The organism is Rhodoferax sp. (assembly GCF_030646845.1).
Taxonomy (GTDB): Bacteria; Pseudomonadota; Gammaproteobacteria; order Burkholderiales; family Burkholderiaceae_C; genus Rhodoferax.
On the sequence record NZ_JAUSLE010000068.1, the window covers coordinates 1 to 56,271 of the forward strand.

The window sequence follows — 56,271 nt, forward strand, 5'->3', positions numbered from 1 at the left end:
ACGACGTCTATGAACAGGCGCGCCAGTTCATGGCCCACGTCATGCCCGAGCACGAACACCGCGTCAAGCGCTACCGCGACGACGCGCCGCTGTTCTCCCGCTTCCAGATCGAACACCAGATCGAATCCGCCTACGCCCGCACGGTGCAACTCCCAAGCGGCGGCGCCATCGTCATTGACCACACCGAAGCACTCGTGTCCGTGGACGTCAACTCGGCCCGCGCCATCAAGGGCGGCGACATCGAAGAAACCGCGACCCGCACCAACCTGGAAGCCGCTGACGAAGTGGCCCGCCAGATGCGCTTGCGCGACCTGGGTGGACTGATCGTCATCGACTTTATCGACATGGAAGAGTCCCGCAACCGCCGCGAAGTGGAAAACCGCTTGCGCGACGCGCTGCGCCAGGACCGCGCCCGTGTGCAGTTCGGCACCATCAGCAAATTCGGCCTGATGGAAATGAGCCGCCAGCGCCTGCGCCCCGCCCTGTCCGAAGGTGCATCGATTCCCTGCCCACGCTGCGGTGGTTCCGGACACATCCGTGACACCGAATCCAGCGCGCTGCAAATCCTGCGCATCATCCAGGAAGAGTCGCTGAAGGACAGCACGGCTTCCGTGCTGTGCCAGGTGCCTGTCGACGTCGCATCGTTCCTGCTGAATGAAAAGCGCTCCGAAGTCGCCAAGATTGAACTCAAGCAGCGCATCAATGTGCTGCTGGTGCCCAACAAGACGCTGGAGACGCCCAACTACCGCTTGGAGCGTCTGAAGCACGACGACCCACGCCTGGACAACATCGAAGCCAGCTACAAAATGGCCGATGAGATCGAAGACCCGACCAGCGTGACGCGCCGCTCGCAGGAGCCGACCAACAAGCAAACGCCCATCATCAAGGGCGTACTGCCGGATGCTCCAGCCCCCATCGCTGCTCCACGGCCTGTTGCACCAACCCCGGCACATGCACCCCATGCAGCCGCACACCGCGCTCCACCGCCCGCTGAAGTCAAGCGACCCGTCGCCGCTGAAAAGGGCTTCTTTGGCTGGATCAAGAACCTGTTTGCCGGCGAGCCCGCTGCACCCGCCAAGCCTGTAACAGCACCCGCGCCCAAGCCGGCTGAGGGCCGCGACGGCCGTGATGGCCGCAACCGGGATGGCAACCGTTCGGGCGGCAAGCCCGGCGAAGGTCGCCCAGAAGGACCTCGCGGCGAAGGCCGCGGACCACGTGGCGAAGGCCGTGGTGACGGACGTGGCAACCGTGGTGGACGGGGTGGACGTGGCGGCGGAGACCGTCAAGGTGGTTCCCAGCGCGAGCGCTTTGACGCCGAGGGCAAACCCATGCCGATGGACGCCTCCCTGCAGCCCGGTGAGGTGGCGCAAGCGGGTCAGGACGGCAATCGCCAGGAGCCGCGTCCCGACCGCGGCCCTCGCAATGACCGTGGTGACCGTGGTGATCGTGGCAACCGCCCGCCTCGTGGTGGCGAACGCACCGAACGCACCGAAGGCGCTGAACGCGGCGAGCCACGTGCACAAGGCAGTGCAGACGCAGCGCCCACAGGCGAAGGCAACGGCGAGGGTCGCAATGAAGGCCAGCCCCGTGAAGGCCGTGGCGGGCGCGGTGGACGCGGACGCAACGGACGTGGGCCACGCCAGGACGACAATACGCGCCCAACCGGCGACGCCAGCCAGCAGGCCCAGCTGGGATTCGCGGACAACGCCAACGCCCCAAGCGCTTCATCGGATGAAGCACAGCCCTCGCAAGACGGAAATGCCCCGGCGCAAGAACCCGGAATCGACAATGGCGAACCCCGTGAGAAGCGCTCACGTGACCGCTATGGCCGTGAACGCGGACCGCGTGGTGAGCGTAGCGAGCGCGAGGAGCGGCCTGATTTGCGCATCCCTGCGCAGCCTGTGGCGCCCCAAGCGAACGACTTGCAGGAGGCAAGCGTGCCCGCAGCGGTTGTTGCCGCGTCCTTGATGGATCGCGTCACTGCCGCCGCGCCACAGGTAGCTGCTGCTGTCAAAGCACCAGTCCCGACGGCGCCTGCGGAACGCATGCCCAAGGTAACGTCCTACAGCCTGCCAACCGATGCATTGATCGACGTGGCCCAAGGCTCTGGACTGCAGTGGGTAAATTCGGATGCATCCAAGGTCGAAGCCGTACAGGCGGCGATTGCTGCGGAGCCAAAGCCCATCCACGTACCCCGCGAACGTCCAGCGCCGGTGTCCATTGACACGGGACCACTGGTTCTGGTGGAAACCAAGCGTGACCTGCGCAACATGACATTGCCGTTCGAGCAGCCGCCCGCTGCCTGATCGAACCATCCAAAGCCCCACACGATGGGGCTGACAAAAAGAAGGGGCCTATCGGCCCCTTTTTCCATTGCAGGCTGGCCGTTAGAACAAATCCACCGCGCCCACTTTGATGGTATCGCCAAAGAGTCCTTTGCGCACCAGATCGTCATGGCTATAGACCTGGTTGCGTCCATTGCGCTGGGCATAGTCCACCGCCCTTTCAGCACGTTCGAGCGTCGTGCTGGGTGAGTCTTCGGCGGTAACACGGGTAAATCCCGCACACGCCGTAACGCGACCCACCTGCGGAAAATTGAATTTCTCCATATTGGCCCGAAAACGTTCAAATGCGGCCAGCACCAGCGCTTCGTCCGGGCAATGCATGAGCACGGCAAACTGCTCTCCACCCAACCGGTAAATGCGGTCATAGGTGCGAAAGGTATTGTTCATGATCCTGGCGACCAGCAGCAGTACTTCTTCTGCAATCAGATGGCCGCTCTTGTCGTTGATGACACCAAAATTGTCAACGCTGGCGGTACCCAGCCAGTAATTGGGAGGCACCCGGTGGCGACGCTCGGAAACCGGCAGCACACTGGCTTCCAGCACGGCGGTTTCGCCTTCGAGTCCATGGTCCATTTCTTCCAGCACGGCGCTGTAGAAGGTGTCATCGAGTGACTTGCGATTGAGCAGGCCCGTCAGTGCGTCCCGGTCGCTGTAGGCCAACAACCTGTACATGTTGCGAAACACATGGACCATGTCATCAATAACCTGAAGCTGCCCCAAGGCCAACGGAGAGCCGGAATGCACTTCAATGACGCCTTCATCGTCGTGGGCAGAATCCGCATACAGCGGGATGTAGCTGATGCGTGGGCCCTCTTCTCCGGCCCAGGCGTACTCAACCAGACTTCGGGTTTGCAGACACCGCAAGCGGTCTCTCTCGTCATTCAATTCACGCAGGGTTTCAAACTCCACGCGTAGCGGGTCCACCACCTTGCCGCCGCCCCGCACGTCTAGCGAAGCCACCTCCAGCCATCGCTTGATACCCTCTTCACTGACGACCCGCGCAACAACCACCCGGTCAATGCGCAACAGGTCAATCAAGGCCTTGCAAAGCGTCAATTCCAGAAGCTCCCGGTCCCGGTGATCGGTCAGCTTGATGATGTGTTCGGTGAGTGTAGCCATGGCCGCATAATAGCCCCGAATCGCACCTGCGTCACCTTTTTGCGGCCTCGCGATAGGCGTGGGTTGCGGCCTGTACATCCTGGCGTTGCTCGGCCATCTGGGCCAGCGCCAACCACGTGTCGCGGGTGAGTTCCGAGTCCTGGAGAACCGCCAAAGACTGCTTGAACAATTGCTGCGCCTTGCCCCACAGGCTCAGACGCATGCAGACGACACCAGCCAGATACTGCAACACCGCATCCCGTGGATTGCCCATCTGGGCCGATTCGATGCGGCCCAGCCAGCCACTGTCCGGTGCTCCATCCGGCGCGCCGAATCCGCGTTCGAGCACGCGGGCCAGACGAATGCGTTGGGACAATGTCAGGGCATCGCGGCCCTGCACCATTGCATCCCACACCGGCAACAGCCATTGACGCGACACGGTGACCGCGCCGCCATGTGCGAGCAGACGTTCGGCGGCCTCGAAGGCTACCTCGGGAATCTGCTGCTCCGCGCTGTCCAGTGCATCCCAGGCACGCTGGATTTGCACGGCATCGTGTGCCGCACGGATCAACTCAATCGCCAGTCCACGGGCAATGCTCTTGCCCGCTGATTCGGAGAACGCCCGGTGCTTGGTCAACAGGCGCGCCGTCTCCAGGGCATTCTGGGATTGACCCGATTGGCGTGCCGCCCGAAAGCGCAGACGCAATGCCAGGGTTCGCCGCGCCGCGCCCTGGGGCAGCTGGTCCAGCCATTGGGTTGCGGCAATGGCGTCCCGGTCGTCCAGGGCCCAGCGGGCGCCGCGCAACTGAACGCCCTCACGCGCCTCCTGGGCGTCCCGGCTGGCGGCCTCGTCCAGCGCCAATTGAAAGTGACTGTCCCGCACCGCGCGGTTTTGCAGAGCATGTGCACTTTCCGCGGCCAACAGGTGGGACAGCGTGCGCAGGCGCCCACCATAGGCCAGACGCTCGCCACTGCGTTGGACCGACTCTTCCAGGGAAATGACCAATTCAGCGGCCTTGCGCGCCCGCACAAAGCGGCCGGCCGCCAGGTGCGACAGCGATTCGAGCAGTGCCGTGTGGATGGCGCGCTCCTTTTGCAGCAGGCGCCAACGGCGCGCCTGCTGTGGAATATTCACCAATGCCGAGAGCGCGCGCATGGCCAGATGCAGCGTCAAAAAACTGCCCGCCAACAACAACAGGAAGAGATTCAGCGACAGGTCCACCCGGTGGGGGGGCAAAAACAGGCTGACCGTGCCATGGTTGTCCCCGGCAAACAAGGCGCTGGCCACCGCAACCGCGAACAGGGCCATCAGCCACAGGGCAAGCCGCATGGTCAGCGCCCCGCAGCGGCGGTCGCCAGTGCCGCCAGCGTGTCATCCACCCGGGGCAGGTCCAGGGCCTTCAGCTGTCCCCGCACCTGCAGCAACAGCGCACTGGCGGTCTGGGTCTTGCGGGACGACGCATCGAAATAGCGCCCCAGCGAAACGCTGGCGGCGCCCAGGTCCGAACGCACAGAGTCAATCTGCCGCGACAGCAGTCCCAGGCGGGCATTGAGCAGTTTGAGCTTCAGATTTTCGCGCAGAAAGAAAGACTGTTCCGGCGACAGCAAGGCTGCGTCGGGATCTTCAATCCGGCTGACACGTACCAGGCTGCGCACTTCGTCGCGCACCAGCAGTCCCAAGCGCACCCACCAGGTGGCGACCGTCTCCTCGGGCTTGCGTTTCAGGGCTTCATTGGCATGGGGCGTTGGCATGGCGTTGGCAATGGGCAACTCGTCCGCCAGCAGCACCAGTTCATCGAGCTTGACCAACAGCGCCGGCGTATCGGCCAATGCCGTCGCCTTGATGCGCGCCACATCCCGCGCGATGGCGCGTTGCAGGGGCGTGAGCCGGGGCTGGGCCGCCCGCGTGACCCGCATTTCTGCACTCTTGAGGGCAGCCAGCAGGGGCTCCAGGCTACCTGTCAGCTGGGTCTGCTGCTGCGCCAAACGCACTGCGGACTCAATATCCACCACCAGATTTTCGTCACGTGAGCGTGACAGACTTTGCATCAACTCTTCCAGCTGGCTGCGCTGCAGCGAGACTTCACTGAGTCGCGCCTCGGTCACGGCCAGCTTGGCTGCCGTCTCCATGGCCAACTCCTGGGCCTGCCGCGCGGTGGCCCGGGCCTCGGTGGCCTGCGCACCGGCGTCAGCACTCTGGCGCGCCAACTGCTCCTGGATGGATGCCAGCTTCTGCCACAGCAAGCCACTGACCACCAGGGCCAGCAGTGCAATGCCAACCACAGCCCACAGATACTGCGTGCCGCGATGGCCTTCGGATGCGTGGACCGGCGCACCGACCGGCAGCCCCTCCAGAGGCGCAGTCGCCGCTGTAACGCTAGGCTCTGTATTCATGCAATCGATTCTATCGATGCCATCAATGCCGCCAGCGTGGGGCGTGACTCGCAAACAACAGAAAAACCAGCATTGCGCGCGGCCTGCGCGATGCGGGGGTGCGTAACCACCGCCTTGGCCTGGGTCCACAGCTGGTCAGGGCAGGCCGCCATCAGGTTGCCAATCGCCTCGGAACTGCTGAACAGCCACACCGAGCCGTCCGCAGCCGCATCCCGCACCATGGCTAGCTCACTGGCGACCAGCACGGGCGGCCTGCGCTGGTACGACACCACAAACTCCACAATGCCACCGGCAGCACGCACCTGGTCCGCAAACCAGTCACGGCCATCACCGTTGCCACCGGGATCAGACGGTGCGGTGCTGCCGGCTCCGCGCACCACCAAAACCCGGTAACCCGCGTGCACCCGGTGCGATACCACGGCCCACAGGGTCTCCGAGTCAAACTGGCCGGCGTCACGGTCCGGCATATCAATCAAGCCGACATCCACCTGGGCCCGTTTCAAGGCCGAAAGACTACCCGGTCCGGTCACGAATGCTCTCGGTTTGATAGCGCCTTCTGCAGCAAATTCGAGGGCTGGCGATGGTTTGAGTGCAAAGAAGTGGTCCACCGCGTTGCCGCTGACAAACATCACCGCGTCAAACGTGTGCAAGCGCTCCCAGGCAGCCGCCACGGCGGCCGGATCTGGTGGTGGCAGCACACCGATCAGTGGCAAGGCGACCGCATCAAAGCCACCCTCGGAGAACGCGTCCACCCACTGCCGCGCCTCATTCGTGGGGCGGGTGACGATGACACGCATGGCCTCAGCTCCCCTGCCCCGCCTGCAGCCGCACACTCGCCTGCAACGCTCGGGCCACCTGCTCACCCAATTGGGTGGCCGCAGCACCGTCCTTGGCGATGGCACTGGCCTGGGCATGCACCAGCGGCAACACGCCTTCGGGATCGCCCCAGGTAGCGCGAATGCTCAGCTCATCGCCCTGCAGCGTGGCGTAGGCGGCCAAGGGCATGGAGCAGCTGCCCCCCATGACCCGGCTGACGGCGCGCTCGGCCGAGACAGCCAGCCAGGTGGGCATGTGAAGCAGAAATTGCAGGGCCTCGGCCACGTCGCCGCGGTCCGTGCGCACCTCGATGCCCAGAGCGCCCTGTCCGGCGGCGGGCAGCATCTGCTCGGGCGCAAAGACGGCCCGGATGCGTTCGCCCAGGCCCAGACGCTTCAGGCCTGCGGCGGCCAGCACGATACCGTCGTACAAACCATCGTCGAGCTTCTTCAACCGGGTATCCAGATTGCCGCGCAGGGCCTCGATTTTCAGATCGGGGCGCAGGGCACGCAACAAGGCCATGCGCCGCAAACTGGAAGTGCCCACTACCGCACCCTGCGGCAAATCGTTTAGCGATGCATAGCGGCCCGACACCCAGGCATCGCGCGGGTCTTCGCGCTGCATGACGCAGGCCAGGCTGAAACCATCCGGCAACTCCATGGGCACGTCCTTGAGCGAATGCACGGCCAGATCGGCGTGCCCGTCCTCCAGAGCCACTTCCAGTTCCTTGACAAACAGCCCCTTGCCACCGACCTTGGAGAGCGAGCGGTCCAGGATCTGGTCGCCCTTGGTCGTCATGCCCAGCAGGGTGACGGTGTGGCCCTGTTCCTGGAGCAGCGCCTTGACGTGTTCCGCCTGCCACAGGGCAAGCCGGCTTTCGCGCGTGGCGATGGTGAATGTGTGTGCAGCCATGGCGTTTTGTCGTAACCTATTTGTAATCTATAGCGAGTGGTCAATGCTAGCATGGGCCCCATGAAGAACCTATCCGCCCCAGCCCCTGCCAAGCGCGCAAAAGACAACGAACGACCGCTGGTCGAGGACATCCGGCTCCTGGGCCGTTTGCTGGGCGACGAGATCCGGGAACAGGAAGGCCAGCCGGCGTTTGAGTTGATCGAAAAAATCCGCACGCTGTCGGTCGCATTTCGCCGGGACGCCGACCATGAAGCCGACAAGGCCCTGAAAAAGTTGCTCAAGGGCCTGAGCGGCGACCAGACTGTCAGCGTGATCCGAGCCTTCACCTATTTTTCGCACCTGGCCAACCTGGCCGAAGACCGCCACCACATCCGCCGCCGCGCCATCCACGAGCGCGCCGGAGACACCCAGGAGGGCAGCCTGGATGTGGCCCTGTCGCGGCTGCGCTGGGCCGGCATTGCGCCCAAGACCATCTCCAACACGCTGGCGCAAAGCTTTGTGTCGCCGGTGCTCACCGCCCACCCCACCGAGGTGCAGCGCAAAAGCATTCTGGATGCGGAGCGCGGCATTGCCCGCCTACTGACCGAACGCGACGAGATCAAGATGCGCGGCGCCTTTTTTGACAACAAGAAGGATGCGCTGACCGCGCGGGAACTGGCGTCCAATGAATCCCAGATGCGCGCGCGCGTCATGCAGCTGTGGCAAACCCGGCTGCTGCGCTTCAACAAGCTCACCGTGGCTGACGAGATCGAGAACGCGCTGAGCTATTACGAGTCCACCTTCCTGCGCGAAATCCCCAAGCTCTATGCCAACCTCGAGCAACTGCTGGGGCATCAACCGGTGCACAACTTTCTGCGCATGGGCCAGTGGATTGGCGGCGACCGCGATGGCAACCCGAACGTCAGCGCCCAGACGCTCGAATACGCGCTGCGCCGGCAGGCCGAAGTGGCGCTGCGCCACTACCTGACCGAAGTGCACTACCTGGGTGGAGAGCTGTCCGTGTCGGCCATGCTGACCGACTGCACGCCCGACATGCAGGCCCTGGCCGAAAGCTCGCCCGACCGCAATGTGCACCGCATGGATGAGCCCTACCGCCGGGCGCTGACTGGCGTGTATGCCCGCCTGGCGGCAACCCTGCAGACGCTGACCGGCACCGAGGCCGCGCGCCATGCCGTGGCGCCGCAAAACGCCTACCACTTGTCCCAGGAATTTGCAGCCGAGCTACGCACCATTGAGGCCTCACTGAAGGCCAACCACGGTGGGGCTTTGGTGGCCCAGCGACTGCAACCCTTGATCCGCGCAGTGGACGTATTTGGCTTCCATCTGGCCACGGTCGACTTGCGCCAAAGCTCGGACAAGCATGAAGCGGTGGTGGCGGAGCTGCTGGCCGTGGCGCGTATCGAGCCAGCCTATGACCAGCTGGATGAAATGGCCAAACGCAGCCTGCTGGTGAAGCTCCTCAACGACGCCCGCCCCTTGCGTGTGGTGAGTGCGGCCTATTCGGCCCACACCCAGAGTGAGCTCGCCATATTTGAGAGCGCCAAAGACTTGCGCCGGCAATTTGGTGCGCAGGCCATCCGCCACTACATCATCAGCCACACCGAAACCGTCAGCGATCTGCTTGAAGTGCTGCTGCTGCAAAAGGAAGTGGGCTTGATGCGGGGCACGCTGGATGCCAATGCCGTCTGCGACCTGATCGTGGTGCCCTTGTTCGAGACCATCGAGGACCTGCGCAATGCGGCGCCCATCATGCGCGAGTTTTACGCCCTGCCCGGCGTGCGCGAGCTGGTGACACGCAGCGGGGCCGAGCAGGACATCATGCTGGGCTACTCGGACAGCAACAAGGACGGCGGCATCTTCACCAGCAACTGGGAGCTGTACCGCGCCGAGATTGCGCTGGTGGAACTGTTTGACCTGCTGGCCCAGGACACCCGTGGCGCGCGCGCCATCCAGCTCAGGATGTTCCACGGTCGGGGCGGCACTGTGGGCCGCGGCGGCGGTCCCAGCTACCAGGCCATCCTGGCGCAACCCCCCGGTACCGTGCGCGGACAGATTCGCCTCACCGAACAGGGTGAGGTCATCGGCTCCAAATACGCCAACCCCGAGATCGGCCGGCGCAATCTGGAAACGCTGGTCGCCGCCACACTGGAAGCGACGCTGCTGCAGCCGACCAAGTCGGCGACCAAGCCCTTCTTGATGGCCGCCGCCGAGCTGTCCGAAAGCAGCATGGCGGCCTACCGCAAGCTGGTGTACGAGACCCCCGGCTTCACCGAGTATTTCTTTGACTCCACTCCCATCCGCGAAATTGCCGAACTCAACATCGGCTCACGCCCGGCCTCGCGCAAGGCATCGCAAAAAATTGAGGACCTGCGCGCCATTCCCTGGGGCTTCAGCTGGGGCCAGTGCCGTTTGACGCTGCCCGGCTGGTACGGCTTTGGGTCGGCGGTGGAACTGTTCATGAGCCAGGACGGCGCGCACACGCACAAGGAGCGGCTGGCACTGCTGCAACAGATGTACAAGCAGTGGCCTTTCTTCAAGACGCTGCTCTCCAACATGGACATGGTGATGGCCAAAAGCGATCTGGCGCTGGCTTCGCGCTATGCCGAACTGGTGGTCGATGCACGCCTGCGCAAGAAGATATTCACTGCCATCGAGGCCGAATGGCACCGCACCGCCAGCGCCCTGGGCATGATCACCGGCGACAAACAGCGACTGGCCAACAATGCGGCGCTGCAACGCTCCATCCGCCACCGCTTCCCCTACATTGACCCCCTGCATCATCTGCAGGTGGAGCTGGTGCGCCGCTACCGGGCCGGCCAGACCGACGAACGTGTGCAGCGCGGCATTCACATCTCGATCAACGGCATTGCGGCGGGACTGCGGAACACAGGCTAAGTGCCTTATTGGCCTGCAGCCCTCGTGGGATAAGCGCAATCAGCTATTACATTGATAGCGACCGGCCTATCCCGCCACCACTTCCCGCACCGCGGCCAGTTGCCGGCGCGAGACAAAAAGCAATTCACTGATGCCGTCAAGCCGCACGGCCCAGCCCTCCCCTTCTTGCGGATCGTTGTACTTTTCCAGCGCCCGCACCGCGCGCCGGGCAATCAGGGCATTGCGGTGAATGCGCATGAACCGGGTCTGGTACTTTTCCTCGAGCTCACTCAGGGATCCCTCCAGGATGTAGCTCTTGGCAAGGGTGCGCACCGTGATGTACTTGAGCTCGGCCTTGAGGTACAGCACCTGCGCCAGCGGCACCCGCTCGGTCCGCCCGCGCTCCTGAATGATCAACACCTCTTCAGGCAAATCAGGCTCCAGCCCTCTGCCAGACTGCATCAGGCGCTCCACTTTTTGTAGCGTCGCCTGCAGGCGCTCCAGGCGTACCGGCTTGGTCAGATAGTCCACCGCTTCCAGCTCGAAGGCATGCACCGCGTGTTCGGCGTAGGCCGTTACAAACACCACCGCGGGCGGATTCGGCAATGCGCGCAGGCTGCGGGCCAGCGTCAAACCATCCGCCCCGGGCATATGGATGTCGATCAACGCCACGTCCACCGGGTTTCGCTGCAGCCACTCCACGGCCTGCGTCGCGTTGGCCGCCTCGGCCTCGACACTGGCAGACGGCGCAGTGCAGTCACCCAGCAGCGTGCGCAGGCGCGCGCGCGCCAGCGCCTCATCGTCCACGATCAGCACCTTCAGACGCACGGGACACCTCCCTTGAACATGGCTCGGGTACTCATGCGGGCACCTGGATCCTGACTTGAAAGACCCCATCCTTGAGGGCGCTCTGGAACTGGCCCTGCACATCGTGCAGCAGACTCAGGCGGTCGCGCACGTTGTCCAGAGCCAGCCCGGCGCCCCGCTCGCCCTGACCGGCCGGCACGGTGTTGGTGACCTTGATGACGACCGTGGAGCCACGGCGTTGCGTTGATATCCTGACGTGCGCGCCGGTGGCGCTGGGTTCGACGCCGTGCTGCACCGCGTTTTCCACCAGCGGCTGCAACAACAAAGGCGGCAATTTGGCTGCAGAGGCGTCGGCGTCCAGCGCCCACTCCACCTGCAGCCGATCGCCAAAGCGAACCTGTTCGATGGCCAGATAGCGCTGGGCCAGGGCAATTTCATCAGCCAGCGTGACGAACTCGCCCTGCTCCATCAGTGCATGGCGGAACAAATCACTCAAATCTTCCAGCAACGCCTCGGCCTTCGCCGGTTCGGCGCGCACCAGCGCAATGGCACTGTTGAGCGTATTGAACAAAAAATGGGGGCGGATGCGCGCCTGCAGCTCGCTCAAGCGCGCCGTCGTGGCGGCGGGCGTCTGCCCCCGGGCCCGCAATACGAGCGCGGCCACCAGCACCGCTGACAGCATGGCGCCACTGAAGGCCCCTGCCAGCCAGGGCACCGGGTCCAGCAGGCCCACCAGCGACAGCATCCCGCAACCATAGACACCCGAGACGGCACCCAGGGCCACACCGGCCACCTGCTGGGCCGTGTCGCTCAGGCGCGCCAGCACCTTCTTGAGACTGCACGCCGCGATCAGCCACACCAGCGTCGCCGGCAAGGCGCCCCAGGTCAGCAGGGACAAGCGGGTCAGCCAGTCAAAGAAAGTGGACGCGCCAAACATGGCACCAATACCCACCACAGCCTCGACAAACAGCACAGCCCGCAACACCATACCCACATGGCAGGCATCAAACACCAGCCGCCGCGCCGGACCCGGCGCAGCGGGCGCAGGAGCCAGTTCCTGGAAGGCCGATAAAATTTGGGAGTCTTTCATTGAGAATTGAGGCGTATGCTGGATTTCCAGGCCCGATTATTGATGATCCGTTGCTGCAACCCTAACCACCCACCCCCGGCGCGGCAAGCGTGCCGGCGCCCACCTCGGTATTAGCCATGTCAAAAAACCAATTCGATAAAAAATCAGAAGCCTGGTCCGCCCTATTCTCCGAGCCCATGAGCGATCTGGTCAAGCGCTACACGTCGAGCGTGTTTTTTGACAAGCGACTGTGGCAGGCTGACATCGCCGGTTCTCTGGCCCACGCCGACATGTTGGCGGCGCAGAAGATCATCAGCGCAGAGGATCACAGCGCGATTCAACGCGGTATGGCCACGATTTCAGCAGAAATCGAGTCGGGCCAGTTTGAATGGAAGCTCGACCTCGAAGACGTGCACCTCAACATCGAAGCCCGGTTGACACAGCTGGTCGGTGATGCGGGCAAGCGCCTGCATACCGGGCGCAGCCGCAACGACCAGGTCGCCACCGACGTGCGACTGTGGCTGCGTGGCGAAATTGACCTGATTGGCGGCCTGCTCACCGACCTGCAAAAGGCGCTGGTCGAAGTGGCCGAGAAAAATGTCGAAGTCATTCTGCCCGGCTTCACCCACCTGCAGGTGGCGCAGCCGATCAGCTTCGGCCACCATATGCTGGCCTACGTGGAAATGTTCAGCCGCGACGCCGAGCGCATGAGCGACGTGCGCCGCCGGACCAACCGCCTGCCGCTGGGCGCCGCCGCGCTGGCCGGCACCAGCTACCCGCTGGACCGCGAACGCGTGGCCAAAACGCTGGGCATGGTCGATGACAAAGGTCACCCCTGCGTCTGCCAGAACAGCCTGGACGCGGTCAGCGACCGTGACTTCGCCATCGAATTCACCGCCGCCGCGTCCTTGTGCATGGTGCACATCAGCCGCTTCAGCGAAGAGCTGATTCTGTGGATGAGCCAGAACTTCGGCTTTGTGCAGATTGCCGACCGCTTCACCACCGGCAGTTCCATCATGCCGCAGAAGAAGAACCCCGATGTGCCCGAATTGGCGCGCGGCAAGACCGGGCGCGTGGTCGGCCACCTGATGGGCCTGATCACCCTGATGAAGGGCCAGCCGCTGGCCTACAACAAGGACAACCAGGAAGACAAGGAGCCCTTGTTTGACACCGTGGACACCCTGAAAGACACGCTGCGCATCTTCTGTGAGATGGTGGGCGGCCAGCTCAACCCCGCTACCAATCAGAAGGAAGGTGGCATCACCGTCAAGCCCGAAGCGATGGAACGCGCCGCGCTGCGCGGCTACGCCACCGCCACTGATCTGGCTGACTACCTGGTGAAGAAAGGACTGCCGTTCCGCGATGCGCACGAGACGGTGGCCCACGCCGTGAAAGCCGCCATCTCGCACCAGGTTGATTTGTCGGAATTGCCGCTGGCGGTGTTGCAGCAGTTCAACCCGAACATCGAGAAAGATGTGTACGCGGTGTTGTCCCTGCGCGGCTCACTCAATGCCCGCGACATCCTCGGTGGCACGGCGCCAAAACAGGTGCAGGCGCAGATTGAAAGGCATCGCGCGCGGCTGGTGTAAGGGGCTCGGTGCCGGCCGCCTTCCCGCCAACGCCATAGGTTCAGAGCGACGATGTGGGGGTGCCGCCCGCAAAGGCATATCCGGACTTGCTCCGTTTCGCCTGGTACATCGCCGTATCGGCGCTTTTGGTCAAAGCTTCTGCCGTGGTGCCATCTCTGGGAAATATCGAGATACCAATGCTTGGCTTGATGATGAGTTCACCTATGCTGACCTGACACGGCACTTGAATCGTTTTGATGATCTTCTCCGCAATGATCGTGGCGTCCTGCTCGTTTGTCATGTCCGTGAGCAGATACAGGAATTCATCGCCGCCATGGCGGCTGACCGTGTCGTCGCCCCGTGTATTTTCCTTGAGTCGGTCTGCAACGATACGCAAGACAGCGTCGCCTACGTCGTGTCCATATGAATCATTGATGGTCTTGAAGTTGTCGAGGTCCATGAACATCACCGCCAAAGTCCAGCCATGCCGTGTGGCTTGCACCAATCCATGTTCCAGCCGATCATTGAACAGTACACGAGTCGGCAAGCCGGTCAACGAATCATGGAGGGCGATATGCAGAGCCTCTTCTTGCTGCTCCCGATTCGTGGCCAGTTCATGTTCGAGCAGATGGCGTTCGCTGACTTCATCTTCCAGTGCCTGATTCACGACTGACAACTTGTCCGCCGCTTCCTGCACTTTGATTTCGACAGCCTCGCTCTTGTCAAGGGCATTTTCCATCTCTGGCGGTCGATCCTGATTCGCAAACTCTTCGTTGAGGACACGATTGACCGACCCCAGTTCATCGGCCGATTCCTCAAGCATGTCCTTGACCTGCTCGTTGTCCTTGAGAACCTGGTTCAGGGGCTTTGCTGCCTTGGTGCCAGCGACCAATTTGGCTTTCGGATCGTTGTTCATGGATGCCACGAACGCTTGAGCATGCGATAGCCCAGCAGCAAGATGATTGATCCGACCAGTGCCCCCAGGAAACCTGCGGTTTCACCGGTCGCGTACCAGCCCAGCGCACGACCCAGAAAAGTGGCAATCAGCGACCCGACAATACCGATGATGGCGGTCACAAAAAAGCCGCTCGGATCCCTGCCAGGGGTCAGGAATTTGGCGATGATGCCGACAAAAAAACCAATGAGAATCGCCCAGATAAGTGACATGCTTTGTCTCCCGAGATAAGGGTACGGACGCGTAGCGACGAGGGAAATCCGGCGACTAGGCGAGCGGGGGAATGCGCAACATCTGGCCCGGATAAATCCGATCCGGATCTTTCAACATCGGCTTGTTCGCCTCGAAGATCACACTGTATTTACTGGCATCACCGTACATCTCCTTCGAGATTCTCGACAGTGTGTCGCCACTTTTGACTGTGTAGAAACGCGCTTCTTCTGAAGCGGCACTGACGGTCAATTGATCATTCACTTTTTCAACGGAACTCACGTTGCCGCAGCACAGGACGACCTTCTCGCGCGTAGCCTGATCGGCTGCCGTCCCGGAGACAGTGACTGCCATTGATGCGCCGTCATAGGAAACTGCCAGATTTTGCACATCCAGGTTCTGGGTCTGGATATAGGCCCGAATCGCATCGGCTGCCTTTTGGTTGAGCGCGGCAAGCTCGGCAGGCGCTGCCGCGGCGATCGCATCCGGCTTGCCCAGGTTGAAAAGTTTTTCGCCTGCTTCTTTGATGAAGGAAATGAGACTCATATTTCAGCACTCCAGTTTGAATGAGATGATTTCTATGCCGGTTGTCGGCCTTCTTTGTGCCGCTTGCGCTTGCAGCCCAATCAGGCTATTGGCTAACAGAATGCAGGCGCAACAGATCAAAAATTCAGTCTATATTCAAGATGCAGGCAGGGTCTGTTCGATAACGCACATTGCCTGATGAATCAGGGAAATGTCGCCAGGCCGGGAAAGAAGAAATGAGCGACGCCGCCAAGCCAGCAGCTTCGGGTCAAACGGCAGGCTTGTGGGCGACGATCGTTGAAAACCGCTTGAGGGTGGCCTGGGGTGCGTCGAAATCACTGAATTCCGAATGCTCAATGCGCCATCCTTTGAATCGGTCCAGCATCTCGGATGGTGCGAAGAGGCAATGACTGGAAGGCTCAAACATGTCCATGTAGGTCGTCCCTTCGACGAGCACATTGATGACGGCCACACCCCCGGGACGAACGTGCGATTGCAACTGCGACAGCACCTTGAACGCGGTGGCGCAGTCGAAAAACATCAACAGGCCGATACAGACGATGCTGTCGTAGTCACCCGATATCGCATAGTCGCGCAAATCGGCAACGGATGCCGAAACGCCGGCGCCTTCAGCCGCAGCGCGCAGCCGGACATGTTCGATTGCGGCAGGGCTGGCATCCAGGGCCGTAACCTTGCACCCTGCCTGTGCGGCGGCAATTGCCAGGTTTCCCAAACCACAGCCAAAATCAAGCACGTCGCCGCGCAGGTAAGGAATCGCCACTGACTCAAAGGGATTGAGCTTCACCGCGGCGTCCTTCAACTCACGCCGAAATTGCGCGTCGAAGAAGTCGATGCTTTTGTTCGCAGTCATAAGCGGGAAAGTCTACATCCCCGAAAACTCCAGATTTTGAGGAGCAAACAGGTCACGCAGGGCGGTTATCCGTCAATTCGCTTGCCGGACTTGCGGCGTGATGCTGCAATGCCAAAAAGGCCAAGACCAAGAAGCGCGATGGTCGCCGGTTCCGGCACGGGCGTGAAGACCGCGAAGTCCTGGTAGCGCCCACTGTGAAGAACCGAGATGGCGTATTTGTTCGGAGTATCTGCACCGGGAAGACCGCTCAACCAGGTATTCGCCAACGCGATGGAATCATCCGATGCGCCCCACGCGGTAAAGTTGCCGCTTGAAAGGCCAAAGGTCGAGCTCGTCTCATTCACAATTTCCCAAGCTGCCAACTGGAATGCTGACGACGTCCTGCTGTCGACCACCAATCCCAACGATTCGGTCGCCAGCCTCAGCAGTGAGTTGGCCTTGTCGCTGCCCGGATACACCGTGGCGGATTCCCGGACGTAATCCTGGCTCGACCAGTTGAAGTAAGCATGCTGAAAGATGTCGATGCACCATGCTTCGAAGGGCATGGCCGTGTCGCTCGCAGTTGCCGCGATCGCGCCTGAATAGACCCATAAATTCGTTACCAGGGGAGTCTGGTTGGCGATATGAACCGTCGTGGGATTCGCAAACTGCATGTGGCCTGTCGTGAGCGTGACGGGCGTGGCAGTCGCGAGGTGTGGAAGCAGGGCCCCTAGTGAGATGCACGCCAGCAGTGCGTTTTTGACAAATTTCATGACGATGCGCCCATTCCCTGTTTGTTGATGCCTGATACTAAAAAGATCAGTTCAAGACACAGAGGAACTACTTCACACCCGGCGATGTTTTGTCACAAATTGTTTCAAATGCAGAATACCGTGAAGAATCTCACGGTCGCCCTCACTACTGCTTCATCAAGTCCTCAATGGCATCAATGACCATGCTGGTGCCGATTGCGATCAGCAAGATGTCATTGGCCACACGTACATAGCGGTGTCCTGCCGGCGGCGCGCCAAGTTGCACCACCACGGCTCGCGGAACCGGGTAATAGGTAAGGTCAGCCGGCAAAGGCTGGCCAACGGCCCACTTCTTCGCCTGCCCTGGCGGCATACAACCGTTGTTCTTCTTGGCCAGCCCCGGCGGGCAGCGCTTGGCAGAGTACTTCCGGGCGTAGTAGTCCTTTGCCGCCACGCGTTGTTGATCGCCAAAGTAGGCCCCGACCTTGATCTCAGGCGCTTTTTTGGCGTCTTTGGCCTTTGGCTTTTTTTCCTTTTGCTCGTGCTTGTTGCCATTGCCCGCCCACTCCGGCTTCTCGGCAAACGCTGCCCCACAGCTCAGGGCGCAGGCCATGGACAAGGCAAGCACACGGCCGGATCGAAGGAAGTTTGATTGCATGTGGTTCTCCAGAAGAAGCGAACGTCGCTCAGTGATTCATTCTAGGACCCCCGTGGGGAGCAGGTCTGTCGGACCCGCGCTCAAACCGGATTGATCGGAATGTAGATCTCTCCGCCCGCCAGTCTGAATTCCTCAGACTTGGCGTCCATGCCGGCACTCAGCGCCTGCTCGTCGCTCACGCCCCGGGTCTTGGCATACTCGCGCACCTCCTGCGAAATCTTCATCGAGCAGAACTTGGGCCCGCACATGGAGCAGAAATGCGCCACCTTGGATGAGTCCTTGGGCAAGGTCTCGTCGTGGAAGTTGCGCGCCGTGTCGGGGTCGAGCGACAGGTTGAACTGGTCCATCCAGCGGAACTCGAAGCGCGCTTTCGACAGCGCGTCATCGCGCGCCCGCACGCCGGGATGACCCTTGGCCACATCGGCCACGTGGGCCGCAATCTTGTAGGTGATGATGCCCACTTTCACGTCGTCGCGGTCCGGCAGACCCAGATGCTCCTTGGGCGTCACGTAGCACAGCATGGCAGTGCCGAACCAGCCGATCATGGCGGCACCGATGCCGCTGGTGATGTGGTCGTAGCCGGGGGCAATGTCGGTCGTCAGGGGGCCAAGGGTGTAAAACGGCGCCTCGTGACAAGCTTTTAGCTGCTCGGTCATGTTGGCCTGCACCATGTGCATGGGCACGTGCCCGGGGCCTTCAATCATCACCTGCACGTCCTGCTGCCAGGCCTGCTGCGTCAGTTCACCCAGCGTGCGCAACTCGGCAAACTGGGCTTCGTCGTTGGCGTCGGCGCCGGAGCCGGGGCGCAGGCCGTCGCCCAGCGAGTAGCTCACGTCATACGCCTTCAGGATTTCCGTCATTTCATCAAAGTGGGTGTAGATGAAATTCTCCTGGTGGTGGGCGATGCACCACTTGGCCATGATGGAGCCACCACGCGACACAATGCCGGTCATGCGCTGTGCCGTGAGGTGGATGAAGGCCAGCCGCACCCCGGCGTGCACCGTGAAGTAATCCACACCCTGCTCCGCCTGCTCGATCAGGGTGTCGCGGAAAATCTCCCAGGTCAGGTCTTCGGCCACGCCACCGACTTTTTCCAGCGCCTGGTAAATCGGCACGGTGCCGATGGGCACCGGCGAGTTGCGCAAAATCCAGTCGCGCGTGGTGTGGATGTTGCGACCGGTGGACAGGTCCATCACGGTGTCGGTGCCCCAGCGCATCGACCACACCAGTTTTTCCACCTCTTCTTCAATGCTGGACGTGACGGCCGAGTTGCCGATGTTGGCGTTGATCTTGACCAGGAAGTTGCGCCCAATCGCCATCGGCTCCACTTCAGGGTGGTTGATGTTGGCGGGAATGATGGCGCGGCCACGGGCGACCTCGTCGCGCACGAATTCGGGCGTCATGATTTTCGGGATGCTGGCACCAAAGCTGTTGCCGGCCAGCCGCGCCTCGCGCTCGGGATTGGCCAAGTACTGTTCCATCCATTCGAGCTTCTGGTTCTCGCGGATTGCCACGTACTCCATCTCGGAGGTGATGATGCCTTTGCGGGCATAGTGCATTTGCGACACGTTGGCACCCGCCCTGGCGCGGCGCGGCGTGCGCTGCAGACCGGCAGCCTGCGCACGCAGGGCAGCCAGCGCATCGGTCTCGCCATTTTTCAGGCCATCGTCCAATGCGTAGGGCGCACGGCCCGTATACAGCTCGGTGTCACCACGCGCCTCGATCCAGGGACTGCGCACCGACTTCAAACCCTGGCGCACGTCGATCGTGGCGCGTGGGTCGGTGTAGGGGCCGGAGGTGTCGTACACCACAACGGCCTCGCCATTGCTCTGCATGATTTCGCGCATCGGCACCTGAATGTCGACCTGCGAACCGGGCACGTAGATTTTGCGGGAAGCCGGCAATGGCTCGCGCGTGAGGCTCATCAATTTGCTGAATTTGTCGGGTGCGTTCATCGCCGTGTCTCCTGAAGATGTGAAAAACAGCTCCGGAGAACAGTCAATCAAACACGCGAACTGGAAGGACGGCACGAAACCCGAAATGACCCGTCAAGGGTCAATGGGACTGAACGTCTGGCTCTTCTTCCGCCGGTATGAACCGGATCAAGTTCGCGGGTTTGGTCATCCATCTCAGCGCCATCACAGCGCACCCCGGGCAGGGCGAAGTTTACGCGACGCGGCAGCGACCCCTCGATGCCTGGCTGGTCAGCCCCTGAATTCGGCTACGCTTGAGCTTCATTCAGGGGACGTTGCGTGAACATCAAGAAAATCGTCATCGCCGGCAGCATGGCTGCCATCGCCTGCGCCGCCCAGGCCTTCCAGATCATCAGTCTCTCGCCGCAAGGCGAGGTGGCGCGCGTGCGGCAGGTGGTGGTCAAGTTTGACGAGAGTGCGGTGAATTTTGGCGACCCCAAGGCAGCGGCGCCCTTGAGCCTCAGCTGCAGCGACGCGCAGGCCACCAAGGGTGCGGGCCGCTGGATCAGCGACAAGGAATGGGCCTTTGAGTTTGAGCGCGATCTTCCGCCCGGCATCGCCTGCTCGTTGCAGGTGAGGTCAGGACTCAAATCCGTCAAGGGCGCAGAGCTGACAAGCGCTACCAGCTACAAATTCAATAGCGGCGGGCCGTTTGTCCGGAACATTCGTCCCTATGACGGCAGCCGCATTGACGAAGAACAGTACTTCACCCTGCAGCTCAACGGCCCGGCCACGCTGGCCAGTGTGCAGGCCAACGTCTGGTGCGCGGTGGACGGCCTGGGCGAGCGCGTGGCGGTGCGCTTGATTGACGGCACCGAGCGTGCGGCGCTCCTCAAGGCGCAAGGCCTGGAGCGGGCCGCAGAAAAGGCGCCTTTGAGCATCGTGACGCTGGCCTGCAACCGCCGCCTGACACCCTCGGCCAAGGTGCAACTGGTCTACGGCAAAGGGATAGGCACCCCTGCCGGAGCCGGTGCCGCCAGTGGCGTGGCCAACTCCGTAGAAAAGCGTTTCAATTTTCAGGTGCGTGAGCCCTTTGCCGCCAGCTTCAATTGCGAGCGGGAGAACGCGCAATCCGCCTGCCTGCCGATCCGGCCCATGAGCCTGAGTTTCAACGCCCCGGTGCCGCGCAAACTGGCTGAGGGCATCCGCCTGAAATCGGACACGGACAGCTTCAAACCCACGTTCGACCAGGACAGTGGCGACGGCGACAACGTCGTGACCAGCGTGTCGTTCAAAACCATTTTTGCGGAGCAGACCCAATTCACGCTGGAGTTGCCCAAGGACTTCAAGGATGCGTCCGGGCGCACACTGCGCAACGCCGACAGCTTCCCGCTCAAAGTGGCCACCGGACCGATGCCGCCACTGGCCAAGTTTGCGGCGGCGCCGTTTGGCATTGTGGAACGCTTTACCGAGCCCAATGGCATTGCCCTGCTGCCGGTGACGCTGCGCAATGTGGAGGCGGCTTTGCCGGTCAAAGGGCTTGATGCCACGAAAGTTAACGCGGCGGCGGGCGGCAAGGTCAGCGACCTGCGGCCCGGCACTGATGCCGAGATCATTGCCTGGTTTGCCAAGGTGCAGCGTTACGACAACTACACGGTGTCGCGTCGCACAGCGGCGGCTGATGTCAAAGGGCCGCTGCCCAAGCCGGTGGACGAGCGCGACAAACATGACGTGCAAACCCGCATGGTGTCCTTGCTGCAAGGGCAGAGCGGCGTGAAGACGCTGGACCTGCCCAAGCCCGCCAGCAACGACCCCCGCCCGTTTGAGGTGGTGGGCATTCCGCTCTCGCCCGGCTTTCACGTGGTCGAGATCGCCTCGCAAAAACTCGGCGCCTCGCTTCTCGACGAACGTCATGGTGACAACCGGACCATGTATGTGCGCACCTCGGCGCTGGTGACCAATCTGGGCGTGCACTTCAAGCTCGGGCGCGAGAACGCACTGGCCTGGGTGACGACGCTGGACAAGGGGCAGCCGGTGCCCAATGCCCGCGTGCGCGTATCCGACTGCCGGGGCCGCGAGGTGGCCAGCGCCAGCACCAATGCGCAAGGCATTGCCAGCCTGACCGGCATCGCCCCGGTCGCGCCCACCTGCCAGAGTGAAAACAATTACAGCCAGGCCTACTTTGTCAGCGCCCGCGCCCTGCAGCCCGCCAGCGGAAAGGACAGCGTGGAAGACATGAGCTTCACCTGGAGCGACTGGCATCGCGGCATCGAGCCCTGGCGTTTCAACGTGCCCACCAGCCGCGACGCACGGCCCGACGAGCGGGCGCACACCATTTTTGACCGCACGCTGTTGCGCGCCGGCGAGACCGTGTCCATGAAACACATCCTGCGCACCGAGACCAGTCAAGGCTTCGGCCTGGCCGACGCGCAGCCCGCCACGCTGGTGGTGACCCATGTCGGCAGCGGCCAGCAATACACGCAAGCCCTGGCCTGGCGCAAGACCGCCACCGGCGGCCAGAGCGCCGAGAGCACCTTCGCCATACCGCCTGCCGCCAAGCTCGGCATGTACGAGGTGGCGTTGCGTGGTGCGGCGCAAAGCCGCAGCTTCACCACCGGCCAGTTCCGCGTCGAAGAGTTCCGCCTGCCGGTGCTCGAAGGCCAGGTGACACCGGCCGACAAAAAGGCATTGGTCAATGTGACAACGGTGCCGGTGGATGTGCAGGTCAACTATGTCGCCGGTGGTGCTGCCGTGAACCTGCCGGTGCGCGTGTCAGCGCTGGTGCGCGGCAAGTCCTTGAGCTACAGCGACTTTGAAGCGTTCCGCTTCGCACCACCACGCGCCCTGCGTGAAACCACGACCGAGGGCGAAGAGGAAGTCAGCGCCACACAAGACTCCCGCGTGATTGCCGACAAGCTGCCGCTCACCCTGGACAAGAACGGCGCGGGCAAAGTGACCCTCGACAAAGTGCCCACCGCCAGACAGCCCAGGGAGCTGCTGCTGGAGGCCACTTACGCCGACCCGAATGGCGAGGTGCAGACCATCCGCAGCGTTAACACCCTGTGGCCGGCCGGCGTGGTGGCGGGCATCAAGACTGAAGGCTGGGTATCTAGCAGCCAGAAGATCAAGTTTCAGGCGCTGGCGCTAGACCTGAGCGGCAAGCCGCTGGCCGATGTGCCGCTGGAAGTGCGGGCCACGGCACGCATCGTCACCACCAGCCGCAAACGCATGGTGGGCGGCTTTTATACCTACGACAACAAGACCACCCTCAAGGACCTGGGCTCGGTATGCAGTGGCAAGAGCGACTCGCGCGGCCTGCTCCTGTGCGAGACCAGGCTGGGCGAGGCCGGCGAGGTGGAACTGGTGGTCACCGCCAGCGACGCAGCGGGCAACAGCATCCAGGCCGCATCCAGCGTCTATGTCACCAAACAGGGCGAGCTCTGGTTCGGCGGCGAAAACCACGACCGCATGGACGTGCTGCCCGAGAAGAGGAGCTACCAGCCCGGCGAGACCGCGAAGTTTCAGGTGCGCATGCCGTTCCGCTTTGCCACCGCACTGGTAGCGGTGGAGCGCGAAGGCATTGTCGAGACGCAGGTGGTGCAGCTGAATGGCCAGGACCCGACGATTCAACTGAAGATCAAGGAGGGTTGGGGGCCCAACGTGTATGTGAGCGTCCTGGCCCTGCGCGGACGTTTGCGCGAGGTGCCCTGGTACAGCTTTTTCACCTGGGGCTACAGGGCGCCGCGCGAGTGGTGGACTTCATTCTGGTACGAGGGCCGCGAGTATGTGGCCCCCACCGCGCTGGTGGACTTGAGCAAGCCCGCGTTCCGCCTGGGCCTGGCTGAAATCCGTGTCGGCACCCAGGCGCACCAGCTCGATGTCAGCGTGAAGGCCGACAAAGAAAGCTACCCGGTGCGCGGCCAGGCCAAGGTGACGATTCAAGTGAAACTGCCCAACGGCCAGCCGGCGGCGAACGCCGAAGTGGCGCTGGCCGCGGTCGACCAGGCGCTGCTGGAACTGATGCCCAACACCAGCTGGAATTTGCTGGACGCCATGCTGCAGCGGCGCGCCTGGGGCGTGGAAACTTCTACCGCGCAGATGGAAATCATTGGCCGACGCCATTACGGTCGCAAGGCGGTGGCGGCGGGTGGCGGTGGTGGCCGCTCTGGCACGCGCGAGTTGCTGGATACGCTGCTGCTATGGAACCCCAAAGTCATGCTGGACGCCAATGGCCAGGCGGTGGTGACCGTGCCGCTGAACGACGCACTCACCACCTTCAAGATTGTGGCGGTGGCCGATGCCGCAACCGGCCTGTTTGGCACCGGGCAGACATCCATTCGGGCCACGCAGGACCTGCAGATCATCAGCGGCCTGCCGCCCCTGGTGCGCGAGGACGACCAGTTCCGCGCCCAGATCACCGTGCGCAACACCACCAGGCAGGCGATGAAAGTCGAAGTCACGCCGCGCGCCACGCTGCTCGACCTCAAGCCACAAATCGTGGACATTCCTGCCGGCGATGCGCGCGAGGTCGCCTGGCTGGTGACGGCCCCGGCGCAACTGGCGCTGTCACGCTTTGAAGCGATCCTGTGGGAGATTGAGGCGAAAGACACTGTCAGCGGCGCGCGCGATGCCTTGAAGGCCCGGCAACGCATCATCCCCGCCGTGCCCTTGACGGTGCAACAGGCGACGCTGGTGCAACTGGACGGACCATTCACTCTGGATGTGAACCCGCCCGCCGATGCGCTGCCCGGCCGGGGTGGCCTCAAGCTGGCGCTGCAGCCCAAACTGGCCGAGGGCCTGCCCGGTGTGCGCGACTGGTTTGCCAATTACCCCTTCAGCTGCCTGGAGCAAAAGACCAGCAAGTCGGTCGGCCTGCGCGACGGAAAGATGTGGCAAACGGTGGTCAGCCAGATCCCCAGCTACCTCGATGCCGATGGCCTGGCCAGCTACTTTCCGCCGCGTGACGGCGAGGCGAACCGGGGCAGCGACACGCTCACCGCCTACCTGCTCGCCAGCACGCATGAAGCCGCCAGCATCAACCCGGCCTTCGCCCTGAGCGACGAAGTGCGTGCGCCGATGGAGCGGGGCCTGATTGCCTTTGTCGAGGGCCGCATTCAGCGCGAGTTCTGGAGCCCGCGCAAGGATCTGGACGTGCGCAAACTCGCTGCCCTGGAAGCCCTGTCGCGCTATGGCAAGGCGCAGGGCCGCATGTTGGGCTCCATCACGATGGCACCCAACCAGTGGCCCACCCATGCGGTGATCGACTGGCTCAACATCCTCAAACGGGTGGCGGATGTGCCGCAGCGTGAGCAGCGCATGACTGAGGCCACACAAATCCTGAGGAGTCGCATCAGCTACCAGGGCACCAAGATGATCTTCAGCACCGAGAAAGACGACTACTGGTGGTGGCTGATGCAAAACGGCGACGTCAACACCGCACGCCTGATGCTGGCTGTCATGGACGACCCGGCCTGGAAAGACGACATGGGCCGCCTGGCCAACGGCTTCATCGGCCGCCAGCAGCACGGCGCGTGGCACACCACCACGGCCAACCTGTGGGGCGGCCTGGCGCTGGAGAAGTTCTCCAGCAAGTTTGAAGCGGTGGCGGTGGCAGGCAGCACCAAAGCGACCATGAGCACGGGAGTCGCCAGCGTGGACTGGAGCAAGGTGGAGCGCATCAAGACCACCGACGCAGCCGGTGCCGCACACCAGACCACCTGGTTCGGCGCACCGGCCGCGCCCGGCAATCTGCGCAACAACAGCATGTTCCTGCCCTGGGGCAAGACTGGCGGCAAAGACACCTTGAATGTGACGCACCAGGGCCCCGGCAAGCCGTGGCTGACGCTGCAGTCGGTCGCCGCCGTCCAGCTTAAAGAGCCGTTCAACGCCGGCTACCAGATCAAGAGGACCATCACGCCCGTGGAGCAGGCCAACAAGGCGCTGCCCGCCGGCAGCTACACCCGGGGCGACGTGCTGCGCATCACGCTGGAGGTCAACGCCTCGGCCGACATGACCTGGGCCGTGATCACCGACCCGGTGCCGGGCGGCGCCACCATTCTGGGCAGCGGCCTGGGGCGCGATTCCGAGATTGCGACACAGGGCGAGAAGAAATTCGGTGACAGCTGGCCGGCCTTTGAAGAACGCAGCTTCGAGTCGTTCCGCAGCTACTACCAGTACCTGCCCAAAGGCGTCGTGAAGATGGAATACACCATCCGCCTGAACAACGTGGGCGAGTTCTCGCTGCCACCCTCGCGCGTGGAGGCGATGTATGCGCCGGAGATGTTTGGCGAGGCGCCGAATGCGAAGGTCAAGGTGGAGTCGCCACGGTGAGTTTCCCCACTCACTCCCCCCCGCCCCTCTCTCGCCCCGCCGGGCGAAAGAGGGGTGCCTCATTTGACCGCGCGCTTCGGGTTGGGAGATATCGGGGGCCGCTATCCGTGGTTCGTCTTTTCGCTATGTTTTTTATAGCTGCTTGCGCATGTTCTGCGGGGGCTACGGCCACTTTTGATGAAGTAAAGAGTGAATTCACGCCGTCTGACACGCTGATTCTGGACCGCCACGGCGAGCTGCTGCACCGCCTGCGCACGGACACTTCGGTGCGGCGCGGGCAGTGGGTGGCGTTGGCGGATGTGTCGCCGGCGCTGCGCACGGCGCTGGTGCTGAGTGAAGACAAGCGCTTTTACGAACACAGCGGCGTCGATTGGCGCGCCGTGTCTTCTGCGGCGTGGGGCAATCTGTGGAACAGCAAAACGCGCGGCGCCTCCACCATCACCATGCAGCTGGCGGGTTTGCTGGATGAGGACTTGAAGCGCGGCGCGGCAGGGCGCAACGTGGTGCAGAAGATTGGCCAAACCGTGTCGGCGCAGCTGCTGGAACGCAACTGGCGCAAAGACCAGGTGCTGGAGGCCTACCTGAACCTGGTGCCGTTTCGCGGCGAGATGGTGGGCATCGACGCGCTGAGCCACACCCTGTTTGGCAAGGCCGCACACGGACTGGACAACCGCGAGGCGGCGGTGGCCGCAGCCTTGGTGCGCGCACCCAATGCCAGGGTGGCGCAGGTGGTGCAGCGGGCTTGTGCTGTGCTCAAAAGTCTGGAGACCAGCGGTGCAAATACGGGGAAGAGTACGAGGGCGTCAGCCGACTGCGAAGGGCTGGACCTGTTTGCCACCGCCGCCCTGCAGCGCAAGGCGTTTGATGCCAGCGAGGGCATTGCGCCGCATGTGGCGCGGCAAATCGTTTCCGTTCGGCCTGAGCCTGTCGAAGCCCCTGACTCGCGCAGCACGTCAACGAGCTCAGCGCGAATCGCCGGTGCACGCCCTGCCGCCCAGTCCGCCATTCGCACCAGCCTGCGCGCACCGCTGCAACGCTATGCCGTGCAAACCCTGCAGCAGCACCTGCGCGAACTGCAGGGCCGCCACGTCGAAGACGGCGCGCTGGTAGTGCTGGACAACGCCAGTGGCGAGGTGCTGGCCTGGGTCGGCTCGTCGGGGAGCTTGAGCAACGCCGCCGAGGTGGACTTTGTGACCGCGCTGCGCCAGCCCGGCTCCACGCTCAAGCCATTTTTGTATGCGCAGGCCATTGCCGAGCGGCGCATCACCGCCGCCTCGCTGCTCGATGATTCCGGCGCGCAGATCCAGACCACGGGTGGCCTGTACATCCCACAGAACTACGACCGGCAGTTCAAGGGCTGGGTGTCGGCGCGCACCGCTTTGGCCGCGTCGCTCAACGTGCCGGCCGTGCGCACACTGGTGATGGTGTCGCCCGACGCGTTTCAAAAACAGCTTGTCGCGCTTGGCCTGCCTTTGCGAGAGAGTGGCGACTACTACGGCTACAGCCTGGCGCTGGGCAGCGCCGAGGTGTCGCTGCTCAACCTCACCAACGCCTACCGCGCGCTGGGCAATGGCGGCCGCTACAGTCCCCCGACCCTCACCGCTCGCCCTGAACTTGTCGAAGGGCCGGCCACTCGCCACAAGACTTCAACCCAGGCCCTCGACCCGCGCGCCGCCTTCATCGTGAGCGATGTGCTGAGTGATCCATTGGCCCGCGCCCGCACCTTCGGCCTTGAGAGCATCCTGGCCACCCGCTTCTGGAGCGCCGTCAAAACCGGCACCAGCAAAGACATGCGCGACAACTGGGCGATAGGCTACTCGCAGGCCTACACCGTGGGCGTGTGGGTGGGCAACGCCAGCGGTGCGCCCATGTGGGACGTGAGCGGCACCACCGGCGCCGCCCCCATCTGGGCGGCGGTCATGAACTACCTGCACAAGACGCAGCCGAGTCGTGCACCGCAAGCGCCTGCGGGCGTGGTGCAAACGGCGGTGCAGTTTGATGCCGGCGCCGCAGCGCCAACCGAGGCGGCGCGCACCGAGTGGTTTTTGCAGGGCACCCAGCAAAGTTATTTTGCTATTAATTCAATAGCTAATAGCGCAATGGATACGAGGGCTAGAGGCCTAAAACGTTCAAAAATCACCCCAGACCGGCCGCCACGCATCACCACCCCGGCCACCGGCACCATCATCGCGCTCGACCCCGACATCCCTCCCAATCGGCAGCGCGTCAGCTTCACCGCCGAAGGATCAAACCTGCGCTGGTTGCTGGACGGCCAGGTATTCGCCAAAGGGACAGCGGCGCAGTGGCTGCCCTGGCCTGGCCGGCATGTGGTGCAGATTGCCAGCGAACGCGGCGAGGTACTGGATGAGATTCGGCTGGAAGTCCGCGGGGCGGGGGTGAGGGTGTCGCAGGCTGGATCGGTTGGCAAGCGCTAGGGGGGCGCTTGCTACTTGACTTTCAAGAGCGTTGGATGAATGCCCGCCTTCTTTTTCCACATTCCAGATGCGACGTGGTTTCAGCCCACCTGCTTCCTTAGAAACTCGAGAGTCTTCTCGTTGAAGGCGGGCACGTTCTCATACAGCCCCGCATGCGAGCAGTCCTCGAAGATGTGTAGCTCCGAATTCTTGATGCCGTTCTTTAACGGATCGGCGAACCTGGGAGAGCAAACCACATCGTGACGCCCGAAGGTGATTTGTGTCGGAGCACGTATCTTGCCGAGTTGTGCTTCGGCGTCGTGGTTCATCACGGCATCGGATTGCCGCATAAACGCATCGACCGATTGCTTTGGACGGCTGCGTGTGAAATCGCACAGGGCTTTGATGTAGTCCGGTTTCTGTACATACAATTCCGGCGTGAAACACCATGGGAAGAGCGCCTGGATCATTGCCTCCGGCATGTTGTTTATCGACTTGGCCATCACCTGCCAGCCGTTCAAGACCGCTTTGAGGTAAGCATCGCTTTTGTGCCAGCCGCTATGCAGTGAAAGTGACTTGACCCGATCCGGATACTTCGCCGCCAACCACATGCCGCTCGCCGCCCCCAAAGAGAGCCCGAAGACGTGTGCTTTTTGTATTCCTATGGCCTGCATCAGCGCGGCGACGTCGTCAGCGAACATTTCTGTGGAGCAGGCGCCTCCCGGCTTGTCTGACTCCCCGGTGCCACGCAGATCGACCGAAATGCAGGTGAAGTATTTGGAGTAGTCCGCAACCTGGAACGCGTAACACGCGTTGTCAGCCCCCAGGTATGGGATGAGTATCAAGGGCTCCCCGCTACCTTGCTGCTCGTAGTTCATCGTGATGCTGCCGGCTTGAACCTTGGGCATGGTGCACTCCTTGTTTAAGTCTTTCCTTCGCCTGCATGGCGCTGGCGACCGCCACAGGTTCAGACCACGGGCGGGCAAAAATGATGCTATCGCCCCACTGGCTGTGTGCTGTTGAGAATTGTCAACCACGCTGGCACAGCAAACCCGCGGCTCCTGTGTTTCCACGCGGCCGGCGGGTCAAAATTTCTTTCAAAACTGCGGGGACAGACAGGCCGCAGGTTGAAACTTCTCGGGGCCGAATCTATAGTGGAATAATTTGCGAAACGTCGCAAGGAGGGTCTGAAATGAGCACCTTTCCAAGTACCGAAGTCACTTGCATGCTGCCTGTCAAGGACATGGAGCGGGCGCGCCGGTTCTACGATACATTGCTGGGCCTGCAGCCCGTGGGTGGCAAGCCTGACGGCAAGTTCGTCTACCGCTGCGGCGGCACCGAGATCACCCTCTTTCCGAAGCCGGAGGGGACGAAGGCGCAACACACGGCCTTGAGTTTTCGTGTCGTCAACATTGCGGATGCCATTGCACTTCTCAAGGCGCGTGGCGTAATTTTCGCCGACTACGACTATCCCGACCTGAAGACGGTCGGCCATGTCTGCGTGCTCGGCTCAGAGAAGGCAGCCTGGTTCGAGGACACCGAGGGCAATGTCCTGTGCCTGCATGAAGACCTGGCCTGAACGACACAGGTGGTGCAGCACTGATGTCCCCGAGAGTTGCCAAGTCCATCCGATTTGCCGCCTGAGTCGGCGCCTGACCGAAGGGCATTGAGCGATATCGAGATCTTCAACTCTTCAGGAGAAACGAAATGACCAGCAAGAACACGATCTGTCTGTGGTTTGATGGCACCGCCGTCGACGCCGCGACGTTCTATGCCGAGACCTTCCCCGACAGCGCGGTTGGCGCCATCTACCGCGCGCCGGGCGACTATCCCGACGGCAAGCAAGGCGATGTCCTCACGGTCGAGTTCACCGTGGCCGGCATCCCCTGCCTCGGGCTGAATGGCGGCCCACAGTTCAAGCACAACGAGGCGTTCTCGTTTCAGATCGCGACCGACGACCAGGCTGAGACCGACCGCTTGTGGAACGCGATCATCAGCAATGGCGGACAGGCAAGCGCGTGCGGCTGGTGCAAGGACCGGTGGGGCCTATCGTGGCAGATCACCCCACGCGCCCTCACCGCGGCGCTGGTCGACGCCGATCCCGCGGCGGCCAAGCGCGCGTTCGAAGCGATGATGACGATGGGAAAGATCGACATTGCAGCGATAGAGGCGGCGCGCGCAGCGTGACGCCGTTGCCCAAAGTGGTCATGCGCAGGTGGAATAGTGGCTATTGACAGTTTGAATTCAGCCGCGCGGGCAGGCTGGCTAAGCCATCCGTGGCAGTTCGGCTGCGGCTGATCGGTTCTTGCGATAGGAGTTCTTCAGGGCGATCTTGCCCCCTCGAAAGGTGAACACATCACACCCTTGTACTTCCACGCGAGTGCCATCCGCTCGTGTTCCCGTGAATATCCACTCAGAGATCCCGCGATCTCCGTGGACAATGTGCCGCGCATTTCCCCAATGGGCATCAGCGAAAGTTGTCCAGACCTCCGCAAAGCCAGCTCGCACGGCCTCCCGTCCTGCGTAGCGAGTGCCACAGATGTCCGGACCTGCCGAGGCTTCGAACACACAGTCCTCAGTCATGAATGACATGAGGGCATCGACATCATGGCGATTCCATGCATCGGCGAAAGCCTGCAAGACCTCGGTGGTGACCGCAGGAATTACATTGGTCATGATCAATCCTCCTGTCCGTGTCGGCATAGACGTTCATCCCATGACGCCCAACTTTGACTTTGACATAGCCCGCAAAAGTGCGAAACAACATGGCACCTTGCCAGCTTGATTGACGGCATATTCATACCGGCATATTGAATTTGACAAAGTCGCCGCCATCGATTGCAGCACAAGGTGTTCCATTCTCAGGCAACCGCCATGCTTTGGCTATCTCCACAGTGGCGAAATGGCCAAAAGTTGGGCAACTTCATTGAATGACCGCCACTGGCCGCGTAGCACCGTTAATCTCTGGGCCGTGGCTGCTCGCCGACCAGTCCTCTCAGTGCCAAGCTCTTTGCGAATCCGCAATCGGCTGATTTCTGCCAGGTGGTGAAATGCCATTTTTGTGGCATTGGCTCAAAGAGCTCCCAAACCAAGGTTTGGCTGATATTTCGAAAATGACGCTTCGGAGGAAATTGAAATGGCAAACATGGTCGAACATGCCCTTGTGGCAACTAGAGTTGAAGTGCAAGAGTTGGAGGATTTGACAGGTCAAGCGTATGCCGGGCTGGAAAAGCTGCTCAAGCTAAACATGTCGGCATGCAGGGAATTCCTGGATGAGTCCGTTGGTCACGTTCGAGCGCTTATGGCGGCCAAAGACGTGAATGAATTGTTGAGCCTGCAAGTTGGACAACTGCAGGCGCTGACTGTGAAATCCGCCGCCTATGGCAAGCAGCTGTTCAGTCTCGTCAGTCGCTCGGGTGTCGAATTCGCCCAAGGACTCAAGGTCGAGTTGACGGAATCACGAAAGGTGTTTTCCGAAGTGATGGACAAGGTTATTGAAAATGCCCCTCTTGGCGCCGAGAGCTCGATAGCCGCTTTGAAAAAAGACATAACCGGGCTCCGAAACGCAATTGAGTAACTCCTTGGCTCGGCGAATTCTCTTCTGAGAAGGCCTGAGTTGAGGCTTGCTTTTGTCACCAGTCAGGCATTCCACACCGGCATACGCCTACTCTACGCAGATGCAGGCGGTGTGCCGTCTGATGGTTTCCGAGGCGAGCCGGTCAGATCTGGGGAAGAAGTGCGACGAACTGGGCCCGGCTCGTAGCGAGGCAGAGATTGCCGAGTTTTTGCAGGCCGCCATGAACGCGGGAAAACTGCGGCCATCGGACGCCAGGGTCGCCGCCCTTCATCTCAGAGGGCTGCTGGAATCGGAGTGGTTTGAAAGTTTCCTGTTTCAAGTCCTGAAGGACATCACCCCGAAAGAAATCAACAGAGGGACTTTTATTTGGCGTCCGACGCCGGTTTCGCCTGATCCTCCTGGCCCTCCTTGTAGGCCTTGGTGCGGGGGATCTTGGCACCGATTTTCTCGCCTGTTCTGCTTACAGCAGCGGCCCCTTTCTTGACGCCCTTCTTGGTGGCATCCACGGCTTTGCCGCCTGCCTTGGCGGTGGCTTTGGCCGCTTTCTTCACGGTATTTTCGGCCCGTTCGACGGGGCCCGGGGCAGTCGCTGCGGAGCCTGCCGGGGGGGGCGTGTCGGCGGCGGCTTGCGCAAAGGCCGGCATGCCCCAACTCGCAGCGGTCACGATGGCAATGGCGGATAGCCCACGAACGGTGATTGCAGATGACGTCATGAAAAGCTCCTTGAAAAGTGAGGGCCTCAAGTATGACCGTGTTCACCCTTTGTGCGCCATTCAACACCCGGGTGTTACAACAGGAAACGGCTGCAACAACAAATCATGGAAAATCGCAGCAAATCCGCGTTAACTGAAAAGAAATAGCCATGACCGAAGCCACTCAACTCCCCCCTCTGCCCGACCACCTGTCCATTGACCAGCGAAGCCCCTTTCACGTCGCTGCCGTGTTCGAACATGACGTTGGTATCCGACTCAATGACAAGGAGCGTCTGGATGTCGCGGAGTACTGCATCAGCGAAGGCTGGGTCAAGGTGCCCGCCGGCAAGACGCTGGACCGCAAGGGCAATCCGCTGCTGATCAAGCTCAAGGGCAAGGTCGAAGCGTTCTATAAATAAGCAGCTTCGATTCGCAATGGCCTGACCTGGCATGGCGGTCCGCTCCTTTGACATTTATCAAGCGCTTCATCATCAAATGGTTCAGGATTTCGCTTGATCCCGTCCACATTTAATTCGAAAAAAGGATGCTGCCGAGGTTTACCCCGGCGGCGTGTGGTCTACATGAATAACCCTGGAACGCCATGATGTCTGCCAAATTCCTCCCCTCGCTGTTCGCGTCCGTTGCAGCTTCTTTTCTCTTGTCAGGCTGCCAACTCCCGATGCAACCGACCGACATGCCGGCACCGTTCGGCTCAGTCGCGCAAATCACTGCCATCTCGCCGGACACGACCCAAGTTTTTCGTGCCGGTGAGCAAGTCAGGCTGAAGGTCGACGTCAGTCATGTCCTGACCGCAGAATCCGGAACCGTCACGCTCATCGTTCTCGCTGCGGACAATTCGGGCATTGCCCACGATTTCAAGGCGATTACAAAGGGTAGCGGGAAATCCACCCTGAGCGCTCAATTCACGGTCCCCCGCACCACGGTCATTCGCGTGTATACGCCGCTTATCGTGCAAGGCGAGAAATCGACATCTGTCGTCGATGGCAGGGCATTTGAGGTGCTCCCCAACTAGGGGGAGTTGCCGCGTCCAATACCGCAGACCCGGATCGTGACCGATCGGGTCTAGCGGGTGCTCAAGGTTATTTGGATGGCACCGGCCTCAGCCCGCCAGGCCCACAAACACATTCTGCACATCGTCATTGGCATCGATGGCTGCCAGGAAGGCTTCCACCTCTTCCAGATGCTCGGCGCTCAAGCTGGCAGGGTCGATCGGGTTCTTGGCCTTGTAACCCAGCTTGGCGGACAAGACGTTGAAGCCGTGGGCAGGCAGCGCGCGGCTCACCAGATCCAGATCGGCAGGGTCGGTCAGGAACAGCGTAGTGCCTTCTTCCTCGCCTGGCTCAAGGTCCTGGGCGCCCGCTTCGATGGCGGCCACCTCGGCATCGGCGCCGGCGGCCGTGGGCTCGGCCTCGATCATGCCGACGTGGTCAAAATCCCAGGCCACTGAGCCGGAAGTGCCCAATTGGCCCTTGCGGAACAAGACGCGCATTTCAGGTGCGGTTCGGTTCACGTTGTCGGTCAGGCACTCGACCATGACGGCCACGCGGTGCGGCGCAAAGCCCTCGTAGATCACGTGTTCAAAATTGACGGCCTCACCGGTGAGCCCCGCCCCTTTCTTGATGGCCCGGTCCAGGGTGTCCTTGGGCATCGAGGCTTTGCGGGCCTGTTCGACGAGCAGCCGCAGGCGCGCGTTGGAAGCGGGGTCGGCCCCGCTGCGGGCCGCGATCATGATGTCTTTGGACAGTTTTCCAAATACCCGGCCCTTGGCATTTGCGGCCAAATCCTTGCCTTTTGCTTTCCACTGCGCGCCCATGTCTGATATTCCTTGGTATTGTGGCGCTCGAATGCGCCTGGCTCTGTTCGGGGTGATTGGGCCATGCGCGCCATCTGGAAAGACACGGCGCATGACCAAAACGGGTCTAGGTTATACACCCAGACTTGCGACCTCTTGACCCACTGCGCCGTCAAGCGGCCAAAACAGTACCATCCATCCCCATCATGCCCACCCAAGCCTACGCCCTGTTCAACACGCCCATTGGTCACTGCGGCATTGCCTGGAGCGAGCGCGGGGTCACCGGCGTGCAACTGCCCGAGCAGGACGAGGCCGCCACCCGCGCGCGCATGGGACGCCGGTTTCCGCAGTGCAGCGAAGGTGTTGCGCCACCCCAGGTGCAGGAGGCCATCGGCGCGGTAGTGGCTTTGCTCAGCGGCGCGCCCACGGCGCCGGTGGATTTGTCGGACGTGATGCTCGACATGGACGGTGTGCCGCCGTTTCACCAGCGTGTGTACGAGGTGGCGCGCCGCCTGTTGCCGGGTGAGACCGTCACCTACGGCGAGATGGCCCGCCAGTTGGGCGACCCCGGCGCTGCGCGCGCCGTGGGGCAGGCGCTGGGCAGCAACCCGTTTGCGCCGGTGGTGCCCTGCCACCGTGTGCTGGCCGCCGACGGGCGCGCCGGCGGCTTCTCGGCCAATGGCGGCGTCACGACCAAGCTGCGCTTGCTGCTGATCGAGCGCGCCCGCTTCAACGGGCCGGGTCTGTTTGACGAAGCGGTGGACGCGCCGTTACCGTGTGACAATTCCTTCAGGACCTCTTCATGCTCACCACCCTAATCACCATCTGGATTCTTCACGTCGCCGCCATGGCCACACCGGGCGCCAACGTTTTGCTGGTGTCGCAGCTTGCGGCCAGTGACCGTGCCCAGAGTGCGGTGTTTGCGGCCTTGGGCGTGACGCTGGGCGCCTTCATCTGGGCCAGCAGCGCGGTGCTGGGTGTGCATGCCGTGTTTCAGGCCTTCCCGGGTTTGCGCCTGGCGCTGCAGCTTGCCGGCGGCCTTTACCTGCTGGTCGTCGCAAGTCGCTTGTGGCGTTCCGGCGATGCGGCGCTCACCGAGAGCAGCGCATCGGTGTCCCGCCTTGCCGCATTTCGCCTCGGGTTTTTGACCAACATCACCAATCCAAAGTCGGCGCTGTTCTTTGGCAGCGTGTTCGCCGCCTCCTTTCCCGCAACACCCAGCCCACTCCTGCAAGTGTCAGCCGTGGCCATGATTGTCATCAACGCCTTGTGCTGGCACAGCCTGCTGGCCTACCTGTTCTCGCGTGCGCAGGTACGTTCGGGTTACGCGCGCGTGCGCGGCCTGGCCAATCGCATCGCGGCCGTGGTGGTTGGCGCTTTGGGCTTGGGGCTTTTGGTCGCGACCTTGCGCGATGCCAGGGCGTAGACACCCGCGCGGGCTGCCTGCTATCCTGAATGCTTCGTCACGTGCACCGGAGATTCTTATGCCAAGCCCCATTCGACGAATCGCCATCTCCACCGGCGGTGGTGATGCGCCCGGCCTCAATGCGGTCATCCGTGCCACCGTCACGGCGGCGGCCAATCGCGGCTGGGAGTGTATGGGCATCCGGGACGGCCTGACCGGCATCCTGCAGCCCGAGCGCTACCCCAAAGGCGGCGGCGTGGTGCCGCTCACGCGCGATCAGGTGCGCGGCATCGCGCATCTGGGGGGCACCATTCTGGGCACCACCAACAAGGGCAACCCGTTTCACTTTCCCACGCTCAATGCCGACGGCACGACGGGTGAGACCGATCGCTCCGATGAACTGCTGGCCTGCTTCAAACGCGATGGCATCGATGCACTGGTCATGGTCGGGGGCGATGGCACGATGGCGATTGCCCATGAGCTGCATCGCAAGGGCCTGCGCGTGGTGGGTGTGCCCAAGACCATCGACAACGACCTGGACAAGACCTTCACCACCTTTGGCTTTGACACCGCCGTATCGTTCGCCACCGAGTGCCTGGACCGCCTGCACACCACGGCAGAGAGCCATCAGCGCGTGATGGTGGTGGAGATGATGGGGCGCTATGCAGGCTGGATTGCCCTGCATGCCGGCATCGCGGGCGGGGCGCACGCGATTCTCATCCCCGAGATTGCCTTTGATCTGGAGCAGGTCGCCGTCAAGATCCGCAAGCGTGACGCTGACGGGCGCCTGTACTCCCTGGTGGTGGTGGCCGAAGGGGCGCAGCCCCGGCAAGGCCCGCGCGCGGTGCTCGAACCTGCCGGGAGCGGACATGCCGAGCGCCTGGGCGGGATTGGCGAGCAGGTGGCACGGGAGTTGGCCCAGCGCACGGGCAAGGACGCGCGGGTCGTCGTTCTGGGCCATTTGCTGCGCGGCGGCAGCCCCACCTCGTTTGACCGGCTCGCCGCTCTGCGCTTCGGCACGGCGGCCGTGCGCGCGCTGGACGAAGGCCTGTCTGGCGTGATGGTGGCGCTGGCCTTTCCCAACGTGAACTACGTCAAGCTGGAGGAGGTGGCCGGACGCATGAAGGCGGTACCACCCGACAGCGATACCCTGCAGACCGGGCGCGACCTGGGCGTGTGTTTCGGCGACTAGACTCCGGGCCGCAAGGCGGGCCGCGCCGCCGACAAGTCCTCGGCGCGCACACCCAACGCCACGATGGCCGGCGGCAGCGGCAAGCCGCGCACCAGGGCCGCGGCGAGTTCACCCAGCGCCGGGGCGGTCTGGATGCCGTAGCCGCCCTGCCCCGCCAGCCAGAAAAAACCAGGTGCCTCGGGTGCGAAGCCGGCAACCGGCGTCTTGTCGGCCACAAAGGAGCGCAGACCGGCCCATTGGCGCCGAACTTTCGGAAAAGTCATGGTGGTGGCGCGCTCCAGCCGGTCCACCGCAATCGCCACATCCAGCTCTTCGGGTTGCACGTCCTGCGGCGCCACCGGGTCTGCATTGGCCGGCGAGGCCAGCAGCACCCCGGCATCGGGTTTGAAATAGAAACTCTCGTCGGCATCGATCACCAGCGGCCAGCCACTGATGTCGGTATCAGGCGGTGCATCAGAAATAAACGCCGTGCGGCGCCTGGGTACCAGCCCCACGGGCGCCACCCCGGCCAGTAGCGCCAACTCATCGCACCAGGCACCCGCCGCGTTGATGAGTATCGGAGCGCAAAAACGCCCGGCAGCGGTCTGCACGCACCAGACGTCGCCCTCGCGCCGGATCTGTGTGACCCCCGCCTGACACACCAGCTGCAGGCCAGCATTTTTGGCGCTGCGCAGAAAACCCTGGTGAATGGCGTGCACGTCCATGTCCATCGCGTCGGGCTCGTATACGGCGTAGACAGCGGCCTCGGGGCGCAGCACCGGCACCCGGCGCAGGATCTGCTCTTGCGTCCACCACTCAATATTGGGCACCAATGCCTGCATGCTGCGCCAGGCCTCGCGCAACGGGTCATGATGGGCGGCGCCGCCCACGGTCAGCGCGCCGCGCGGCGTCAGCAAGGGGTAGGGAGAAAAGCCGTCGGGCGGATGAAAATAGAACGCCCTGGAAGCCGTGGTCAGGGCGCGCACGGTGGCGTTGCCATAGGTCTCGGAATACATGGCGGCCGAGCGCCCGGTGGCGTGGTAGCCCGGCTGTGTTTCGCGCTCCAGCATGATGACTCTGGCGTGCGGCGCCAGGGAGTGGGCCGCGGAGGCACCGGCCATGCCGGCGCCGATGATGAGAATGTCTGTGGTTTGCATGGGAATGGGGAATCAGGACGGCAAGGGTTTGGTTCAGATTGTCACCAATCCCAATGGACCGTGCCACACGCCGCCGCCGTTCAGGCCGCTGCGCCACCCGGAAGCAATTTATTTCAATCCTCCGCCACCAGATTTCACGCCCGGCACGCCGTCCACCCCTTACCATGCACACAAATAACAGGAGACCTTCATGCCCGTGATCACCAACATCGAAGACCTGCGCGTGCTGGCGCAAAAGCGGGTGCCCCGCATGTTCTACGACTATGCCGACTCCGGCTCGTGGACCGAGAGCACCTACCGCGCCAACGAGGCCGATTTCCAGAAGATCAAGCTGCGCCAGCGCGTGGCCGTCAACATGGAAAACCGCAGCACCCGCACCACGATGATTGGGCAGGATGTGGCGATGCCGGTGGCCATTGCGCCTACCGGCCTGACCGGCATGCAGCATGCCGACGGCGAGATTCTGGGGGCCAAGGCGGCCAAGCGATTCGGCATTCCCTTCACGCTCTCGACCATGAGCATCTGCTCGATTGAAGACGTGGCGGCGGAGACCGGCCGCCACCCGTTCTGGTTTCAACTCTATGTGATGAAGGACCGGGGTTTCATCGAACGACTGATCGAGCGCGCCAAGGCCGCCAACTGCTCGGCACTGGTGCTCACGCTGGATCTGCAAATCCTGGGGCAACGTCACAAGGACCTCAAGAACGGTCTCTCTGCGCCGCCCAAACCCACCCTGGCCAACATGATCAACCTGGCCACCAAATTGCGCTGGTGTCTGGGCATGGCAGGCACCAAGCGGCGCCAGTTCGGCAACATTGTGGGCCACGTCAAGGGCGTCGACGACATGGGCAACCTGGGGGCCTGGACCGCGCAGCAATTCGACCCGGCGCTCAACTGGGGCGATGTGGAGTGGATCAAAAAGCTTTGGGGCGGCAAGCTGATTCTCAAAGGCATTCAGGACGTGGAAGACGCGCGCCTGGCCGTCAATTCCGGCGCCGATGCTCTGATCGTCTCCAACCACGGCGGGCGCCAGCTCGACGGGGCCGAGTCCTCCATCCGCGCCTTGCCGCAGATTGTGGAGGCGGTTGGCAAGGACATTGAAGTGCACATGGACGGCGGCATCCGCAGCGGGCAAGACGTGCTCAAGGCCCGCGCGCTGGGGGCGCAGGGCACCTACATCGGCCGCGCTTTCCTCTACGGCCTGGGCGCCATGGGCGAAGAAGGCGTGGACAAGGTGCTGGAGCTCATCCACCGCGAGCTGGACCTGACCATGGCCTTTTGCGGCCACACCAATATCAAGACGGTGGACAAGGGCATCTTGTTGCCCGGCACTTACCCTACTTGATTCCCGGTTGACCTGGATTGACCAACAAGCCAGGAGTTACCACGAAAGCCGCCGCCTCAGTCGTGAGCTGGTAGCGGCGCGCAATCCAGTGGTCAAGCGACAGCCTTCCAGGCCCATGCGCCATCAGGTACAAGAGAACGGCTGCCCATGTGCCATGGGTGGGGTAGGCATCCGGATACACAAATATCTGGATGGTCAGCGTCATCCCCAACAATGCCAGGGCAGACATGCGGGTGGCGAGCCCGAGCAGGATCATCACCGGGAACAAGTGTTCGGCAAATGCCGCCATCGGTGCCGCGATTTCGGGAGCAATCAGGGGAAGGCGGTATTCCTCCTTGAACAGTGCGACGACTGAATCAGACAGACGCGGCCACCCCAGTGTGAAATCCCCGCTCACGATATCGATCGAGAGCCCCTGTATCTTTGTTTGTCCGGACTTCCAGAACACCGCTGCAATCGAGAAGCGGGCAACGAAGGCGACAAGGGAATTGGGTATGTGCGTGCAAATGGCGATGAAGCTGCGTATCAGGCCCGCTATTCCCGGTATCGAAAGCGCTTCGCCGGCATCAGTCGTGCCTGATTTTTCAGTGCGTGTGTTCATGATGGTTGTCTCACCGTTGTGATGTCGGTAATGAGCTGCAGGCGGATGAGCATCGCTATCGTGTTGACCAGATCAAATTCGTGATCTCCGCTGCTTGCGGTACTCGCGGCCCCGGCCAGGGTCTCACCCATTTGCAGTGACTTGACAAACTGTCCTGCCCCTGCGGGCAATTCCACGGTATCGACCTCCAGTTCATTCCTGAACACCAGCGCCGTCTGGGCTGCCGCAGGATCGACCGAAGAAATGCACAGCGCCCCCTGATGCGCTGCCCATAGCGAAAAAACGGCGAACCGTGACGCGATCACATGAACCGAGGGGTGCAAGACCAGTCGCAGCGACATGAGGCGCTGGGGATCGGACAACGCAGCTTGCAGGGCTTCGGGCGGTACAGGGGGCACGTCGGCGGCGTGACAAGCCATCACCCGACCCATTTCCAGACGTGCCACGTCTGCCAGATAGGGCACTGACATCGCCGGTGGAAAGGACCCCACGAAATCGGCGAAGGAGCCCCCGTAATAGGCCATGATGCGCGAGCGAGGCGGGCTTGCCTGTACAAAAACCCTGGCCATCGCCCGGAAAAACTCTACCCCCACCAGCTCCTGCACGGTGGGAAAGGTGTCAGCCAGGGCATCGATCAAGGACACCGTCACATTGTTGCGATACACCGCAAACCGGACTTCGGGGTCAGAGCCGTTCCAGGTCTTCAAGCCACCGGGGCAAGCCAGCTCGGGGTTCAGCAAGGCCTGGGCAAAGGGGGTCTGGCTGTTCATGTGGTGACCGCCATCCGGGGTCCGTCTGACCCTGGCGTTGTCAGGCGCGGCAACGCGCGCAATTGCTGGTCCGCCACGCAGGCCTCGGCAAACAAGACCGGCCAGCCAGGCACATCATTGTCACGCTCGATCAAAGTCGCCACTGCGCCCGCCAGTTCCAGCGTGAAGGCGTACAGGTCCCATACCGCCTGCGCAACAGGGGAACCGTGGCTGTCAATCAGCAGACGATCGCCATGGCCGTCTTGCTGCTCGGCAAAACCTGCCAGGTGAATCTGTCCGACCTGCGCCAGCGGCAACGACCGGATGTAAGCCCGTGCATCGCGCTGGTGATTGACGCTGCAAACATAAACATTGTTCACATCGAGCAGCAGTCCACAGCCGGTTCGACGTACGACCTCACTCAGAAAGGCCGCTTCATCCATGGACGAGCCTTCAAACTCCACATAGGTGGCCGGATTCTCCAGCAGCATGCGGCGCTTGAGGTGCGACTGCACCTGGTCAATATGGTCACACACGCGACGCAGCGTCTGGTCGGTGTAGGGAATGGGCAAGAGATCATTCAGAAACGTATCGCCATGGGTAGACCAGGCAAGGTGCTCCGAGAAGGATTGCGGCTGATAGCGGTCCAGCAGGGTTGCCAGCGCATCAAGATGTCCGCGATCCAGCGGGGCGTCTGCCCCAATGGAAAGACCGACGCCGTGCACCGAGAGCGCATGGCGTTCCCGGATGCGGGTGAGGTAATGGTGGAAAGGCCCGCCGGCGACCATGTAGTTCTCGGCATGAACTTCGAAGAAACCGATATCGGGCTGCGTCTCCAGGATTTCCTGAAAATGAGCCGGCTTCAAACCCACGCCGGCCCGGGTTGGCAGGGCGTGAGACGGAGCACCCGGGGGCTGCCATAGCAGGTCAATTCGGTCTGGCATGCCAGGTGCTCCGTTGTTGCGTCAAAGAATCAGGCTTTGACTTCCTTGAACTCCTTCAACTGACCGAAGCCGGTTGGGGAAGTCTTTGACACCGTCTTTTCGCAGGTACCCTTTGGAACCATCGACCAGGCGTTGCCCTGGTAGTCGATTTTTGAAGTTCCGGCGCAGGTTGATCCTGCACCCGCCTTGCAGTCATTCTTGCCTTTCAGGGCCACGCCGAAGCAGTGTTCCTTGTCGGCTGGTTGAGCGGCAGCGGGCGTTGCGGCAATGGTCAGGGCGGCGCTCATGGCCAATGCCAAGGCGGCGGCAGAGGCGTAGCGAGAGGTGGTGGTCTGGTTTTTCATTTCAATGTGTCCTTCAAGAAGTAAAACGTGGGCTAAGGGCAGCACGGAACGCAGTTTTTGTTCTATGCTGCACCAGTAGTCGCAGGACCTCCCTGGTTTCTTACATCCGGAACCGCTGTCTTGCACAAATACTTGCGAATTTCAGGCACGCAGCATGACAATCAAAGCGCTCACCTTCGATACTGGCGGAACCATCCTGGACTGGCACAGTGGCGTCTGCAGCGCATTCCAGCGGATCGGTGAACGCCACGGTATTTCGCTCGACTGGCACACGGTGACGAACGACTACCGGCGCCTGGCCATGAAAGGCATCGTAGGACAAGTCCAGCCTGCGTTCAACATGGACGACGTGCATCGCGCTGCGCTGGACGAGGTGTTGTCGAACTACAGCCTGCAGCAATTGGGTCCCCAAGACCGCTGGCAGATTTTTCATGCGTGGCACGAGCTGACAGTCTGGCCGGATTTCCCGGCCGCATTGGCCCGTATTCGGCAGAAACTTCCCGCCATTTCGTTCACAATGCTGCCGCTGTCTCTGGTCCTGGATGTTTCCCGCAAGAACAATCTGTACTGGGATGCGGTCATCTCATGCGAGATGATTGGTGTCTACAAACCGCACCCAGAAGCCTATTTGAAAGCGGCGCAATGGTTGGGGATGGCTCCGGCAGAGATTCTGATGGTCGCCTGCCACAACTTCGATCTGAACGCAGCCCGCTCCTGCGGTTTCAAAACAGCCTTTGTTCGCAGACCGGACGAATGGGGGCCGCAGGGCCCACCCGATCCCACACCCCATCCCGACTGCGACATTGTGGTCGACGGGTTTGATGCGCTGGCTGACAAATTGGGACTGTGAGCTACAGCTGGTGCGTCACCAGCTTGAAATCGGCGTCTTCATCAAACCGTTTGACCGTGAAGCCCAGGCCCCGCATCAGCTTGAGCATGGTGGGGTTGTTGGCCAACACCAGGCCTTCAATCTCGGTCAAGCCTTTTTCGCGGGCGAAGTCCATGATGGACAGCATCAGGCGCGAGCCCAGGCCCCGGCCCTTGAAGTCATCCGCGACCACCAGAGAAAACTCGCAGCTGGCGCGGTCCGGGTTGGTGATGTAGCGCGACACGCCCACGATACGGGCCGACTCCGTGGCCGCGCCGTCGGCACCCACGCGCCGTTCCCGGTACACGGCGACCAGCGCCATTTCGCGGTCGTAGTCAATCAGGGTGAAGCGCGAGAGCATGGTGGCCGGCAGCTCCTGCATGCTGGAGACAAAGCGGAAGTAGCGGCTCTCGGGCGACAGGTTGCGCACGAACTCCTGCAGCATGGTCGCGTCGTCCGGGTGGACCGGGCGCACGGTGTATTCGCCGCCGCCCTGGAGCGGCCACACCTGTTCATGCTGCGAGGGATACGGCAGGATCGCCAGGTGGTTGTAGTGCCGCGCTGAAGGCGGCGCGGTGTCGATGACGATGCGCGCATCCACCGCCCCCGCGCCGGACTCGTCCACGATGATGGGGTTGTTGTCCATCTCGCGCAATTGGGGCAGTTCGCACACCATTTCAGACACCCGCAGCAGCACCTGCTCCAGCGCCTCCATGTTCACCGCCGCCGCGCCGCGCCACTCACCCAGCGTCTCGGCCACGCGGGACCGGTCAATCAGCGAGCGTGCCAGAAACTGGTTCAGGGGCGGCAGCTCCATGGCGCGGTCGTTCATCAGCTCGATCATGGTGCCGCCCGCGCCAAACGCAATCACCGGGCCGAAAGGTTCATCCGTCACCAGGCCAATGTAGATTTCGCGGCCGCGCTTCTTGCTGGCCATGTTCTGGATCGTGACGCCATTGATGCGCGCGCCGGGCTGCAACCTGGCCACCGCCTGCATCATCTCCAGGTAGGCGTCACGCACGCCCACGGCGCCCTGCACATTGAGCGCCACGCCCTGCACGTCGGATTTGTGGCTGATGTCGGGCGAGTCAATCTTGAGCGCCACCGGGAAACCCAGCTGCGTCGCGATCATGATCGCTTCGGTCACGGTGCGCGCCAGGATGGTCTTGGTCACCGGAATGTGAAACGCCGCCAGCAGCGCCTTGGATTCCATCTCGGTCAGCACCTTGCGGCGCTCGGCCAGCACGCTCTCGATCAGCATGCGGGCGCCCTCCACGTCGGGCTTGGCCAGATCGGACAGCGGTGGTGGCGTCTGCTGCAGCAGCTGCTGGTTCTGGTAGAACGAGGCGATGTTGCCAAACGCACCCACCGCCGCCTCCGGCGTGCGAAAGGTGGGAATGGCGGCCGCGTTCAGGATCAGCCGTGCTTCACCCACACTGGCATCGCCCATCAGGCAGGTCAGCAGGGGTTTGCCCAGCTGCTTGTTGAGGTCCGCCAGCGCGCTGGCGACGGTCACACTGTTGGTGCCGATCTTGGGTGAATAGATCGCCAGCACGCCATCGACCTGGGGCGCCTTCACGGCCGCTTCAACCGCCGCCTTGAAGTGCTCGGGCCCGGCTTCCTCCGAGACATCGATCAGGTCGCACAGCGACGCCAGCGGTGGCAGTTGCGGCTGCAAGGCCTGGGCCTGTCCGGGCGTGAGGCTGGCCAGCTGCAGGTTGATTTCACTGACCCAGTCCGCCGCCAGCACGCCCGGGCCGCCGCCGTTGGTGACAATCGCCAGCCGGCGCCCCACCGGCCGGTAGCGCGAGGCCAGACACTTGGCCGCGGAAAAGAGCTGCACAAACGAGCGCACCCGCACCGCCCCGGCGCGGCGCAAGGCGGCGTCAAACACATCGTCGCTGCCGACAATGCTGCCCGAATGGGTGAGCGCCGCGCGGTTGCCCGCTGATTTGCGGCCGGCCTTGAGCACCACCACCGGCTTGGCGTTGGCGGCGGCGCGCAGCGCGCTCATGAAGCGGCGCGCATTGCTGATGCCTTCCAGATAAACCACGATGCTGTGGGTCTGCGCATCGGCCGCCAGGAAATCGAGCACCTGCGCCATATCGACGGCGGTGTTGGGCCCCAGCGAGACCACGGTGGAAAAGCCCACCGCGTTCTTTTGCGCCCAATCCAGAATGGACGACGTCAAGGCCCCCGACTGCGAGACCAGCGCCAGCGGACCGGGCGCGCACAGGGCGCCGGCCACGCTGGCATTGAGATTAAGGTGCGGACGCTGAAAACCCAGGCAATTGGGCCCCAGCAGATGAATGCCGTCGCGCCGCGCTATTTTGTGCAGGTCGGCGGCCAGGGTCGCGTCGATGCCGCTGGAGATCACCAGCGCCGCACGGCACTTGATGCGCCCGGCAATTTCCAGGGCCGCTGCCACCTCGGCCACGGGCAGCGCAATGATCGCCAGATCGGCCTGGGTGTGGGCGAGGTCGGCCAGCGTGCCGCTGTAGTGAATGTCCAGAAACACCAGCGTGCCGGTAAAACGCTGTGCCACCAGCGCGTGGTGCAAAGCCTGCGCCTGGGCCGTCTGTGCGGCCGGGTCGTCCGGCTTGCCGGCAAAAACAGCAATGGAACGTGGCGAAAAAAGGGGCGTGAGGAAATGTTTGTCCATACGGATCTCAATTGGCAAAGTGGTCGCAGGATGCCAGCTTAACCCGTCAACATGACGCATGCCTTGACTTGAGGCAACAGCGGTCCGCGCTATCCTCGTGGCATGCACAAATTCTTTGTCTGGCTTGGGCCGGCGCGACTCCCCTTTTTGGTGCTGACGCCCGCCTGCATTCTGTTGGGCGTGGCCTGTGTGCAGTGGACACAGGGCCAGGTCAATCTGCAGGACGCGTTGCTGGTGCTGCTGGGTGCGGCGGCAGCCCACATCAGCGTCAATGCCTTCAATGAATACCTGGATTTTCGCAGCGGGCTGGATGCCATGACGCAACGCACCCCCTTCAGCGGCGGCAGCGGCGTGCTGCCGGCGCACCCGGAGCTGGCGGGCATCACCCTGGCGATGGCGATTGCCGGTCTGGGCAGTTGCGTCGCCATTGGCCTGTATTTCGTTGCGCTGCGCGGGCCGGTCCTGCTGCCGCTGGGCCTGGCCGGCGTGGCACTGGTGCTGGCCTACACGCCGTGGATCACGCGCCACCCGCTGCTGTGCCTGCTGGCACCCGGCCTGGGATTTGGCCCCCTGATGGTTCTGGGCACCCAGGTGGCACTGGCCGGGGAGTACTCGGCCACGGCCGCTGCGGCGTCGCTGGTGCCGTTTTTCCTGGTCAACAACCTGTTGCTGCTCAACCAGTTTCCGGACGCCGAGGCCGACCGCCAGGCGGGCCGCCGCCACCTGCTGATCACCTCGGGCCCTGCCGTGGCCGCGCGCTGGTATGCCGCTTTGACGCTGCTGGCCTTTGCCAGCCTGGCGCTGGGCGTGCTGATCGGCTGGCTGCCGACCGGCGCCCTGCTGGGCCTGCTGACGCTGGTGCTGGCGCTGCCCACCGTGCGTGAGGTGCTGGCGAACGCGCTGGATGTGGAGCGCCTGCTGCCGGCGATGGCGCGCAATGTACTGGTCTGCATCCTGACGCCAGTGCTGATGGCCGCCGGGATGTGGATGTCGTGAGCACACCGCCTCGCGGCGTGATTCGCCGCATTGCCCACCTTGACATGGACGCCTTTTACGCGTCGGTCGAGCTGCTGCGCTACCCGCAGCTCAAGGGCTTGCCGGTGGTAATTGGCGGCGGACGGCGCGCGGAAGATGAAACGCTGCGCCAGACCTATGACGGCCACACCCTGGCCGACATTCCGCTGGACGCCTTCCCCCGGCTGCAAAGCTACACCGGCCGCGGCGTCATCACCACCGCCACCTACGCGGCCCGCCAGTTTGGCGTGGGCTCGGCGCTGGGCCTGATGAAGGCCGCCAAGCTATGCCCGCAGGCGATATTGCTGCCGGTGGACTTCAATGAATACCGCAAATACTCGCGCGCGTTCAAGGCCATCGTCACCGACATTGCGCCGCTGATGGAAGACCGGGGCGTGGACGAGGTCTACATCGACTTCACCCATGTGCCCGGCGGCCAGCGCGAGGGCGGGCGCGTGCTGGCGCGGCTGATCCAGAAGACCATTTTCGAGGAGACCGGCCTCACCTGCTCGGTGGGCGTGGCGCCCAACAAGCTGCTGGCCAAAATGGCCAGCGAGTTCAACAAGCCCAATGGCATCTCCATCGTTTTCGAAGACGACCTGGAGAGCAAGATCTGGCCGCTGGCGTGTCGCAAGATCAACGGCATTGGCCCCAAGGCCGACGAGAAGCTGAAAAGCCTGGGGATTGAGACCATCGGCGAGCTGGCGCAAAAGGAGCTGGCCTGGCTGGTGGCCCACTTCGGCAAAAAGACCGGCGCCTGGATGTTTGAGGCGGCGCGCGGCCGCGACGAACGCCCCGTGGTGCTGGAGAGCGAACCCGTCTCCATGAGCCGCGAGACCACCTTTGAGCGCGACCTGCACGCCGTGCGCGACAAGACCGAGCTGGGCGCCATCTTCACCCGGCTGTGCCAGCAAGTGGCCGACGACCTGCAGCGCAAAGGCTATGTCGGAAAAACCATCGGCATCAAGCTGCGCTATGACGACTTCAAGAGCGTGACCCGCGACCAGACGCTGGACAGCTACACCGCAGACGCCCAGACCATTCGCCAGACGGCCGGGTTGTGCCTCAAACGGGTGCCGCTGGACAAGCGCCTGCGCCTGCTGGGGGTGCGCGTGGGCACGCTGCTGAAAGTCGGCGACGCCGAGAATTATGAACAAAACAAGGCTTTAGCCCCCGTGGAACATGCCTCATCAGCTACTAATTCAATAGCAAGGATCGATCAGCTGTTTTGATGACAAAGGGTGTTGACAGCGGCTTACGCGCAACTTACATTCGGACCTTCATACCGGAGGTTGCCATGATTCACCACATGCCCCGACATCTCCCGCTGGCCAAGCTTCAGCGCATCAAGAAATGGCATGTGGAACACCGGCCGGAGCATCCGCTCGAATATCAGCTGTGGGACACCGTGCTCATCCTGTGGGTGCTCGGGCGCGTAGGCTGGCTGCCCGCCTTTGCGCTGGAGGCGCCGTGGGCCTATCCCCTGTGTCTGGCAGGCATGCTGGCACCGCACCTGTATGTGGGCTGGCGCCTGAAGGCGGATGAAGCGCAGCGCCTGCGGTGCGACTGGCGGGACAGCATCAATTGAGCGGCCTGCTTCACTGCACTTTGCCGCCCGTCAGCCCGAGCGCGCCAGGTTCAGCGCCAGCAGGCGCTTGAGGATTTCTTCATCCTGCATGTCGGGCTTGTAGTCACTCCAGCCGTAGGCTTGGGCGATATTGCTGGCGTTTTCTCTAACGCCTGGCGTTGCGGTGCGCTGGTTTGGCTGGGGGTGGGCTCGCCTGGCTGCCCTTTGCGTTGGGCCGGCCGAGCTGGCACAGGGGGCGGGGGCTCATGCGCTGCGCTTTTTGAAATCGCCCCCACCCCCTGTGCCAGCCCGGCCTGGAGTGCTCGGCTGGGCGCTGTGGTTGATGCTATGTTTTTGATAGCTACTTGCGCAATAAATACGGGGGCTAGAGGCTGATTTTGCTCTGAAATCCCGGCAGGAATGACGGCAGCGCCTTGCAGCGTTTCGGTACGCTGGTGAGCGGTGTCGGCGGGGAAAAGGAAGGTTTCGAAGCAGGACTGGGCGTTGCAGGTAGGACGACCATGAGTGGTCCGGGTGTCAGTAGCCGTGCAGGGCGAAGTCCAGGGCGTCCCAGATCGCCGCAGCGTTGTGGCTGAGGTTGGCAACCGGGTCGCGCAGGTCGCCGGGTTCATAGGAGCCGATAGTCAGGGTTTCAAGTAGCAACGTTTCGCCAGCCACATCGAGTCGTGGATTCAATATCGTTACCGGGCTGGTGTCTTCGTCCATTCGAGCGAGCGGGATTGCCACAACAGCAATGGGTCGCTTCAGAAAGTGGCTCTGAATCACCATGACATAGGGGTGACTCTCACGCAATTTGGCAATCGGATTGGTGTACACATCAAATTGCGTCATCAGACACTCTCAGCACCTGGGTCATTGCCCGCGCCCGCTTCAGACAGTGCTTTCTCCTGCCGCCATTCGTGAATTCTTCTGGCCATGGAGCCTATTTTGGAGACACGCTTGTTCATGGCCTCGATGGCGTCCTTGTTGTCCTCTTCCCATTTGGCATGCAAAGCCTGGTTTTCAGTCGGGCTGCGCGCAGCGGCTGCCGCGCGGCGTGCCATGCGCTCGGGCGTGTAGTAGCTGTCTGCGTTACCCACGGCTGCCGGATTCACCTTGTAAACCGCCAGCTCTTCCTGCACGGCATGCGTCAGCGGCACCACTTTCACCGGCGTCAGCGTGACCGCACCGTCGGGCGCGATCTGCATGTCAAACAGCTGGCCCGCATATTTTTTTCCCAGCGATATCTGGCCGCTGGCGCCGACTTCCTTGAGCATGGCCGTCTCCTGTTGTGCCTTCATGCCATCATGCCGCATGACGCTGGAGGCGTCAAGCTGGCGACTCTGAACGCGGCCTAGTTTGCACTACAGTCTGGGCATGAACACCTCTACCGCCCTCACCTGTTTTTCCCTCACCACCGAGAACCACATCGCCCACCTGGTGCTCAACCAGCCCGAGGCGCTGAACACCATGCACCCGACCTTCTGGCGCGAGCTGGACGAGGTGCTGACGCAGCTGCACCGGGACGGCGCCGCCCGCGTGCTGGTCATCAGCAGCACCGGCAAGCATTTCAGCGCCGGCATGGCACTGGAGACCTTTGCCGGCGCCATCAAGATGGACGACCAGAGCCCCGAAGGCCGGGCCGCCATTTTTGACCTGCTGACTGACATGCAGGCCACCTTCACCAAGCTGGAGACGCTGCGCATTCCGGTGATTGCCGCCATCCAGGGCGGCTGCATTGGCGGCGCCGTCGACATGGTGACGGCCTGCTGCATTCGCTACGCCACGGCAGATGCTTTCTTCTGCATACAGGAAATCAACATCGGCATGGTGGCCGATGTCGGCACGCTGCAGCGCCTGCCCAAGCTCATGCCACTGGCCGTGGTGAAAGAGTTGGCCTACACCGGGCGGCGCCTGCTGGCGCAGAAGGCGCTCGGCTACGGCCTGGTCAACGAGGTGTTCGACACGCCCGACGCCATGCTGACGGCGGCCATGCAATGCGCTTCAGAGATCGCCTCCAAGCCGCCGATCGCGATCTGGGGCACCAAGCAGGCCGTGCACTACGCGCGCGACCACTCGGTGGATGAATCACTGAAGCAAATGGGCTGGCTGCAGGGCGCCATCTGGAGCAACAGGCATGTGCTCGAAGCCGTGATGGCGATGAAGACCAAGCGCGCGGCGGACTTTCCGCCCTTGAGCGGCTTGCGCAGTTTTCGCGATATTGCGTGACTACTGCCGCGCCGTGCGGGTGTTGGCCGGCAGTGCCTGCGGATAACTGGTGCGAAACGGGTTGATGTCCAGCCCGCCGCGGCGCGTGTAGCGCGCATACACCGCCAGCTTGAGCGGCTTGCAGCGCGTCCAGATGTCCATGAAGATGCGCTCCACGCACTGCTCATGGAACTCGTTGTGATTGCGAAAGCTCACCAGGTATTGCAGCAAGCCCTCCTGGTTGATCGGGGCGCCGCTGTAGCTGATCTGCACGCTGCCCCAGTCCGGCTGGCCGGTCACCAGGCAGTTGCTCTTGAGCAGGTTGCTGGTCAGCACTTCCGTCACCGGCGCTTCATCTGGCACGACGCGCAACAGATCCGGCGCCGGCGTGTAGCGGCTGCATTCCACATCCAGCCGGTCCAGGCTCAGGCCATCGAGCTCGTAAATGGGTTCACGGTCAAACAGCTCGGGCAGCAGGATCTTCACGCCAATCGACGCCGGTGCCGGGCCACGGCCTGAGGGCTCATGCGCGGTATCGCGCCACACGGCTTCGCTCAGGTCCGCCCGCAGCCGCGTCTTGACCGCATCGACATCGACAAAACGGGTGTTGTTGAAACTGTTGAGGTAGAGCTTGAAGGACTTGCTCTCGATGATGTTGGGGGTTTCGCACGGCACGGTGAAGTGCGCCAGCGCCACCTGCGGTTTGCCACGCAAGTTGAGCCAGCTCAACTCAAACGCGGTCCACATGTCGGCGCCAAAAAACGGGGCCGCACCGGCGACGCCGATCTCGGCGCGTTTGCCGGCGCGCGGGATGGGAAACAGGAGCGAGGCATCGTACTGGTCGATGTAGGCCGAGGGCTTGCCCAACTGGGAATTTTCAGGATGGTTCATGAGTTTGGGGTTCAGGCTGGAGCGCGAGGATCAGCGGATTTCAGATGGGGAAGCAGGGCCGCAAGCAGTTGGTCGACCACACCGGGTGGCAGATCATGGCCCATACCTTCGATACCCAGCATTTTCGCACCCGCAATACGCCGGGCCGTGTCTTCGCCACAGGCATAGGGCACCAGCGGGTCAGCCTTGCCATGCACCACCAGCGTGGGCGCCCTGACGCGGGCCAGCTGGGCCGCACGGGTGATGTCGGCCATGATGGCCAGCATTTGCCGCATCGTGCCCACCGGGTAAAAACCGCGCTCCGCCCCTTTGAGGATGCGCTCGCGCAGTTCGGCCTCAGGCGTCGGGAAGGCCGGGCTGCCAATGACCTTGAACAGCTTCACGTAATGGTCGACCACCGCCTGCGGCCGGTGGTCCGCCGGGCGCTTGAGCAGCGCACGAACGACTTCAGGCCGCGGTGGCGGCAGCCCTTTGGCACCGCTGGTGCTCATGATGCTGGTCAGGCTCAGGGTGCGCTGCGGCGCCATCAATGCCACGCGCTGCGCGATCATGCCGCCCATGCTGGCACCCACCACATGCGCTTGTTCTACCCCCAGCGTATCGAGCACACCCAGTGAGTCAGCCGCCATGTCGCTCAGGCTGTAGGGCGCACGGGGTGTCAGGCCCATTCTGAGTTTGACGCCCTGCCAGATCAGGTTGGGTTTGCCCAGCGCTTCAAAACGATGGCTCAACCCCACATCGCGGTTGTCGTGGCGAATCACCCGGTAGCCGGCATCCACCAGCGCCTGCACCAGTTGCGGCGGCCAGGCAACGAGCTGCATGCCCAGCCCCATGATCAGCAACACTGCGGGCCGCGCTGGTGCATCACTGCCGGGATGGGTGTCTTCAACTTCGATGTCGATGCCATTTGCTCTGATTTTCATAGCAATATGCGCTTATTTCACGGGGGGCTGGAACCCTATTTCATATAAATTCTTCAGGAAGCCTGCGCGCGCCGGAAGACCAGCCTCTCCGGCCGCGAGACGGATGCGTCGAACGCGTAACCCTCGGCATCAAAGCCTTCGAGCTGTTTGGGCGTCACCACCCGATGCGTTGCCGCATAGCGCGCCATCAGCCCGCGCGCCCGCTTGGCCATGAAGCTGATGATCTTGTACTGGCCGCCTCGGTACTCCTCAAAAACACACTCCACCACCCGCGCCTTGAGCGCTTTGAGGTCCACCGCCTTGAAATACTCCTGCGAGGCCAGGTTCACCACCACGGGCGACAGGTCCACCTGCAAACGCCCGTTCAGATAAGTCGATATTTGTGCGCCCCAGAACTGGTAGAGGTTCTTGCCCTGCTCGTTTCCCAGCTTGGTGCCCATTTCCAGCCGGTACGGCTGCATCCAGTCCAGCGGCCGCAGCACGCCGTACAAGCCACTCAAGATGCAGACATGGTCTTGCAGCCAAGCCAGCTCATTAGCCGCCAGGCTCTTGGCGTCCAGGCCCTCATACACATCGCCATTGAAGGCCAACACCGCCTGCTTGGCGTTTTTCGCGGTGAATTTCGGGCGCCACGCCGCATAACGCGCCGCATTCAGGCCAGCCAGGGCATCGCTCAAATGCATCAGCGTGGCAATCTGCTGCGGCGACTGCACCTTGAGCAAGTCAATCAGCTGGGCCGATTGCGGTACGAACAAGGGCAGGGTGTGCGGCACGTCGCCGGCCGGGGTTTCAAAGTCAAGGGATTTGGCAGGAGACAGCAAGAACAGCATGAGGTAACGACCAGTGGCGCCCCGAGAGGGCTTGATTCAAACGTTGGGCAAGAAAAAAGGCTTCCTGACGAAGCCTTCATTATCATGACCGCGTGCACAGGGTCTATTTGAGATCACCCGCCAGCGAAGCAAGCGTCTCCGCCGGGATCGTCACATGCGCCGGGTAGTTGGTGTGATCGCAGCCCAGTTTGACGCTGGCCCCGGCCTTGACCGCCGCGCACATGGCCGGCGTCAACTCGAAGCGCACAAAGTGAACGGCCGAGGTTTTTTCCTCGTTCTCGCGGTCCATGTCTTCGTCGGCGATGGCGTAGACGCGGGGCTGGCCTTCCACCTCGACAAACAGCCGGTCTTCCACGCCGATCAACCGCGCCAGCTCGCGCTTGCGCTCGTTGACGTCGGGGTATTCAAGCATCATGGTGGCTTTCCAGTTGCTGCCGTCCGGCACCAGCGGGGCGTAGGCTTCGATCTCCTGCAGGATGCCCTCTTCTTCAAATACTTTCTCGATGCGCAGCATCTCCTGGATCTGGTAGCGGATGGTGAGTTCGCTCTCGAACTGCAGGTTGATGTAGTCGCCCAGGCGCACGCTGCGCAGCTTGCGGTGCGCCATGATGGCCGGCTTGTTGGCCTTGCGGTACTTGGTGTAGGCCTCCAGCGACATGAGGCTGTCGGGGGTGATTTTTCCGGTTAACTGCATTCTGATCCTTGCGTCATTTCGTCACTTCAATCCGTAGGCTTTGGCAACCAGGCTCAGCGGGTGCTGCAGCTCAGGCGCGCCCAGCCCATTGACTTCGAAGCCCTGGGCGATGTGGTGCCCGCCCAGCGGGCAGTCCGAGCTGATGAAATCAGGTTTGGCGCCATCCTTCATGGTGGCCATGGCCTTGAACAGTGGCTTGCCGATCTTCATGGCCTGCTGGTGATGCGCCTTCTTGACGCCAAAGGTGCCGGCGTGGCCCGAGCAGCGCTCGTTGGTGTTGATGGTCGTGCCGGGAATCATCTTGAGCATCTCTTCGGTCTTCTTGCCGATGTTCTGCACCCGGCCGTGACACGGAATCTGGTAGCTCACATTGCCCAGCGGCGTCGGGAACTCGGTCTTGAGCAGGCCGTCGCGCTTGCGCTGCATCAGGTATTCAAACGGGTCCCACATGCACTCCTTGACCAGCTGGACGTCAGCCTCATCCGGGTACATCAGCGGGATTTCCTGCTTGAACATCAGGGCGCAGCTCGGTACCGCCGCGAGGATGGCGAAACCGTCTTTGGCGTATTTGGCCAGCACCGGAATGTTGGCCTCTTTGCTGGCGTTGACGGACTCCAGATCCCCCAGCTCCAGCTTGGGCATGCCGCAGCATTTCTCTTTCTCGACGATCACGTAGGGCACCTCGTTGTGGTCGAGGATCTTGAGCAGATCGAGGCCGATGCCGGGCTCGTTGTAGTTGATGTAGCAGGTGGCAAAAATAGCGACCTTGCCGGGCGTCTTCTCGCCGTCCTTCACCACCGTCGTCTTGGCCTTGGGTGTGCCGTGGCGGAATTTTTTGGTTGCCAGCGACGGCAACCAGGCATCCTGGTCCACGCCCGCCACGCTTTCCATCAGGCTGCGCGCCGCCCTGGTCTTGTTGACCGCGTTGGCCACCTGCACCACGATCGGAATGCCGGCGAACTGCCCATGCACATCGGTGGAAGCCAGGAACCTCTCGGCCATGCCGACCTCACCCTTCTTGAACTTGATGGCCTTGGCGCGCAGCATGGTGTGCGGAAAGTCCAGGTTGAACTCATGCGGCGGCACGTACGGGCATTTGGTCATGTAGCACAAATCGCACAGGTAGCACTGGTCCACCACCTTCCAGTAGTCCTGCTTCGCCACGCCATCGACCTCCTGGGTCTTGCTCTCGTCCACCAGATCAAACAATGTGGGGAACGAGCCGCACAGGCTCACGCAGCGCCTGCAGCCGTGGCAGATGTCGAAGATGCGCTCCATCTCATGGAAGGTGGCATCTTCGTTGTAGTAGTCCGGCCCCTTCCAGTCGATCGGGTGGCGGGTAGGAGCTGACAGGTTGCCTTCGCGTGCCATGGTGGAGGTCTCGTGGGTGGTTTTGATTGCTGTCTTGAATCTTCTGCATTGGGCGCTGCAGGCAACGCCCAACACAGACGAATCAGCGCGGATCAGTCGACCAGTTCTGTCAGTGCCTTGGTATAGCGATTGGCGTGTGAACGCTCGGCCTTGGCCAGCGTCTCAAACCAGTCAGCCACTTCGTCATGGCCTTCGTCACGAGCGGTCTTGGCCATGCCGGGGTACATGTCGGTGTACTCGTGGGTCTCGCCAGCCACAGCCGACTTGAGGTTGTCACGGGTGGCGCCGAAGGGCATGCCGGTTGCGGGGTCACCGCACTGCTCAAGCCATTCCAGGTGACCGTGCGCATGACCGGTTTCACCTTCGGCGGTGGAGCGGAACAGCGCTGCCACGTCAGGCTGACCTTCAACGTCGGCCTTGTTTGCGAAATACAAGTAACGGCGGTTGGCCTGAGACTCGCCTGCGAAGGCGGCTTTCAGGTTGTCTTCCGTCTTGGAGCCTTTGAGTGCTGCCATGGAAATCTCCTAGTGGTTGATGGAAATGCGTGTGCTTTGAACAAAAATTGCCCAAAGACTTTTGCAGATTAGCGGCCTTAGGCATACCCGTCTAATTGGCTCCCTTAATCTGGTTAATTGTTTATGGCTATCAAAACAGGTTTTTGATAAAAATCAACCAAATCCAGATACACAGGTGCTCGGCAATAGCCCAAAGACATGAATTGGGATAGAGTTATCCGCTCACGCACCAGCAAGCGTTTCTGATCCTGGAGGTTGTCATGGCCGTCACCCCTGATTCTGATTTCACGCAGGGCACAAGCTACAGCCTGCCCGAGTACCCCTTTGTCGAGCCCCCGGAACTGCGCACCGGTGAAGCGCGCCGCTACCCGGTCGTGGTGGTGGGCGCGGGCATCACCGGCCTGACCATGGCGTGTGCACTGGCTGGGCTGGGCGTGCCT

52 protein-coding genes, 1 pseudogene and 1 riboswitch (1 of these 54 only partly in view) are annotated in these 56,271 nt (G+C 62.3%); of the genes and pseudogenes, 21 read left to right on the plus strand and 32 right to left on the minus strand.

Translation table 11 applies throughout. From position 1 onward, the window contains the following. The coding region (locus Q7T10_RS16795) for a ribonuclease E/G (RefSeq protein WP_304750459.1) at positions 1-2,306 on the plus strand (2,306 nt) is incomplete at its 5' end. Positions 2,307-2,387: 81 nt separating this feature from the next. On the opposite strand, the gene Q7T10_RS16800 is transcribed toward Q7T10_RS16795, so the two are convergent. The 5 genes from Q7T10_RS16800 to hemC are packed head-to-tail and all read right to left on the minus strand — an operon-like array spanning position 2,388 to position 7,565. Continuing rightward, complete coding sequence (locus Q7T10_RS16800; RefSeq protein WP_304750461.1) at positions 2,388-3,464, minus strand: GGDEF domain-containing protein; 1,077 nt, start codon at positions 3,462-3,464, stop codon at positions 2,388-2,390. Positions 3,465-3,495: 31 nt separating this feature from the next. After that, positions 3,496-4,773 (minus strand): heme biosynthesis protein HemY, encoded by a 1,278-nt coding sequence (locus Q7T10_RS16805; RefSeq protein WP_304750463.1) that lies wholly within the window; start codon positions 4,771-4,773, stop codon positions 3,496-3,498. Between the two features lie 2 nt (positions 4,774-4,775). After that, the gene (locus Q7T10_RS16810; protein ID WP_304750465.1) at positions 4,776-5,837 is read right to left on the minus strand and encodes a uroporphyrinogen-III C-methyltransferase; all 1,062 of its coding nucleotides are present in this window, start codon (positions 5,835-5,837) and stop codon (positions 4,776-4,778) included. After that, positions 5,834-6,634, minus strand: a complete 801-nt coding sequence (locus tag Q7T10_RS16815; protein ID WP_304750466.1) for a uroporphyrinogen-III synthase — start codon at positions 6,632-6,634, stop codon at positions 5,834-5,836. Before Q7T10_RS16815 ends, Q7T10_RS16810 begins: the two co-directional genes overlap by 4 nt. A gap of 4 nt (positions 6,635-6,638) precedes the next feature. Then, a complete protein-coding gene (gene hemC / locus Q7T10_RS16820) occupies positions 6,639-7,565 on the minus strand; it encodes a hydroxymethylbilane synthase (protein WP_304750467.1) in 927 nt (308 codons plus the stop codon). A gap of 60 nt (positions 7,566-7,625) precedes the next feature. On the opposite strand from hemC, the gene ppc reads away from it, so the two are divergent. Next, complete coding sequence (ppc, locus tag Q7T10_RS16825) at positions 7,626-10,460, plus strand: phosphoenolpyruvate carboxylase (protein ID WP_304750469.1); 2,835 nt, start codon at positions 7,626-7,628, stop codon at positions 10,458-10,460. Between the two features lie 66 nt (positions 10,461-10,526). Here ppc and Q7T10_RS16830 read toward each other — a convergent pair whose 3' ends face one another. Both Q7T10_RS16830 and Q7T10_RS16835 read right to left on the minus strand, forming a co-directional pair. Beyond that, a complete protein-coding gene (locus Q7T10_RS16830) occupies positions 10,527-11,267 on the minus strand; it encodes a LytTR family DNA-binding domain-containing protein (protein ID WP_304750471.1) in 741 nt (246 codons plus the stop codon). Between the two features lie 31 nt (positions 11,268-11,298). Further along, positions 11,299-12,336 (minus strand): sensor histidine kinase, encoded by a 1,038-nt coding sequence (locus tag Q7T10_RS16835; protein ID WP_304750473.1) that lies wholly within the window; start codon positions 12,334-12,336, stop codon positions 11,299-11,301. 116 nt (positions 12,337-12,452) lie between these two features. Here Q7T10_RS16835 and argH point away from each other — a divergent pair, with 116 nt between their 5' ends. Beyond that, positions 12,453-13,904 carry an argininosuccinate lyase gene (gene argH / locus Q7T10_RS16840; protein ID WP_304750475.1) on the plus strand — a complete coding sequence of 484 codons (1,452 nt, stop codon included), beginning with the start codon at positions 12,453-12,455 and terminating at the stop codon, positions 13,902-13,904. Between the two features lie 40 nt (positions 13,905-13,944). On the opposite strand, the gene Q7T10_RS16845 is transcribed toward argH, so the two are convergent. From Q7T10_RS16845 to thiC, 7 genes are all read right to left on the minus strand, one after another. Then, on the minus strand, positions 13,945-14,706 hold the full coding sequence (locus Q7T10_RS16845; protein WP_304750477.1) for a GGDEF domain-containing protein: 762 nt from the start codon (positions 14,704-14,706) through the stop codon (positions 13,945-13,947). 89 nt (positions 14,707-14,795) lie between these two features. Further along, positions 14,796-15,050 carry a GlsB/YeaQ/YmgE family stress response membrane protein gene (locus Q7T10_RS16850; RefSeq protein ID WP_304750478.1) on the minus strand — a complete coding sequence of 85 codons (255 nt, stop codon included), beginning with the start codon at positions 15,048-15,050 and terminating at the stop codon, positions 14,796-14,798. 55 nt (positions 15,051-15,105) lie between these two features. Beyond that, positions 15,106-15,594 carry a peptidoglycan-binding protein LysM gene (gene lysM, locus Q7T10_RS16855; RefSeq protein ID WP_304750480.1) on the minus strand — a complete coding sequence of 163 codons (489 nt, stop codon included), beginning with the start codon at positions 15,592-15,594 and terminating at the stop codon, positions 15,106-15,108. Positions 15,595-15,841: 247 nt separating this feature from the next. Continuing rightward, positions 15,842-16,444, minus strand: coding sequence for a cyclopropane-fatty-acyl-phospholipid synthase family protein (locus Q7T10_RS16860; RefSeq protein WP_304750482.1), 603 nt, complete (start codon positions 16,442-16,444; stop codon positions 15,842-15,844). Positions 16,445-16,509: 65 nt separating this feature from the next. Then, a complete protein-coding gene (locus tag Q7T10_RS16865) occupies positions 16,510-17,196 on the minus strand; it encodes a PEP-CTERM sorting domain-containing protein (protein WP_304750484.1) in 687 nt (228 codons plus the stop codon). Between the two features lie 145 nt (positions 17,197-17,341). Then, positions 17,342-17,833 carry an RcnB family protein gene (locus Q7T10_RS16870; RefSeq protein WP_304750485.1) on the minus strand — a complete coding sequence of 164 codons (492 nt, stop codon included), beginning with the start codon at positions 17,831-17,833 and terminating at the stop codon, positions 17,342-17,344. A gap of 80 nt (positions 17,834-17,913) precedes the next feature. Next, positions 17,914-19,788, minus strand: coding sequence for a phosphomethylpyrimidine synthase ThiC (gene thiC / locus Q7T10_RS16875; RefSeq protein WP_304750487.1), 1,875 nt, complete (start codon positions 19,786-19,788; stop codon positions 17,914-17,916). Positions 19,789-19,893: 105 nt separating this feature from the next. Next, positions 19,894-19,996: riboswitch (TPP riboswitch) on the minus strand. 122 nt (positions 19,997-20,118) lie between these two features. On the opposite strand from thiC, the gene Q7T10_RS16880 reads away from it, so the two are divergent. Together Q7T10_RS16880 and pbpC are read left to right on the plus strand one after the other, a co-directional pair. Continuing rightward, positions 20,119-26,076, plus strand: coding sequence for an alpha-2-macroglobulin (locus tag Q7T10_RS16880; RefSeq protein ID WP_304750543.1), 5,958 nt, complete (start codon positions 20,119-20,121; stop codon positions 26,074-26,076). A 125-nt stretch (positions 26,077-26,201) separates the two neighbouring features. Beyond that, on the plus strand, positions 26,202-28,511 hold the full coding sequence (pbpC, locus tag Q7T10_RS16885) for a penicillin-binding protein 1C (RefSeq protein ID WP_304750489.1): 2,310 nt from the start codon (positions 26,202-26,204) through the stop codon (positions 28,509-28,511). Positions 28,512-28,591: 80 nt separating this feature from the next. On the opposite strand, the gene Q7T10_RS16890 is transcribed toward pbpC, so the two are convergent. Then, positions 28,592-29,398 (minus strand): alpha/beta fold hydrolase, encoded by an 807-nt coding sequence (locus Q7T10_RS16890; RefSeq protein ID WP_304750491.1) that lies wholly within the window; start codon positions 29,396-29,398, stop codon positions 28,592-28,594. 284 nt (positions 29,399-29,682) lie between these two features. On the opposite strand from Q7T10_RS16890, the gene Q7T10_RS16895 reads away from it, so the two are divergent. After that, the gene (locus Q7T10_RS16895) at positions 29,683-30,069 is read left to right on the plus strand and encodes a VOC family protein (RefSeq protein ID WP_304750493.1); all 387 of its coding nucleotides are present in this window, start codon (positions 29,683-29,685) and stop codon (positions 30,067-30,069) included. 128 nt (positions 30,070-30,197) lie between these two features. Continuing rightward, positions 30,198-30,677, plus strand: coding sequence for a VOC family protein (locus tag Q7T10_RS16900; protein WP_304750494.1), 480 nt, complete (start codon positions 30,198-30,200; stop codon positions 30,675-30,677). A 78-nt stretch (positions 30,678-30,755) separates the two neighbouring features. Here the strand turns inward: Q7T10_RS16900 and Q7T10_RS16905 are convergent, their stop codons facing one another. Further along, positions 30,756-31,166 (minus strand): nuclear transport factor 2 family protein, encoded by a 411-nt coding sequence (locus Q7T10_RS16905; protein WP_304750495.1) that lies wholly within the window; start codon positions 31,164-31,166, stop codon positions 30,756-30,758. A 460-nt stretch (positions 31,167-31,626) separates the two neighbouring features. Here Q7T10_RS16905 and Q7T10_RS16910 point away from each other — a divergent pair, with 460 nt between their 5' ends. Together Q7T10_RS16910 and Q7T10_RS16915 are read left to right on the plus strand one after the other, a co-directional pair. Beyond that, complete coding sequence (locus Q7T10_RS16910; RefSeq protein WP_304750497.1) at positions 31,627-32,067, plus strand: phasin family protein; 441 nt, start codon at positions 31,627-31,629, stop codon at positions 32,065-32,067. A 52-nt stretch (positions 32,068-32,119) separates the two neighbouring features. Next, positions 32,120-32,410 (plus strand): annotated as a pseudogene (locus Q7T10_RS16915) (TetR/AcrR family transcriptional regulator C-terminal domain-containing protein); the annotation flags it as partial. 19 nt (positions 32,411-32,429) lie between these two features. Here the strand turns inward: Q7T10_RS16915 and Q7T10_RS16920 are convergent. Next, positions 32,430-32,780 carry a hypothetical protein gene (locus Q7T10_RS16920; protein WP_304750547.1) on the minus strand — a complete coding sequence of 117 codons (351 nt, stop codon included), beginning with the start codon at positions 32,778-32,780 and terminating at the stop codon, positions 32,430-32,432. Positions 32,781-32,929: 149 nt separating this feature from the next. On the opposite strand from Q7T10_RS16920, the gene Q7T10_RS16925 reads away from it, so the two are divergent. Together Q7T10_RS16925 and Q7T10_RS16930 are read left to right on the plus strand one after the other, a co-directional pair. After that, positions 32,930-33,178, plus strand: coding sequence for a DUF3297 family protein (locus Q7T10_RS16925; protein ID WP_304750498.1), 249 nt, complete (start codon positions 32,930-32,932; stop codon positions 33,176-33,178). A gap of 182 nt (positions 33,179-33,360) precedes the next feature. Next, entirely contained in the window at positions 33,361-33,792 is a 432-nt protein-coding gene (locus Q7T10_RS16930) for a hypothetical protein (RefSeq protein WP_304750499.1), read from the plus strand. A gap of 87 nt (positions 33,793-33,879) precedes the next feature. Here the strand turns inward: Q7T10_RS16930 and Q7T10_RS16935 are convergent, their stop codons facing one another. Next, positions 33,880-34,593: a YebC/PmpR family DNA-binding transcriptional regulator gene (locus Q7T10_RS16935; RefSeq protein WP_304750501.1), complete on the minus strand. Its 714-nt coding sequence runs from the start codon at positions 34,591-34,593 to the stop codon at positions 33,880-33,882. A gap of 185 nt (positions 34,594-34,778) precedes the next feature. On the opposite strand from Q7T10_RS16935, the gene Q7T10_RS16940 reads away from it, so the two are divergent. The 3 genes from Q7T10_RS16940 to Q7T10_RS16950 are packed head-to-tail and all read left to right on the plus strand — an operon-like array spanning position 34,779 to position 37,169. Beyond that, complete coding sequence (locus Q7T10_RS16940) at positions 34,779-35,390, plus strand: methylated-DNA--[protein]-cysteine S-methyltransferase (protein WP_304750503.1); 612 nt, start codon at positions 34,779-34,781, stop codon at positions 35,388-35,390. Then, positions 35,375-35,998 carry a LysE family translocator gene (locus Q7T10_RS16945; protein ID WP_304750505.1) on the plus strand — a complete coding sequence of 208 codons (624 nt, stop codon included), beginning with the start codon at positions 35,375-35,377 and terminating at the stop codon, positions 35,996-35,998. The genes Q7T10_RS16940 and Q7T10_RS16945 overlap by 16 nt, the downstream gene beginning before the upstream one ends. Before the next feature lie 58 nt (positions 35,999-36,056). Further along, positions 36,057-37,169, plus strand: a complete 1,113-nt coding sequence (locus Q7T10_RS16950) for a 6-phosphofructokinase (RefSeq protein WP_304750506.1) — start codon at positions 36,057-36,059, stop codon at positions 37,167-37,169. On the opposite strand, the gene Q7T10_RS16955 is transcribed toward Q7T10_RS16950, so the two are convergent. Beyond that, on the minus strand, positions 37,166-38,305 hold the full coding sequence (locus Q7T10_RS16955; RefSeq protein WP_304750507.1) for an FAD-binding oxidoreductase: 1,140 nt from the start codon (positions 38,303-38,305) through the stop codon (positions 37,166-37,168). The genes Q7T10_RS16950 and Q7T10_RS16955 overlap by 4 nt on opposite strands. A gap of 190 nt (positions 38,306-38,495) precedes the next feature. On the opposite strand from Q7T10_RS16955, the gene Q7T10_RS16960 reads away from it, so the two are divergent. Further along, a complete protein-coding gene (locus tag Q7T10_RS16960) occupies positions 38,496-39,650 on the plus strand; it encodes an alpha-hydroxy acid oxidase (RefSeq protein ID WP_304750508.1) in 1,155 nt (384 codons plus the stop codon). Here Q7T10_RS16960 and Q7T10_RS16965 read toward each other — a convergent pair. Genes Q7T10_RS16965 through Q7T10_RS16980 form a run of 4 tightly spaced genes read right to left on the minus strand, consistent with a single transcriptional unit; the run spans position 39,643 to position 42,288 of the window. Next, the gene (locus Q7T10_RS16965; protein ID WP_304750509.1) at positions 39,643-40,251 is read right to left on the minus strand and encodes a DoxX family protein; all 609 of its coding nucleotides are present in this window, start codon (positions 40,249-40,251) and stop codon (positions 39,643-39,645) included. The genes Q7T10_RS16960 and Q7T10_RS16965 overlap by 8 nt on opposite strands. Next, complete coding sequence (locus Q7T10_RS16970; protein WP_304750510.1) at positions 40,248-41,021, minus strand: DUF2063 domain-containing protein; 774 nt, start codon at positions 41,019-41,021, stop codon at positions 40,248-40,250. The genes Q7T10_RS16965 and Q7T10_RS16970 overlap by 4 nt, the downstream gene beginning before the upstream one ends. Further along, entirely contained in the window at positions 41,018-41,944 is a 927-nt protein-coding gene (locus Q7T10_RS16975) for a DUF692 domain-containing protein (protein WP_304750511.1), read from the minus strand. Before Q7T10_RS16975 ends, Q7T10_RS16970 begins: the two co-directional genes overlap by 4 nt. A 29-nt stretch (positions 41,945-41,973) precedes the next feature. Next, positions 41,974-42,288: a DUF2282 domain-containing protein gene (locus tag Q7T10_RS16980; RefSeq protein ID WP_304750512.1), complete on the minus strand. Its 315-nt coding sequence runs from the start codon at positions 42,286-42,288 to the stop codon at positions 41,974-41,976. 154 nt (positions 42,289-42,442) lie between these two features. Here Q7T10_RS16980 and Q7T10_RS16985 point away from each other — a divergent pair, with 154 nt between their 5' ends. Beyond that, positions 42,443-43,138 carry a haloacid dehalogenase type II gene (locus Q7T10_RS16985; protein WP_304750513.1) on the plus strand — a complete coding sequence of 232 codons (696 nt, stop codon included), beginning with the start codon at positions 42,443-42,445 and terminating at the stop codon, positions 43,136-43,138. Position 43,139: 1 nt separating this feature from the next. Here the strand turns inward: Q7T10_RS16985 and Q7T10_RS16990 are convergent, their stop codons facing one another. After that, complete coding sequence (locus Q7T10_RS16990) at positions 43,140-45,818, minus strand: bifunctional acetate--CoA ligase family protein/GNAT family N-acetyltransferase (protein WP_304750514.1); 2,679 nt, start codon at positions 45,816-45,818, stop codon at positions 43,140-43,142. 102 nt (positions 45,819-45,920) lie between these two features. On the opposite strand from Q7T10_RS16990, the gene Q7T10_RS16995 reads away from it, so the two are divergent. The 3 genes from Q7T10_RS16995 (at position 45,921) to Q7T10_RS17005 (ending at position 48,420) form a co-directional block, all read left to right on the plus strand. Then, on the plus strand, positions 45,921-46,814 hold the full coding sequence (locus Q7T10_RS16995; protein ID WP_304750515.1) for a prenyltransferase: 894 nt from the start codon (positions 45,921-45,923) through the stop codon (positions 46,812-46,814). Between the two features lie 44 nt (positions 46,815-46,858). Beyond that, positions 46,859-48,064 (plus strand): DNA polymerase IV, encoded by a 1,206-nt coding sequence (gene dinB / locus Q7T10_RS17000; RefSeq protein WP_304750545.1) that lies wholly within the window; start codon positions 46,859-46,861, stop codon positions 48,062-48,064. A gap of 77 nt (positions 48,065-48,141) precedes the next feature. Continuing rightward, on the plus strand, positions 48,142-48,420 hold the full coding sequence (locus Q7T10_RS17005; RefSeq protein ID WP_304750516.1) for a hypothetical protein: 279 nt from the start codon (positions 48,142-48,144) through the stop codon (positions 48,418-48,420). Positions 48,421-48,936: 516 nt separating this feature from the next. Here the strand turns inward: Q7T10_RS17005 and Q7T10_RS17010 are convergent. Together Q7T10_RS17010 and Q7T10_RS17015 are read right to left on the minus strand one after the other, a co-directional pair. Then, a complete protein-coding gene (locus Q7T10_RS17010; RefSeq protein ID WP_304750517.1) occupies positions 48,937-49,251 on the minus strand; it encodes a CcdB family protein in 315 nt (104 codons plus the stop codon). Next, positions 49,251-49,700 (minus strand): hypothetical protein, encoded by a 450-nt coding sequence (locus Q7T10_RS17015; RefSeq protein WP_304750518.1) that lies wholly within the window; start codon positions 49,698-49,700, stop codon positions 49,251-49,253. Before Q7T10_RS17015 ends, Q7T10_RS17010 begins: the two co-directional genes overlap by 1 nt. 76 nt (positions 49,701-49,776) lie before the next feature. On the opposite strand from Q7T10_RS17015, the gene Q7T10_RS17020 reads away from it, so the two are divergent. Further along, entirely contained in the window at positions 49,777-50,628 is an 852-nt protein-coding gene (locus tag Q7T10_RS17020; RefSeq protein ID WP_304750519.1) for an enoyl-CoA hydratase-related protein, read from the plus strand. On the opposite strand, the gene queF is transcribed toward Q7T10_RS17020, so the two are convergent. The 6 genes from queF to Q7T10_RS17050 all read right to left on the minus strand — a co-directional run bounded on the left by queF (position 50,629) and on the right by Q7T10_RS17050 (position 55,831). After that, complete coding sequence (queF, locus tag Q7T10_RS17025; RefSeq protein ID WP_304750522.1) at positions 50,629-51,498, minus strand: NADPH-dependent 7-cyano-7-deazaguanine reductase QueF; 870 nt, start codon at positions 51,496-51,498, stop codon at positions 50,629-50,631. An 11-nt stretch (positions 51,499-51,509) separates the two neighbouring features. Continuing rightward, entirely contained in the window at positions 51,510-52,421 is a 912-nt protein-coding gene (locus Q7T10_RS17030) for an alpha/beta fold hydrolase (RefSeq protein ID WP_304750524.1), read from the minus strand. A gap of 53 nt (positions 52,422-52,474) precedes the next feature. After that, positions 52,475-53,251 carry a peroxide stress protein YaaA gene (yaaA, locus tag Q7T10_RS17035; protein ID WP_304750526.1) on the minus strand — a complete coding sequence of 259 codons (777 nt, stop codon included), beginning with the start codon at positions 53,249-53,251 and terminating at the stop codon, positions 52,475-52,477. Between the two features lie 103 nt (positions 53,252-53,354). Continuing rightward, positions 53,355-53,945, minus strand: a complete 591-nt coding sequence (locus Q7T10_RS17040; RefSeq protein ID WP_304750528.1) for a DUF3501 family protein — start codon at positions 53,943-53,945, stop codon at positions 53,355-53,357. Positions 53,946-53,966: 21 nt separating this feature from the next. Beyond that, positions 53,967-55,316: a (Fe-S)-binding protein gene (locus Q7T10_RS17045; RefSeq protein ID WP_304750530.1), complete on the minus strand. Its 1,350-nt coding sequence runs from the start codon at positions 55,314-55,316 to the stop codon at positions 53,967-53,969. A gap of 92 nt (positions 55,317-55,408) precedes the next feature. Beyond that, a complete protein-coding gene (locus Q7T10_RS17050; protein ID WP_304750532.1) occupies positions 55,409-55,831 on the minus strand; it encodes a rubrerythrin family protein in 423 nt (140 codons plus the stop codon). Positions 55,832-56,091: 260 nt separating this feature from the next. On the opposite strand from Q7T10_RS17050, the gene Q7T10_RS17055 reads away from it, so the two are divergent. Continuing rightward, a protein-coding gene (locus Q7T10_RS17055; protein WP_304750533.1) for an FAD-dependent monooxygenase crosses the window boundary here: on the plus strand, positions 56,092-56,271 show its 5' portion. 1,503 nt of this gene lie beyond the right edge of the window; only the first 180 of its 1,683 coding nucleotides appear in the window; the start codon lies at positions 56,092-56,094; its stop codon lies off the right edge, out of view.

Coding starts and splice junctions, on each gene's coding strand:
- Q7T10_RS17030 (WP_304750524.1), bottom strand. CDS start 52,421: ATGAAAATCAGAGCAAATGGCATCGACATCGAAGTTGAAGACACCCAT.
- Q7T10_RS16965 (WP_304750509.1), bottom strand. CDS start 40,251: ATGAACACACGCACTGAAAAATCAGGCACGACTGATGCCGGCGAAGCG.
- Q7T10_RS16920 (WP_304750547.1), bottom strand. CDS start 32,780: ATGACGTCATCTGCAATCACCGTTCGTGGGCTATCCGCCATTGCCATC.
- Q7T10_RS16865 (WP_304750484.1), bottom strand. CDS start 17,196: ATGAAATTTGTCAAAAACGCACTGCTGGCGTGCATCTCACTAGGGGCC.
- Q7T10_RS16930 (WP_304750499.1), top strand. CDS start 33,361: ATGATGTCTGCCAAATTCCTCCCCTCGCTGTTCGCGTCCGTTGCAGCT.
- thiC (WP_304750487.1), bottom strand. CDS start 19,788: ATGAACGCACCCGACAAATTCAGCAAATTGATGAGCCTCACGCGCGAG.
- Q7T10_RS16945 (WP_304750505.1), top strand. CDS start 35,375: ATGCTCACCACCCTAATCACCATCTGGATTCTTCACGTCGCCGCCATG.
- Q7T10_RS16985 (WP_304750513.1), top strand. CDS start 42,443: ATGACAATCAAAGCGCTCACCTTCGATACTGGCGGAACCATCCTGGAC.
- Q7T10_RS16995 (WP_304750515.1), top strand. CDS start 45,921: ATGCACAAATTCTTTGTCTGGCTTGGGCCGGCGCGACTCCCCTTTTTG.
- Q7T10_RS16900 (WP_304750494.1), top strand. CDS start 30,198: ATGACCAGCAAGAACACGATCTGTCTGTGGTTTGATGGCACCGCCGTC.
- pbpC (WP_304750489.1), top strand. CDS start 26,202: ATGTTTTTTATAGCTGCTTGCGCATGTTCTGCGGGGGCTACGGCCACT.
- Q7T10_RS16870 (WP_304750485.1), bottom strand. CDS start 17,833: ATGCAATCAAACTTCCTTCGATCCGGCCGTGTGCTTGCCTTGTCCATG.
- Q7T10_RS16905 (WP_304750495.1), bottom strand. CDS start 31,166: ATGACCAATGTAATTCCTGCGGTCACCACCGAGGTCTTGCAGGCTTTC.
- queF (WP_304750522.1), bottom strand. CDS start 51,498: ATGAACCATCCTGAAAATTCCCAGTTGGGCAAGCCCTCGGCCTACATC.
- Q7T10_RS16890 (WP_304750491.1), bottom strand. CDS start 29,398: ATGCCCAAGGTTCAAGCCGGCAGCATCACGATGAACTACGAGCAGCAA.
- Q7T10_RS16940 (WP_304750503.1), top strand. CDS start 34,779: ATGCCCACCCAAGCCTACGCCCTGTTCAACACGCCCATTGGTCACTGC.
- Q7T10_RS16845 (WP_304750477.1), bottom strand. CDS start 14,706: ATGCTTGAGGAATCGGCCGATGAACTGGGGTCGGTCAATCGTGTCCTC.
- hemC (WP_304750467.1), bottom strand. CDS start 7,565: ATGGCTGCACACACATTCACCATCGCCACGCGCGAAAGCCGGCTTGCC.
- Q7T10_RS17015 (WP_304750518.1), bottom strand. CDS start 49,700: ATGAAGGCACAACAGGAGACGGCCATGCTCAAGGAAGTCGGCGCCAGC.
- lysM (WP_304750480.1), bottom strand. CDS start 15,594: ATGAGTCTCATTTCCTTCATCAAAGAAGCAGGCGAAAAACTTTTCAAC.
- Q7T10_RS16895 (WP_304750493.1), top strand. CDS start 29,683: ATGAGCACCTTTCCAAGTACCGAAGTCACTTGCATGCTGCCTGTCAAG.
- Q7T10_RS16810 (WP_304750465.1), bottom strand. CDS start 5,837: ATGAATACAGAGCCTAGCGTTACAGCGGCGACTGCGCCTCTGGAGGGG.
- argH (WP_304750475.1), top strand. CDS start 12,453: ATGTCAAAAAACCAATTCGATAAAAAATCAGAAGCCTGGTCCGCCCTA.
- Q7T10_RS16850 (WP_304750478.1), bottom strand. CDS start 15,050: ATGTCACTTATCTGGGCGATTCTCATTGGTTTTTTTGTCGGCATCATC.
- Q7T10_RS17045 (WP_304750530.1), bottom strand. CDS start 55,316: ATGGCACGCGAAGGCAACCTGTCAGCTCCTACCCGCCACCCGATCGAC.
- Q7T10_RS16910 (WP_304750497.1), top strand. CDS start 31,627: ATGGCAAACATGGTCGAACATGCCCTTGTGGCAACTAGAGTTGAAGTG.
- Q7T10_RS17005 (WP_304750516.1), top strand. CDS start 48,142: ATGCCCCGACATCTCCCGCTGGCCAAGCTTCAGCGCATCAAGAAATGG.
- Q7T10_RS16935 (WP_304750501.1), bottom strand. CDS start 34,593: ATGGGCGCGCAGTGGAAAGCAAAAGGCAAGGATTTGGCCGCAAATGCC.
- Q7T10_RS16960 (WP_304750508.1), top strand. CDS start 38,496: ATGCCCGTGATCACCAACATCGAAGACCTGCGCGTGCTGGCGCAAAAG.
- Q7T10_RS16835 (WP_304750473.1), bottom strand. CDS start 12,336: ATGAAAGACTCCCAAATTTTATCGGCCTTCCAGGAACTGGCTCCTGCG.
- Q7T10_RS17040 (WP_304750528.1), bottom strand. CDS start 53,945: ATGCAGTTAACCGGAAAAATCACCCCCGACAGCCTCATGTCGCTGGAG.
- Q7T10_RS16975 (WP_304750511.1), bottom strand. CDS start 41,944: ATGCCAGACCGAATTGACCTGCTATGGCAGCCCCCGGGTGCTCCGTCT.
- Q7T10_RS16925 (WP_304750498.1), top strand. CDS start 32,930: ATGACCGAAGCCACTCAACTCCCCCCTCTGCCCGACCACCTGTCCATT.
- Q7T10_RS16955 (WP_304750507.1), bottom strand. CDS start 38,305: ATGCAAACCACAGACATTCTCATCATCGGCGCCGGCATGGCCGGTGCC.
- yaaA (WP_304750526.1), bottom strand. CDS start 53,251: ATGCTGTTCTTGCTGTCTCCTGCCAAATCCCTTGACTTTGAAACCCCG.
- Q7T10_RS16980 (WP_304750512.1), bottom strand. CDS start 42,288: ATGAAAAACCAGACCACCACCTCTCGCTACGCCTCTGCCGCCGCCTTG.
- Q7T10_RS16860 (WP_304750482.1), bottom strand. CDS start 16,444: ATGACTGCGAACAAAAGCATCGACTTCTTCGACGCGCAATTTCGGCGT.
- Q7T10_RS16800 (WP_304750461.1), bottom strand. CDS start 3,464: ATGGCTACACTCACCGAACACATCATCAAGCTGACCGATCACCGGGAC.
- Q7T10_RS16815 (WP_304750466.1), bottom strand. CDS start 6,634: ATGCGTGTCATCGTCACCCGCCCCACGAATGAGGCGCGGCAGTGGGTG.
- Q7T10_RS17020 (WP_304750519.1), top strand. CDS start 49,777: ATGAACACCTCTACCGCCCTCACCTGTTTTTCCCTCACCACCGAGAAC.
- dinB (WP_304750545.1), top strand. CDS start 46,859: ATGGACGCCTTTTACGCGTCGGTCGAGCTGCTGCGCTACCCGCAGCTC.
- Q7T10_RS16950 (WP_304750506.1), top strand. CDS start 36,057: ATGCCAAGCCCCATTCGACGAATCGCCATCTCCACCGGCGGTGGTGAT.
- Q7T10_RS16990 (WP_304750514.1), bottom strand. CDS start 45,818: ATGGACAAACATTTCCTCACGCCCCTTTTTTCGCCACGTTCCATTGCT.
- Q7T10_RS16970 (WP_304750510.1), bottom strand. CDS start 41,021: ATGAACAGCCAGACCCCCTTTGCCCAGGCCTTGCTGAACCCCGAGCTG.
- Q7T10_RS17050 (WP_304750532.1), bottom strand. CDS start 55,831: ATGGCAGCACTCAAAGGCTCCAAGACGGAAGACAACCTGAAAGCCGCC.
- ppc (WP_304750469.1), top strand. CDS start 7,626: ATGAAGAACCTATCCGCCCCAGCCCCTGCCAAGCGCGCAAAAGACAAC.
- Q7T10_RS17010 (WP_304750517.1), bottom strand. CDS start 49,251: ATGACGCAATTTGATGTGTACACCAATCCGATTGCCAAATTGCGTGAG.
- Q7T10_RS16805 (WP_304750463.1), bottom strand. CDS start 4,773: ATGCGGCTTGCCCTGTGGCTGATGGCCCTGTTCGCGGTTGCGGTGGCC.
- Q7T10_RS16880 (WP_304750543.1), top strand. CDS start 20,119: ATGGCTGCCATCGCCTGCGCCGCCCAGGCCTTCCAGATCATCAGTCTC.